Here is a 55,031-nt window from a genome sequence, read left to right on the forward strand (position 1 = left end):
GTACGGCTGACGTGATCTGCGAGACGTATGCGCGACCCCGGTCGCGCGTTCGCGTCGAACGCACGTTCCGAAGCGACGACGACGTTCTCCACGCGGTGACGTACACGAAAATTGTCGGCAAATTATATCCCCTCGTGCTCGAACCTCTCAAACTGTTGTATGGTAGCAATTGACATCGAAACGGAGGACGGTCGGCGCGAGGCGCTCCGTCGGATGCTCACGATACGGGCGTTCGACAGCGCGGCATCCGACCTCTTCGCCGACGGGGAGATACCGGGGTTCGTCCACCTCTACATCGGCGAGGAGGCGGTGGCGACGGGCGCGTGCGCCGCCCTCGAGGAGCAGGACTACATAACCAGCACGCACCGCGGGCACGGTCACTGCATCGCGAAGGGGCTCGACCCGACGTTCATGATGGCCGAGCTGTACGGCAAGCGCGACGGCTACTGTAACGGCAAGGGCGGATCGATGCACATCGCCGACGTGGACGCCGGGATGCTGGGCGCGAACGGCATCGTCGGCGCGGGCCCGCCGCTCGCGACGGGTGCGGCACTCACGGCGCAGCTGAAGGGCGAGGACCGCATCGCGCTCGCGTTCTTCGGCGACGGCGCGGTGGCGCAGGGGCAGGTCCACGAGGCGATCAACCTCGCCGCGACGTGGGACCTCCCGGCCATCTTCCTCGTCGAGAACAACCAGTTCGGCGAGGGGACGCCGGTCGACGAGCAGCACAACGTGCAGGCGCTCTCCGAGACCGCGGAGGCCTACGACATCCCCGGGTTCAGCATCGACGGAATGGACGTCACGGCGGTGTACGAGGCCGTCGGCGAGGCACGAGAGCGCGCCGCGAGCGGGGCTGGACCGACGTTCATCGAAGCCGAGACGTACCGCTTCCGGGGGCACTTCGAGGGCGACCAGCAGCCCTACCGCGAGGAGGAGGACGTGGCCGTCTGGCGCGACCGCGACCCCGTCGAGTCGTTCAAGGCCCGACTCGTCGAGCGCGGCGAGTTGACCGACGAGGAGTTCGAGGCGATGCGCGAGTCGGCCGACGAGGAGATCGAGGAGGCGGTCGAGTACGCGCGAGACGCCGCCGACCCCGCGCCGGAGGAGGCCTACGACGACATGTTCGCGACAGTCGTCCCGGAGATCGAACAGTTCGCGGCCCGAATGCGCGCCGACGGGGGCGCGGAGCGATAGACCATGAGCACCGAGACAGGCACCAGTTACGACGTGGACCAGACCCGCACGATGACCATGCGCGAGGCGATACGCGAGGCGATACGCGAGGAACTCGCCCGCGACGACGACGTCTTCCTCATGGGCGAGGACGTGGGGCGCTTCGGCGGCGTCCTCGAGGTGACCGCGGGCCTCCTGGACGAGTTCGGCGACGATCGCGTCCGCGACACGCCGATCAGCGAGGCGGGCTTCATGGGCGCGGGTATCGGGGCGGCGGCGACGGGAACCCGTCCGGTCGTCGAGATCATGTTCAGCGACTTCCTCGGCGTCTGCTCCGAACAGGTGATGAACCAGATGGCGAAGATGCGCTACATGTTCGGCGGTAAGACGGAGATGCCGATCACCGTCCGCACGACCGAGGGCGGCGGGATGGGGGCCGCGAGCCAGCACTCCGGCACCGTCCACACCTGGTTCGCGCACTTCCCCGGCCTGCTCGCGGTGACGCCGGGCACCCCGGCGGCCGCGAAGGGGCTGCTCAAGAGCGCCATCCGCTCCGACGACCCCGTGTTCTTCTTCGAGAACAAGATGACCTACGAGCAGCAGGGCGAGGTCCCGGTCGACGAGGACTTCACGCTCCCGCTGGGCGAGGCCCGCGTCGAGCGCGAGGGCGACGACGTCACCGTCGTCGCCAGCCAGCGCCTCGTCGGCGAGTCGCTCGACGTGGCCGAGGACCTGGCGGGCGACGTGAGCGTCGAGGTGATCGACGTGCGGTCGCTCTACCCGCTCGACACGGACACGCTCGTCGGGAGCCTGGAGAAGACCGGGCGGATGGTGGTCGCCGACGAGAGTCCGCTCTCCTACGGCGTCCACGCCGAGGTGATGGCGCGGATGATGGAGAACGCGTTCTTCAGCCTCGACGCGCCCATCCAGCGCGTCGGCGTGCCCGACACCCACATCCCGTTCAGCCCCGCGCTTGAGGGGGAGGTCCTGCCGAGCGCCGACGACGTCAGAACGGCCGTCGAGCGCATCGCCTAGCGTGGCGACCGTTGGACTGGTCGTCAACCCGTCGGCGGGCCGCGACATCCGGCGGCTCACCGGCGGAGCCAGCGTCAGCGACCGCTACGCGAAGGTGCAGACCGCCCGATGCGTCCTCGCCGGGCTGACGACGATCGATCCCCCGCCGGACGTGCTCGTGATGCCGGACAAGGCGAACGTCGGCCAGGGACTGGTCGAGGAGGCCGTCGAGGCCGGGGAGATCGACGCCGCGCTCCTCGATCAGTCCGTCACGGGGTCGGGGGAGGACACCCGAAGAGCGGCCGACGCGCTCTGCGAGCGCGCCGACGCGGTGGTCGTCCTCGGCGGCGACGGGACGAACCGCGACGTGGCGACCGGGATCGGCGACGTACCCGTGGCGAGCATCTCGACGGGGACGAACAACGTCGTCCCGACGGCCATCGACGGCACGCCGGCCGGTGCGGCCGCCGCCCTCGTGGCCACGGGACGCGTGCCCGCGGCGGACGTGACGGTGCGCCACGGCACGGTCGTCGCCGCAGTCGACGACAACGGCGGGCACCGCCGGTTCGAGGGGCTCGCCGCGCTGTCGGTGCTCGACCGCCCGTTCGTCGGCACGCGGGCCGTCCTTGACCCGGGGGACTTCCTCGGGGGCGTCGTCTCGCGCGCCTCGCCGGGAGACGTGGGGCTCTCCGGGGTCGCCGGGACGCTCGGCGCGATCGCGCCGGACGACCCCGGTGGTGCGGGACTGCGACTCGGACCGCCGGACGACGCTCCCCGGACCGTCCGGGCGATGACGACGCCGGGCGTGGTCGGGCGCATCGGCGTGCGCGAGCACCGCCGCCTCGACGACGGCGAGGCGATGACCTTCGACGTGCCCGAAGGCGTGCTGAGCGCCGACGGGGAGCGCGAACTGGAGGTGCACGACGCGCACGTGGAGGTCCGCCCGCGCCCCGATGGCCCGCGGTTCGTCGACTTCGACGCCGTCTTCGAGCGCGCCGCGGACGAGGGGCTGTTCGTCGAGTGAGCACCGGGATCGCGCGGAACGTGACGGTTCCCCGGCGCGACCGGTCGCGTTCCGTGAGAAGCAGTGATGTGTGTCACCATTGAACAGTAACCGGTCATGGCGACGGACATACCGCAGCTGGACGTGGAGGTACCCGAGATCAGCCAGGTCGCGTTCGTGGTCGAGGACGTCGAGGACGGGATGGACCGGTTCGGTGCCGTCCTCGGCGTCGGCCCGTGGCAGCTCTACCGGTTCGAGCCGCCGGCGCTCCACGACACGACCTACCGGGGCGAGGAGCGCGACTACTCGATGATCCTCGCGCTCGCGACGGTCGGCGACACGATGATCGAACTCATCGAGCCGCTCACGGGACCGAGCATCTACACCGAGCACCTGGAGGAGCACGGCGAGGGGTTGCACCACGTCGCCTGCTTCGCGTTCGAGGACGCGCCCTCCGTGGTCGAGGAGTTCGAGGAGGCGGGGATGCCCGTCCTTCAGAGCGGCGTCTACGAGGAGACGCCGTACTGGTACTTCGACACCGCCGAGCGGTTGAACGGGGTGATCTTCGAGACGGCGGACAACGTGGACGCGCTGCCCGAGCCGGACGGTACGTACCCCTGAGCCCGCTCACGCCCGTCGCCAGGAGACGCCGAGATCGACGTCGTCGTCCAGGGCGTCGACGACGTAGCAATTGCGTCGGCCGAGGTCGACGACGTGCCGGAGCGTCTCGTCGTCCGCGTCGGCGTCGAGCACCACGGTGACGTCCACCCGTTCGAGCCAGCCGCGCTCGGGCGACCCGCGCGCCCGCACGTCCACGTCGTCGAGCGGGACCTCATCCCGGTCCGCCTGCATCCGCACGGCGAGCGCGACGCAGGCCGCGAGCGAGCCGAGGAACGCGTCGACGGGCGTCGGGGCGGTGCCGCCCCCGCCGAGGTCGGCCGGCACGTCGAAGTCCCACGCGACGGGGCCGACGGAGACCGTCCCCGCCGTCCCGTCGCGCATCCGCGCGGAGACCTCGCGCTCGGGGAGATCGAGCGTCGCGGACCCCTCCGGCCGCTCGACCGCCTCGGGGAGGAGCGGCCACGGGTCCTCCAGGTGGCCGACGAGCGTCTCCAGGAAGCGCGCGGCGTCCGCGCCGTCGACGACGCGGTGGTCGAACGAGAGGTCGAGGGGGAGCACCCGCCGGACCGCGACGCCCCTCTTTCCCTCGGCCATCGGGCGGCGGTCGAGGGCGTTCACGCCGAGGATGGCGACCTGCGGCGGGTTGATCACGGGATCGAACGACTCGACGCCGAGCACGCCGAGGTTCGTGACGGTGAACGTCCCCCCCGTCAGGTCGTCCATCGAGTAGTCGCCGGCGAGCACCCGCTCGGTGAGTTCGCGCCGCCGGTCGGCGAGGTCCGCGAGCGACGCGTTCCCCACGTCGCGCAGCACGGGCGCGATGAGGCCGGCCTCCACGTCCACCGCGAGACAGAGGTTGTGCTCCGCGTAGAGGCGGTGGGTGTCGTCCTCGAAGTGCGCGTTGAACGCGGGGTGCTCGTCGAGCGCCGCCGAGAGCGCGATCAGCAGGATGTCGGTGAGCGAGACGTCGACGCCGAGGGCCTCGGTCGACGCCTCGCGCGCCGCGAGGAGGTCCTCCGCGTCCACGGTCCGGTGCTCGGTGACGTGGACGGCCTCGCGGTAGCTCTCCCCGAGACGTCGGGCGATCGTTCGGCGCATCCCGTCGAACGGTCGCTCCTCGCTGAGCGTGAGGCCCTCGGGACCGGCCGCCGCCGGGGGCGATTCGGCGGCCGACTCGACGTCGTCCTCGGTGATCGACCCCTGCGGCCCCGTCCCCTCGATCGTCGCGAGGTCCACGCCCAGTTCCTCGGCGCGACGCTTCGCACGGGGGGAGGCCCTGACGTCGGCGCTCGCTCCCGCGTCGCCGCCGGCGTTCGACGCGACCGCGGTCTCGACGTCGTCCTCCGTGATCGCTCCCCCTGGACCGGTTCCGTCGATCCCCGATAGTTCCACGTCCAGTTCGTCGGCGCGCTTGCGCGCCCGCGGCGAGGCCCTGACCGACTCGGCGCGAGCGGCGCTCGATCCGTCGGCCGCGCGCTCGGACGCCGACGACGGGCCGGACGCGGCGGCCGCGGCGTCCTCGGCGGTTCCCTCGGAGGCGTCCGCCGCGGCCCCCTCGGCGGGTTTCGGTTCGGACGCCGCGGCCTCACCGTCGGCGTCCGCCTCCGTCCCCGCCCCCGCCTCCGCCTCCAGGTCCGCGATGTCCTCGTCCGATTCCGCGACGATGCCCATCGGCGTGCCGGGCGGCACCTCGTCGCCCGGCGCGAGGAACGTCGTCCGCAGGACGCCCGACTCGCGCGCGTCGACCTCGGCGGTCGTCTTCTCGGACTCGATCTCGGCGATCGCGTCGCCCTCGGTCACCGACGCTCCCTCCTCGACGCGCCACTCGAGGAGCGCGCCGCCCTCCATCTCCAGCCCGAGCTTGGGCATCCTGACGATGTACGCCATGTCGTGACACCTGCTGGCAAGAGGCATAAATCCGGGCGACGATCGGGGGCGTTCCGACCGATCGACCACCGCCGCGTGACGGTCACGATGCCGGAATCGGTCGCAAATCGCCGAATCGGTCGTATCAGCGGGACGAAACCGCGCTCGGATAACGGCAGACATTTTAGCCAGACGCTGGGAGAGGGACGTATGAGCTACGAGAAGGTCGACGTGCCGGAGGAGGGCGAGGCGATCACGGTAGCGGACGCCGAACGCGACGAGCTCAACGTCCCGGAGAACCCGATCATCCCCATCATCTACGGCGACGGGATCGGGCAGGACGTCGGGCCGGCCGCACAGACCGTCCTCGACGCCGCCGCGGAGGCGACGGGTCGCGAGATCAACTGGATGCGCCTGTACGCGGGCGAGTCCGCCCGCGAGAAGTACGACGAGAACCTCCCCAACGACACGATCGAGGCGATCAAGGAGTTCCGCGTGGCGATCAAGGGGCCGCTCACGACCCCCGTCGGCGCTGGCTTCCGCTCGCTGAACGTCGCGCTCCGCAAGAAGCTCGACCTCTACACGAACATGCGCCCGACCTACCACCTCGACGGCGTCCCCTCCCCGGTGAAACACCCGGAGAAGATGGACATGGTCAACTTCCGCGAGAACACGGAGGACGTCTACGCCGGCATCGAGTGGGAGGCCGGCACCGACGAGGTCGAGGAGGTCCGCGCGTTCGTCGAGGAGGAGATGGGCTACGACAGCACCATCCACGACGGGCCGGTCGGCATCGGCATCAAGCCCATCACCGAGTTCGGCACGAAGCGCCTCGTCCGCAAGGCCATCGACTACGCGCTCGCCCACGACCGCGACTCGGTCACCCTCATCCACAAGGGCAACATCATGAAGTTCACCGAGGGTGCCTTCCGCGACTGGGGCTACGAGGTCGCGGAGGAGGAGTACGGCGACGAGGTCATCACCGAGGACACGCTCTGGAACGAGCGCGACGGCGAGCCGCCGGAGGGCGCGGTCGTCGTCAACGACCGCATCGCCGACAACATGCTCCAGCAGCTGCTCACCCGCACGGAGCAGTACGACGTGCTCGCCATGCCGAACCTGAACGGCGACTACCTCTCTGACGCCGCGGGCGCGCAGATCGGCGGCCTCGGCATCGCGCCCGGCGCGAACATCGGCGACGGCCGCCTCCTCGCGGAACCCGTCCACGGCTCCGCGCCGAAGTACGCCGGCCAGGACAAGGTGAACCCCTCCGCGATGATCCTCTCCGGCCGCATCATGCTCGAGTACATGGGCTGGGACGACGCCGCGGACCTCGTGCGCGACGCCCTGGAGGAGACCATCTCCTCGAAGCAGGTCACCTACGACATCGAGCGCCAGATCGAGGGCGGCACGAAGCTCGCGACCAGCGAGTTCGCCGAGAAGGTCGCGGAGAACGTCCGCGAGCGCGCCTGAACCGGCACACTCGAACGGACCTATCACCTCCGGTGAAGCGTTTTGATCCGTGAAGCGACCTAAGTGACTCGTAGATTTTTACCGACACACCGGCCAGTGCGGCCTCTTTCCCTCGACCGGTCATAACGGCGAGGATGTCACAGGCGTCGAATCGTGTGTCTCCGCTTCGAGCGACGGCGTCAATGACCAACGAGTCGCACGGGCGAAGCCGCCTCGACGTTCATGTGCAAGCAGTGTGCATCGTTCGAAATCGTTATCCGTCTATGTGCAGAACTCCCACACGAGATGAGCGCGAGCGACGGTCCCCGGCGAGTCCACTTCCAGTCTCCGGAGTACCTGGTCGATCGACTCGATGCGATCGCCGATCTCTTCGATAAGGATCGGACGGACCTACTCGTGGACGCTATCCGCGAGTATATCGATGACACCACGGACAGTGAGAGGTTCCAGAAACTGGTCGCGACCAAGTACTACGACGACCAACTGGACTTCGAGACCGTCAAACGGTTGGCCGGGGCCGAAACCGCCCAGCGGCTCCGGTTGCTCAAAGCGGATCTGGAGGGCGAACCGTTCGACCTCGCTCCCCCCGACGACGTCGACGTGTACGACGGAGACACGACAACGACGTCCCCCGAGAACGAGTCCGACGGTGCCGACGATCGATGAGCGGTCAGCCCGGACTGCGAACGGTGGTCGCTGATACGAGCGCGCTCGTAAGTCTCGGGGTCCCCCGCGCCGACGATAGATACGACACCGACTCCGCACCGGATCCACTCCAGTATCTGCTCACTTCGTGTACCGTCTCCGTGCCACCGGTGGTCGTTTCGGAACTCCGTGACGTCGCCCAGTACCACGACATCCACGGCGCGGCAGCCAGCAACGTACTCGCCGCGCAGGATCACTACGCTATCGAAGATCCCTACCGGCGGACGGAGTCCCCCGATACGCGGCCGACGTTCGGTCTGGACGACGGCGAAACGGACGGTATCGTCCTGGCGAACGCGCTCGACGTCGACGGTTTTCTCACCGACGAGTTCGGCGGGACGAACTTCGCGCTCGTTCACGCGGGACTCGCCGGGCCGCGAATCGTGCCCACGCCACGGCTCATCTGTGATTACGCCCGTGGCGGCTACATGACCGACGGGGAGGCGCGGGCGCTCATCACCGCGATCAGCCCGCACCGGAGTTGGGGAAACAACCCTTACGTCACCCAGTTGTTGCACCTGTTGGAGTGACGCGCTACTCCGACCAGTCCGCGTCGAGCCGCGGCGGGGAGAAGATATCGACGCCCTCGACCAGCCCGTCGGTGTCGTTTCTGGCCGCGTGGGGTTCGTCGGCAGGGATTGCGTAGGCGTCGTCGACCCCGGCGCGGTGCTCCTCGCCGTCGACGACGAACGTGAGCACGCCGGCGGTGACGTAGCCCGTCTGCTCGTGGGGGTGGCTGTGCTCCGGCACCTCCGCACCCGGCTCGATGCGGAAGTACTGGACGCTCATGTTCTCGCCGACGACGAGCCGCGCGAGGTGGACGCCGTCGACCGCTTCGGTCGTCTGCCGTTCGGTCCGGGGAGCGATCTCCATGCCCTCCGCTCGCACGGAGAGGGCCTAAGCGTTCCCGTCCTCGCCCCCTCTCCTCTTCTCTCGGCCTCTCATCTCTCGTCTCCTCTCCCCTCGTTCCGCCGTCGCCTCGCCCACCCCGTTCACCTCCACCTCGACCCGGTGGTTTTTCCCCGAGAGCGGCGATAGCACGGATATGTACACGGTGGTGGGCTGTCCCGACTGCTCGGCGCTGAAGATCGTCGAGGGGCGACCGGAGACGACGCGGTGTCCGCGCTGTCGTCGGACGAGCACGTTCTCGAAGCTGCGGGCGCTCTACCGGAGCGACGACCTCGACGCCGCCCGCGAGATCCGCGCGCGCCTGCTCGCAGAGCGGAGCGGACACGCCGACTCGTACGCGGCGGTCGGGACGTTCGCGGCCACCGACGCGGACGCGGAGGGGGCCGTCGTCACCGACGAGGAGTACCTCGCGTCGGGTGGCGTCGACCCCGACGCCGCCCGCGAGGCGGGCGAGCGCGCGGCGGGCGGAACGAGTTCGCGGAGTCGGAAGGAGGTCGTCACCGACGCCCTCTCGGAGCTCGACCGACCCACCGAGGCGGAGGTCGTCGAGTACGCCGCCGAGCGCGACGTCCCCGCCGACTACGTCCGGCGGGCGCTCTCGAAGCTCCACCGTCGCGGCGAGGTCAGCGAGACGGGCGGGCGGTACCGCCTCCTCTAGACCCTCGTCCGGGGGCGGGTTAGTTTGATGTAGTGACACGTAGTAGGTCGTCGGATGCGCTCGCAGGTGGGGACGACTGCGGGGGTAGCACAGGCACTGGCCGTCGCGGGCGGGATCGCGACACTGCTCGCCGGATGGGTCGGCGTCCGGACGGTCGCCGGCGTGAGCGCGGCGGTCATCGCGCTGTCGTCGCTCGCGGCGGGCTTCCTCGTCGGGAGCGTCCGGTCGTGGACCGGGGGGCGACGCCGACAGGCGATCGCCGAGGGAGCCGGAGCGCTCGGGTTCGCGCTCGTCCTGCTCGGTGCGATCTCGCACGGCGGGGCGCTGTCGCTCGTCGGCGGGGGACTGGTCGCCGTCGCGGGCGTCGGGTTCTTCGCCGCGGGACGGTCGCGATTTGGCTAGCGGCCCAGCTGTTCGTGCGCGCTGGCGAGGTGGCTGGAGGCGAGCGCGCCGAGCAGCGAGAGTTCGCCGGCGAGCGTCCCGACGGCGATGACCTCGGCGAGGGCGTCGGCGTTCGAGCCAGGGGGGTCGCCGCCGCCGCGGACGCCGAGCACGGAGAGCGCCTCCGACTGGGTGGGGAGCCTCGTCCCGCCGCCGACGGTGCCGACCTCGAGCGACGCGAGCGTGACGCTGGCGTAGAGGTCCCCGTCCCGAACGTCGACGGTGGTGATGGCGTTCGACCCCTCGACGACCTGCGCGGGGTCCTGCCCGAGCGCGAGGAAGGCGGCGGCGACGACGTTCGCGGCGTGGGCGTTGAAGCCGAGCGCGCCCGCCTTCGCGCTGCCGACGAGGTTCTTGCGCGTGTTCGCCTCGGCGATCGCCTCGGGGGTGGTCTTCAGCACGTCGGCGACGAGGGCACGCGACAGGACGACGTCGGCGGCGACGGTGCGCCCGCGCCCCTCGATCGCGTTGATCGCGGCGGGCTTCTTGTCGGCGCAGAGGTTGCCCGAGAGGGCGACGAGGGAGGCGGGCGTCTCGGCCTCGACGGCCTCGCAGGCGGCCTGCGTGGCGATGGTGGCCATGTTCATGCCCATCGCGTCCTTCGTGTCGTAGGCGAACCGCAGGAAGACGCTGTCGCCGACGACGTAGGGCGTCACGTCGCGCAGTTCGCCGTGGCTCGTGGTGGCCTCGGCGGCCTCGCGGAGCGCCCCCTCGTTCGCGCGCACCCAGGAGACGACCTCGCTCGCCTCCCCCACGTCCGCGACGCGGAAGACGGGCGCGCGGGTCATCGCCGACTTGAGGACGCGCGCGGTCGCCCCGCCTCCCTCCCGGACGGCCGCACAGCCGCGGTTCACGCTGGCGAGCAGCGCCCCCTCCGTGGTGGCGAGCGGGAGGTAGTACTCGCCCGACGCCGCCCCGCCCTCGACGCGGACGGGACCGACGACGCCCATCGGCACCTGCGCCGCCCCGATCATGTTCTCGACGTTCGAATCGGCGGCCGCCGCGTCGAAGGCGTACGCGCCGACCGTCGAGAGGTCGGCCCCCGTCTCGGCTTCGAGCAGGACGCGCCGGGCCTCGGCCGCGACGTCGGCGTCGGCGTGCTGTTCGAGTTCGTGCAGTCGCAGGTCGCCCTCGCGCACGCGCTCCGCGAGGTCCTCGGCGGCGGTCATGCGCGAGGCGTGGCGGGCCGCCCGCCTAACGCTTGCTATTGGCCGGAGCCGACGAGGCGTCGGCGCGCCGGGACCGCCGAGATCCGTTCGGTATTCGTGAACGGTGTTCGGATCGTGTCGTCCGTTCGGGAGAGGAGAACGGCTCAGCGGGCGAGGTCGAGCGCCACGGCGTTCGCGCCGCTCAGGACCAGCCCGGCGTAGTCCTCCTCGAGTCGCTTTCCGACCATCCGCTCTGCGGGTCCGGCGACGCTGATCGCGCCGACCGCGCGCCCCGCGTCGTCCGTCACGGGCGCGGCGACGGCGCGCATGCCGCGCGACAGTTCGCCCCGATCGAAGGCGAGCCCCTGGTCCCTGACGGTGCCGAGCTGTCGTCGGAGGGTCGCCTCGTCGGTCACGGTGTCGGGCGTTCGTCGGGGGAGGCCCCGCTCCTCGACGTAGCGCCCCACCGCCTCGTCGGGGCGGAACGCGAGCATCGCCTTGCCGGGCGCGCAGGCGTGCAGCGGCGCGCGGAGGCCGTCACGAACGGGGATCTCGGGGTCGGTCGACCCGACGGCGTAGGCGTACACCGCCCGCCCGTGCTCGGGAACCACGGCGCTCGCCACGACGCCCGTGTCGGCGGCGAGGTCGCGGACCGTCGCGCGGGCGGCGACGACGAGCGGCAGTCGATCCCGGACGCGGACGCCGAGGTCGAGAAATCGCAGGCCCAGCCGGTAGGTTCCATCCTCCTTCACGACGACCTCCAGCCGCTCGAGCGTGACGAGGTGGTTGTGGACCGCGCTCTTCGAGAGGTCGAGGTGACGCGCCAGTTCCGTCACGCCAGCACCGTCGAGGTCGAGGAGGGCGCGGACGACCCGGGCGGACGTCCCGGTCGCGCGAACGGGGTACTCGGTCATGAACACCCACAGGAACGCCGATCACAAAGGCGTTCAGTAAGAGCGAACCGCTCCGGAGAGCGACGACCGACTGGACGATCGTGGGGATCGGTCCGAACGCGCTCCGACGGCGACTGACGGCCGTCTCCCGGCCGTTCGCCGGTACGGGGCGCGAAGGTACGTCCACTATTAGAGAACAGATCGAACATGAACCCCCGTGTTCCGTATTTGAAAACCCCATACGCGAGGGTCTAAGGCCAGATAGCCACGACTATGCAAAAATATTAAATATCTCTGTTTCATGGACGGGAACACCACTCACCATGTGTGCGAACTCGACACGCGGACGGCGGGCGGTCGAACGGCGGTCGATCCTGAAGGGCCTCGGAGGGGCGGGCCTGGCCGCGCTCGCGGGGTGCATCGGCACCGGCGACGCCCCCGGTAGCGGGGACGGCGGCGGCGACGGCGGCGGTGGCGGCAACAGCAGTGCCGGCGGCGAGATGGCGAAGCGGATCGAGGCGTGGGGCTGGGACGTCGCGGCGAAGTCGCTCGGGATCACGGCGTCGGCCTACGAGAAGGAGGCCGACGCCACGGTGGACGTGAAGCAGATCGGCCGCTCCGACATGAAGGACAAGTACAAGTCCCGCCTCCTCTCGGGGTCGGGCGCGCCGGCCGTCGCGATGATGGAGAGCGTCGACGCCGCCGCCTGGGTCGCCACCGGCGGCCTGCGGGACATCGGCGGCTGGATCGAGGAGGCGGGCCTGCGTGACGCCTTCGTCTCCGGGAAGTGGGAACCCCTGACGAAGGAGGGGAAGACGTACGCCCTGCCCTGGGACATCGGCCCGGTCGGGACGTTCTACCGCAACGACGTGCTCGAGCAACACGGCGTCGACGTCTCGAACGTCGAGACGTGGGACCAGTTCATCGAGGAGGGGAAGAAGCTCCCCGACGGCCAGTACATGCTCAACCTCCCGTCGAACGACTACGACGGGCTCTGGCGGATGCAGTACCGCCAGCTCGGCGGTCAGCCGTTCACGGAGGACGGGAAGGTGAACCTCGACAACGAGACGAGCGTCCGGGTGGCGCGCAACCTGAAGCGGATCCACGACTCGGGAATCGCCGACGACAAGGCGTCGTGGTCGAGCGCCTGGTTCTCGGCGTTCAAGTCCGGCTCCATCGCGGCGCTCAACGCCGGCGCGTGGATGGAGGGGACGCTCCGGGCCGAACTCCCCGGCACGTCCGGCAAGTGGCGCGTCATGAAACCGCCCGCCTTCGAGGCGGGCGGCAGCCGCGCGACCAACTGGGGCGGCTCGAACCTCGTCATCGCGGATCAGGTCGAGGAGGCGGCGGCCCGCCGGGGGTGGGACTACATGAAGTTCTCCCTCGGGACGAAGGAGATGCAACTCGCCATGTACGAGGAGTACGGCATCTTCCCGGCGCTGAAGGCGGCCTACGAGGCGGACCAGTTCGACCGGAAGAACGAGTTCTTCGGCGGGCAGCGCTCGGGCCGCCTGTTCGCCGAGATCGCCCGGAAGATCGAGCCGTACCGGTTCACCACCGCGACGCCCGAGGTGACGAAGGCGATCAACGCCCACTTCGGCTCGATGATGGGGGGCACGCTATCGCCCGAGGAGGCGGTGGCGAAGGCCGCGAAACAGGTCGCGGACCGCACCGGACGGGAACTCGCCTGATCCATGGCGAGCGACCCGTCGACGTCGACCGGCCTCCGCGGCGTCGGCTGGCGGGCAGCGGACGCGCTCCGCTACCGCCGGCAGGCGCTCGCGCGGCGACTGCCGTCGTTCCCGGGCGTCCCGTACCTCTTTCTGGCACCCTTCTTCGTCCTGTTCGCCGTCTTCCTCGCGTTCCCCATCGCCTACACCGTCTACCTCTCGTTCTTCGAGTTCCAGGGCGTCGGCGAGGGGGCGCTGCTCTGGATCGACTTCGGCCCCGTCTTCGTCCAGCTCCCGAGGATGGCTGACCTCCGCTTCGTCGGCCTCGCGAACTACGCCCGCCTGCTGGAGGACGCGCAGTTCCACAACGCGCTCTCGAATACGGTGTTCATCCTCGCGGTGCAGGTGCCGCTGATGATCGGCGTCGCCCTCGGGCTCGCACTCGCGCTGAACGCCTCGTTCGTCCGGGCGAAGGGGCTGTTCCGGACGGCCATCGCCCTGCCCGTCTCGGCGAACCTCGTCGCCTACGCGACGGTGTTCCTCCTGCTCCTCCAGGAACACGGGCTGGTCAACTACCTGCTGACGGGCGTCGGGCTCCCGGCGGTCCCGTGGCTCTCCTCGCCGTTCTGGTCGCGGCTCTCGATCGTCGGCGCGGTGACGTGGCGCTGGACGGGCTACAACATGATCATCCTGCTCGCCGGCCTCCAGACGGTCCCCGAGCAGCTCTACGAGGCGGCTGAGATCGACGGCGCGAACCGCTGGGAGAAGTTCCGCTACGTGACGCTCCCCCAGCTTCGCCCGGTGTTGCTGTTCGTCCTCGTCACCTCGACGATCGGGACGTTCCGGCTGTTCTCGGAGCCGCTGATCATCGACGAGGGCGGCGCGCCGACGGAGGCGACCCGCACGGTCGTCGTCTACATCTACCGGATGGCGTTCAAGCAGTTCGAACTCGGGTACGCGAGCGCGATGACCGTCGTGCTCGTCGCGATCGTCAGCGTCCTGTCGATCGTCCAGCTCAAGGCGGGGGGCGAGGACGATGCGTGAGGACGACCGGCGCGAGGGCGTCTGGCGGTTTCTCACGTACACGGTCCTGCTCGCCGCCGTCGTCGTCACGCTCGTCCCCCTCTACTGGATCGTCGTGGCGGCGACGCTCCCCGAGCGGGCGTTTCTCGCCGCCGGGAGCGACCCGCGCCTGCTCCCCGGCGGGCACTTCCTCGAGAACCTGCGGGCGCTCCAGGCGCGGGAGAACGTGGACTTCCTCGGGAGTATCCGAAACAGCGTCTTCGTCGCGGTGACGTACACGCTGCTCTCGCTGGTGCTCTGCTCGATGGGCGGCTTCGCGTTCGCCAAGTACGAGTTCCGGTTCAAGGAGCCGATCTTCTACGCCATCCTCGCGACGCTGATCCTGCCCATCCAGCTGCTCGTGATCCCGCTGTTCCTGCTCGTCTCGCGGATCGGACTGACCAACAGCTTCTGGGCGATCATCCTCCCGTGGGCGGCGAACCCGCTCGGCATCTTCCTCATGCGCCAGAACATGCGGTCGATCCCGGACGCCCTGCTCGAATCTGCGCGAATCGACGGCGCGACCGAGTTCCAGCTGTACTACCGCATCGCGCTGCCGACGATGAAGTCGTCGCTCGCGGCGCTCGCCATCGTCCTCTTTCTGTTCCAGTGGAACCTCTTTCTGTTCCCGCTGGTCATCCTGGACACCGGCAAGTACACCATCCCGGTCGCGATCAACCAGCTGGTCGGGGCACAGCGCGTCTACTACGACCAGATCATGGTCGCCGCCGCGCTCTCGATCGTCCCGATCTTCCTGCTGTTTCTCTTCCTGCAGAAGCAGTTCGTCAGCGGCATCCTCGCTGGCTCGATCAAGGAGTGACCCATGGCACGAATCACAGTCGACACGCTACGGAAGGAGTTCGGCGACGACGGGCGGACCATCGTCGCCGTCGAGGACCTCGATCTGACGGTCGAGGACGGGGAGTTTCTCGTCCTCGTCGGGCCGTCGGGGTGCGGAAAGACCACCACGCTCCGGTGCGTCGCCGGCCTGGAGGACGTCACTGGCGGCGAGATCGCCTTCGACGGCGAGGACGTCACCGACCTCCGGGCGCGCGACCGCGACGTGGCGATGGTGTTCCAGAACTACGCGCTCTACCCCCACATGAACGTCCGGGAGAACATCGGCTTCGGGCTGAAGCTCTCGACGACGCTCTCCACCGCCGAGATCCGCGAGCGCGTCGAGCGGGTCGCCCGCATGCTCTCCATCGAGGACCTCCTCGGGAAGAAGCCGAAGGAACTCTCCGGCGGGCAGCAACAGCGCGTCGCGCTGGGACGCGCGATCATCCGCGAGCCCCAGGTCTTCCTGATGGACGAACCGCTCAGCAACCTCGACGCGAAGCTCCGCGCCGAGATGCGCACCGAACTCCAGGAGCTACAGCACGACCTCGGCGTCACCACCGTCTACGTCACCCACGACCAGACCGAGGCGATGGCGATGGGCGACCGCATCGCCGTGATGAACGGCGGGAGGCTCCAGCAGGTCGGCACCGCGGAGGAGGTCTACCGCTCGCCGGTCAACGAGTTCGTCGCCGACTTCATCGGCTCGCCGAGCATCAACCTGCTCGACGCGGCCGTCGAGGGCGGGACGCTCCGCGGTCCCGGCGACTTCGCGTACGACCTCGACGACCCGACGCCGGTCGAGGGGTACGACCGCGTCCGCGCCGGGATCCGCCCCGAGGACGTGTACCCCGTCGACGTGGGCGGCAACGCCGCCGAGGCGCGCGTCGTCGAGCCGATGGGCAACGAGAACTTCCTGTACATGGAACTCGGCGGCGTGGAGCTGACCGCCCGCGTCCCGAGCGCGTTCCGACCCGAGCCGGGCGAGACGGTCCGGTTCGGCTTCGACGAGGCGGCGCTGTACCTGTTCGACGCCGAGACGGGCGAATCGCTGAAGACCAAGACCGACGAGGGCGGACCGACGACCGACGACTACGTCGTCGAACGCCCCGGAGAGTGAGACACGACATGCGAATCACCGACTACGAACTCTACGCCGTCCCGCCGCGCTGGCTGTTCCTGCGCCTCGAGACGAGCGACGGCCGCGTGGGCTGGGGCGAACCGGTCGTCGAGGGCCGCGCGCGCACCGTCCGCGCCGCCGTCGAAGAACTGATGGACACCTACCTGCTCGGGTCGGACCCCGACCCGATCGAGGACCACTGGCAGACGATGTACCGCGGGGGGTTCTACCGCGGCGGGCCCATCCTCATGAGCGCCATCGCCGGCATCGACCAGGCGCTCTGGGACCTCAAGGGCAAGGCGTTCGACGCGCCGATCTACGAGTTGCTCGGCGGTCGCGCACGCGATCGCGTCCGCGTCTACCAGTGGATCGGCGGTGACCGCCCCGCGGGCGTCGCCCGCGCCGCGAGCGACAAGGTCGAGGAGGGGTTCACCGCGCTGAAGATGAACGCCACCTCCGAACTGCGGCGGGTGGACACGCCGGCGGCCGTCGCCGACGCCGCCGACCGCCTGGGGGCGGTCCGGGAGGCGGTGGGGCCGGCGGTGGACGTGGGAGTGGACTTCCACGGGCGGGTGTCGAAACCGATGGCCAAGCGGCTGGCGAGCGCGCTCGAACCGCACGAACCCTTCTTCATCGAAGAACCCCTCCTTCCGGAGCACACCGACGCGCTCCCCGAGATCGCCGCCCACACCTCGACGCCGATCGCCACCGGCGAACGCCTCTACTCGCGCTGGGACTTCAAGGAGGTCTTCGAACAGGGCGTCGTGGACGTGATCCAACCCGACCTCTCGCATGCTGGGGGGATCACGGAGGTGAAGAAGATCGCGGCGATGGCCGAAGCCTACGACGTGGCGATGGCCCCGCACTGCCCGCTCGGACCGATCGCACTCGCCGCCTGCGTGCAGGTCGACGCGTGTTCGCCGAACGTGCTCATCCAGGAGCAGAGCCTCGACATTCACTACAACGAGGGCGGCGACGTCCTCGACTACCTCGCGGATCCGAACGTCTTCGAGTACGAGGACGGCTACGTCCGCCTGCCCGACGGCCCAGGGCTGGGCATCGAGATCGACGAGGACTACGTGCGCGAGCGGGCGGGGGCGGTCGACTGGCACAATCCCGTCTGGCGACACGACGACGGCAGCGTCGCGGAGTGGTGACCGTGGAGCGATTCGCAGACCGGACGGCGCTCGTCACCGGTTCGACCCGCGGCATCGGCGCGGGCGTGGCGAGGCGGCTGGCGGCCGAGGGCGCGTCGGTGGTCGTCACCGGGCGCACGCGGGAGGCGGGCGAGGCGGTCGCCGGCGAGATCAGCGAGGCGGGCGGCGAGGCGGCGTTCGTTCGCGCGGACATGCGCGAACCGGACGACATCGCGACGCTGGTCGACGCCGCGGTCGAGCGCTTCGGCGGCCTGGACGTGCTCGTAAACAACGCGGGCGTCGAGACGAACACCGCCGCCGACGAGGCGACCGAGGACGACTGGGACTTCGTCGTCGAGACGGACTTCCGGTCCTACTGGCTCTGCGCCAGGCGCGCCGTCCGCCACATGGACGACGGCGCGATCGTCAACGTCTCCTCGAACCACGCGCGCCTCACGATGCCCGAGATGTTCCCCTACAACGCGGTGAAGGCGGGGATCGACGGGATGACCCGGGCGATGGCGCTCGACTTCGGCCCGCGCGTCCGCGTGAACACCGTCAACCCCGGCTGGGTCGCCATCGACCGGACGACCGGCGACATGGACCCCGACTACCGCGAGCATCTGGAGTCGATCCACCCGACCGGGCGGCTGGGCACGCCCGCGGACGTGGCCGGGGCGGTCGCCTTCCTCGCGAGCGACGACGCGGCGTTCGTCACCGGCGCGAGCCTCCTCGTCGACGGCGGGCGGACCGCCGTCATGCAGGACGACGCGCTCCCGGACTACCGGGCGCGCAGGGAGGGCGAGCGGTGACGGACCCCCACCGCGCCGCGGACGATCCGACGACGACCCCGACGGCGACCCCGACGGCGACGACGCCCCGGACGGGCGTCTGCTACTTCCCCGAGCACTGGCCGCGCGAGCGGTGGGCCGAGGACGCGGCGCAGATGGCCGACGCCGGCCTCACCTACGTCCGCATGGCCGAGTTCTCGTGGGCGCGCCTCGAACCCGAACGCGGGGCGTTCGACTTCGGATGGCTGGACGGAGCCATCGACGCGCTCGCGGCCGAGGGGCTGTCGGTCGTGCTCTGCACGCCGACCGCGACGCCGCCGAAGTGGCTCGTCGACGAACGTCCCGAGATCCTGCAGGAGGAGCCGGACGGGACCGTCCGCGGGTTCGGCGGGCGTCGACACTACTGCTTCAACTCGCCGGCCTACCGCGAGGAAACCGAGCGGATCGTGACGCGGCTGGCAGAGCGCTACGCCGACCAGGAGGCGGTTGTCGGCTGGCAGACCGACAACGAGTACGGCTGTCACCGGACGGTGCGCTGTTACTGCGACGACTGCGCCCGCGCATTCCGCGAGTGGCTCCGCGAGCGGTACGGCGACGCTGACGGCCTCAACGAGGCCTGGGGGACGACCTTCTGGAGCCAGCGTCACGCGAGCCTGTCTGAGGTCGATCCGCCGCGCCACGCGCCCGCGGAGCACCACCCCTCGCGCCTGCTCGACTACGCCCGGTTCGCGAGCGACAGCGTGGTCGCGTACGACCGCCTGCAGGCCGACTGCCTGCGGGCCGCGAACCCCGACTGGTTCGTGACGCACAACTTCATGGGCGACTTCCCGACGCTCGACGCCCACGCGGTGAGCGAGGATCTCGACGTCGTCGCGTGGGACTCCTACCCGACGGGGTTCGTCCAGGACCGAAGACCCGGTGAGGCGACCGAGGCCGAACTGCGCGCGGGCGACCCCGACCAGGTGGGGTTGAACCACGACCTCTACCGTGGGGCGAAGCGCGCGCCGTTCTGGGTGATGGAGCAGCAACCCGGCGACGTCAACTGGCCGCCGTACGCCCCCCAGCCGGCCGACGGCGCGGTGCGGCTGTGGACCCACCACGCGGTCGCCCACGGCGCGAGCGTCGTCTCGTACTTCCGATGGCGGCGTTGCCTGGAGGGCCAGGAGCAGTACCACGCCGGCCTGCGGAAGCGCGACGGGAGCCCGGACCGGGCGTACGGCGAGGCCTCGCGGGCGGCCGAGGAACTCTCGGCCCTCGACCTCGCGCCGGTCGACGCGCCGGTCGCGCTCCTGCACGACTACGACGCGCTGTGGGCGCTCGACGCCCAGCCCCACGCCCCGACGTTCGACTACTGGGCCTACCTCAGGTCGTACTACCGCGCGCTCCGCGCCCGCGGCGTGCAGGTCGACGTGATCCACCCCGGGACGTCCCTCGACGGCTACGCCGCCGTCGTCGCGCCCGCGCTCCACCTCGTCGACGGGAGCGACGCCGATCGCCTCGGAACGTACGTCCGAGACGGCGGGCACCTGCTGCTCGGCGCGCGCTCGGGCGTCAAGGACCCCGCGAACAAGCTCCACGCCGCCCCCGCACCGGGGCCGCTCGCCGACCTCGTCGGCGCGACCGTCGAGCGCCACGAGAGCCTCCCGGAGCGCCTCGACACCGTCGTCACCTACCGCGGGGAGCGGTACGACTACCGCACGTGGGCGGAGTGGCTGGAGGCGACCGAGGCGTCGGTGACGGCCGAGCACGCCACCGGCATCGCCGCCGGAAACCCCGCCGCCGTCGAGCGGCGCGCCGGCGACGGGTCGGTCGCCTACTGCGGCGTCTGGCCGGGCGCGGACCTCGCGGACGCGCTGGTCGCCGACCTGCTCGACCGCGCCGGCGTCGACTGCGCGGCCCGCGCCCCGGACGGCGTGCGCCTCGCGGCGCGCGACGGCCACACGTGGGTGACGAACTTCTCCGACCGGCCCGTCCGCGCGACCGCCCCCGACGACGCCGAGTGGGCGATCGGCGGCGAGACGGTCCCGGCGTACGGCGTGAGCGTCGTTCGGACGGCCCCCTCGACCCTGTCGGTGACGCGGGAGTGAGCGCCCGCCGACCCGCCGCCCGCTGGAACGGGACGGGACGGGACGGGACGGGCCTCGGTGCGTGCGCCGGGGCGACCTTGATACGTCGGCCGCGAGTACGACCTCGAACGTCGCGATGAGTCAGACGCAGACCGAGACGACGTCCGCCGACGCGCGCAAGTTCAGAAACGTCCTGCGACAGCAGATAGAGAGCGCCATCAGGGAGATGCGCCGGTCGGCGGGCGCGCTCGCCTTCTCCGGACTCGCAGCCGGGCTCAACGTGAGCTTCGGGGCGCTGTTCATGGCCGTCGCGCTCACCTTCTCACCGGGGTTCGAGTCTGACCTCGTGAAGCAGTTCGTCCTCGCGAACGCCTCCGCCGTCGGCTTCCTGCTCGTGATGCTCGGACAGACGGAGCTGTTCACCGCGCACACGACGATGGCGTGGCTCCCCGTGTTCGGCGGCCACGCCGACCTGCGGGGACTCGGCCGCCTCTGGCTGGTCATCTACGTCGCGAACCTGGTCGGCTGCGCGCTCTTCGCGGGGCTGATCGCGCTGGTGGGGCCGCCGCTGTCGATCGTCGACCCGGCCGCGTTCGGGGCGCTCGCGAACGCTCTCCTGCCCTACTCGGGGCCGACGATCCTGCTGAGCGGCGTCGTCGCCGGCTGGCTCATGGGCCTCGCCACGTGGCTCGCGGCCGCCAGCCGCGACACCGTCGGCGAGATCGTCGCGGTGTGGGTCGTCACCGCGGGCATCGGCTTCGCCCCGTTTCACCACGCCCTCCTCGGGACGACCGAGGTGCTCGGCGCGATGTTCCTCGGCCAGGGCGTCACGCTCGCGGAGTTCGGCCACTTCCTGCTGTGGACGACGATCGGGAACGTCGTCGGCGGGACGGTCTTCGTCGCGCTGCTCAACTACGGGCAGATCGCCTACGGCGACACCCCCGACGAGGTGGACGTGGAGTCGATCGACTGACGCCGACGGCAGTCGGGGGAACGCGGGGATCGTTTGAAGTCAGACGGCGCGGTATCTCGCGCATGGTCGAGATCGAGGACGACGCCGTCGTCCCGTTCGTCGAGGCGCTGGAGGGATCCCGCTGCCCCGAGTGCGGCGCGACCGTCGAGTGGACGGTCAACCTGGACGCCGACGGGACGACGTACCGGGCTCAGCACTGCGGCAACGACTACTACCTGGTCCCCCACCACTACCGCTTCGTGGTGGACGAGGGGGGCGTCTACGAGGAGTGAGCGGACGCGGAATCGTGACAAAGTTTATGACAGTTCGGTCCGGGGGGCTACTCGATGCCCTCCACTCGCCGCGGCTTCCTCGCAGCGTGCGCCGTAACGACGCTCGCGGGCTGTGGCGCGCTCGCTGACGGCGAGCGCGACCCGCCGATCACCTGCGGACCCTCGGAGTACGACTGGCCGACGTTCGGTCACGACCCGTCTCGGACGAGCGCGCTCGGTGGGCGCGACCTCCCGCCGGACGACGCGCCGGTTCGCCGCCTCTCGCACACCGGGACGACACCGGACGGGGGCGGGAGCGTCGACGGCGGTCCGGTCGTCGACGGCGGCGTCGCGTTCGTCGCGGGTGACGTACGCGTCGAGGCGCGGGACGCGGAATCCGGCGACCGCCTCTGGGCGTTCGAGGACGTGGACGACGGCGTCGGGACGAGCCCCGCCCTCGCCTGCGGCGCGCTCTACGTGAGCACGCTGAACCGGACGTTCGCGCTCGACGCCGCCACCGGCGAACGGCTGTGGGGTGGTGCGGACGTCGGCGTCGCCGGCTTCGACGACACCGCGTCGCCGACGGTCCGCGACGGAACCCTGTTCGTCCCGGCCGCCGGCGTCGTCGCCGCGCTCGACGCGGAGACCGGGGAGACGCGCTGGACCGCCCCGGTCGACGGCGGCCTCGCCGGGGTGGCCGTCGGGGACCGGGCGTACGCCGCGGCCCACACGAACGACGGCGGGCACCTCGTCGCGATCACGCCGAGTGGCGAGCGATGGTGGCGAACCGACGACCTCGGGGAGCTGTACACCGCCCCGGCGGTCGCCGGGGGGACCGTCTACGCCACCTCGAAGCGCGGTCGCCTCTCCGCGGTCGCGACGGCCGACGGGAGCGTCCGCTGGACCCAACGCATCGCCGACGGGGTGTACGAACCGCCGGCAGTCGCCGACGGCCGAGCGTTCGTGTCGGCCGGAAACGGCCGGTTCGCGCGCGCACTCGACGCCGAGACGGGCGAGTCCCTCTGGCGGGCGGAGACGGGGCCGAGCGCTTCCACGCCGGTCGTTCTCGGTGACGAGGTTCTCCTCGGGAGCGCGAATCGAGGGGTCTTCCTGCTCGACGCGGCGACCGGCGAGGTCCGTCGGCGGATCGCGGACGAGCGCGTCGGGAGCGTCGGATCCCAGCCCGTCGTCGCCGACGGGCGGCTCTACTACCGCCTGGCGACGAACTCGGACGTGTACGTGATGGGCTAACTGCTGTCCGCCCGTCGCGCCCCCTCAGGACGGCCGGGGGGGGGAGCATTGGAACGCACAGGATGACCGGCAGTAATCCGCCGGGTGAGGTGCTACCACTGACGTTAATTTGTCCACGAAAGAGGATGTCCCCGGGACTCTCGCGCAGAATTGAAAGATAGTGAACATATATGTGGCGAGGGAGCGTATCCCTGGCCGTCCCCGGAAGGGGGCGGATACCCATGGAAGAGATGGAATGTATGGAGTGCAACATGATGATGCGCTCTGACGACATGGACGAGATGCGGGGGATGATGATGATGCACATGATGGACAAACACGGGATGATGATGTCGGAAGACGACATGAGCGGGATGATGCACTGATCGCCGGCCAGAGCATCGACGTCGAACCCGCTGATCGTCCCGGCACCGGCACTCGTTCTATCGTCGTTCGTCGCGCACCTACCGACGGGAGGGGGACGAACCGGGGCCGAACCACGGGCGGAAGATGGGCTAACCTTTTGCGGGCAGCGCGCGCCCTACCGCCATGACAGCGCCAGCGGATCTCGTGCTGACGAACGCGGCGGTCCACACGCTCGCCGAACCCGACGAGGTCCACGAGGCGGTCGCGGTGCGCGACGGTCGCGTCGTCCGCGTGGACTCGGCCTACGAAGTGAGGTTCCTCGAAGGGGCGGACACGAGGGTGATCGACCTCGACGGCGGGGTCGTCCTCCCGGGGTTCGTCGACGCGCACACCCACCTGCCGATGGTCGGACGGTCGCTGGTCCACGCCGACCTCTCCGCCGCCGGCTCCCCGGCAGAGGCGATCTCGCTCCTCCGCGAGTCGGCCGACGACGGGGACGCGGAGGGGCCGATCCTCGGGTACGGCTACGACGAGAGCGCGTGGGAGGAGGCGCGCTACCTCACCCGCGAGGACCTGAACGCGGTGAGCGCCGAGCGCCCGGTCGTCGCCTTCCGCGAGGACATGCACACGGCGAGCCTGAATTCCGTGGCCCTCTCCCGGTTCGTCGGGGAGATGCCCGACGGCGACGTGCGCCGGGAGGGGGGCGAGCCGACCGGCGTCGTCGTCGAGGAGGCGGTGGACGTGCTCTACGCCGCCGTTGAACCCGACGCCGAGGGCATGCGCCGCCTGATCGAGGCGGCGCGCGACCGGGCGCACGAACTGGGCGTCACCGGAATCCACGACATGGTGCGGAAGTCGGCCGCGCCCGCCGTCTACCGCGACCTCGACGCCGAGGGGGCGCTCGACCTCCGGGTGCGGATCAACTACTGGAGCGACCACCTCGACTCGCTGGTCGACCTCGGCGAGCGGACGAACTTCGGGAGCGACCTCGTGCGCACGGGCGCGGTCAAGAGCTTCACCGACGGGAGCTTCGGCGCGCGGACGGCGAAGCTCTCAGAACCGTATCGAGGAACCGAGGAGGACGGCCAGTGGGTCGTCCCGTCCGAGGAACTGGACGAACTCGTCGCGCGCGCTGACGGGGCGGGACTGCAGTTCACGGCCCACGCCATCGGCGACGACGCCATCGAGGCCGTGCTCGACGCCTACGCGGAGAGCGCGGGACGGCGCGGGCGCGCACCTGGAACGGGCACGGGATCGGCGGACGCGCGCCATCGCGTCGAGCACGCCGAACTCCTGCGCGACGACCTGATCGAGCGCCTCGCGGACCTCGGCGTCGTCGCCTCCGTCCAGCCGAACTTCCTCAAGTGGGCGCGCGAGGGGGGCCTCTACGAGGACCGCCTCGGCCGCGAGCGGGCGCGGGAGACGAACCGGTACCGCGACCTGCTCGACGCGGGGGTCCCGCTCGCCTTCGGGAGCGACTGCATGCCGATGGACCCCCTGTTCGGCGTCCAGCAGGCGGTCACCGCGCCCGACGAGCGCCAGCGCCTCACCGTCACCGAGGCGCTGCGGGCGTACACGAGCGGTGCGGCCTACGCGGGCTTCGACGAGCACCGGCTCGGCACGATCGAGGTCGGCAAGCGCGCCGACCTCACCGTGCTGGCGCGGTCGCCGTGGGAAGTCGATCCGTCGGCCATCGCCGACGTCGAGGTGACCCACACCGTCGTCGACGGGCGCGTCGTGTACGAGCGGGAGAACTGACGCCCTCGGGACGGCCTCACTCCACCAGCGACTCGCCCGTCATCGCCTCGGGTCGCTCGATCCCCATCAGCTCGAGGAGCGTGGGGGAGATCGAGGCGAGCCCGGCCCCCTCGCGGATCGCCCGCCCCCCGTCGGTCCCGTCGGGCGCGAGCAGGACGACGGGCACCGGGTTGAGCGTGTGGGCCGTGTGGGGGTCGTCCTCGGTCCCCATGTCGTCGGCGTTGCCGTGATCCGCGGTGACGAGCACGTCCGCCCCGGCGTCGAGGAGGGCGTCGACCAGGCGGCCTAGCTGCTCGTCCACCGCCTCGACGGCCGCCACGGCGGCGTCGAAGTCCCCCGTGTGGCCCACCATGTCCGGGTTGGCGTAGTTGAGGACCAGGAGGTCGGGGTCCTCGGTCCGGACGATCGAGATCGCCGTGTCGGTCAGCTCCTCGGCGCTCATCTCCGGGCGCTCGTCGTAGGTGGGGACGTCGGGGCTCTCGACGATCCGGCGGCTCTCGCCGTCGAACGCCACCTCGCGCCCCCCGTTGATGAAGTAGGTGACGTGGGCGTACTTCTCGGATTCGGCGAGGCGCGCCTGGGTCAGGCCGCGCTCCGCGACGACCTCGCCGAGCGTGTCCTCGGGCTGGCGCGGCGCGAAGGCGACCGGGAGGTCGAACGTCGCGTCGTACTCCGTCATCGTCGTCAGGTGGATCTCGGGAGGGTCGGTCTCGAACGCCCACTCGGGGCGGATGTCGGCGAGCATGCGGACGAGCTGGCGCGCGCGGTCGGCCCGGAAGTTGACGAAGACGACCGAATCGCCGTCGGTCAGGGCGGGCCCGCCCTCGATCAGCGTCGGCTCGACGTACTCGTCGGTCACGCCGCGCTCGTAGGACGCCTCGCACGCCTCGACGGCGCTCGTCGCCTCGAACGGCGCGTCGCGGTTCACGATGGCGTCGTAGGCGCGCCGCGTCCGCTCCCAGTTCCGGTCGCGATCCATCGCGTAGTAGCGCCCGCAGACGGTCGCCACGTCGCCCGTACCGGCGGCCTCGATCCGCGCCTCGAGTTCGCCGAGGAACCCCGCGCCGCTCTTCGGCGGGGTGTCTCGCCCGTCGGTGAAGGCGTGGGTAACGGCGTCGATCCCCCGCTCGGCGGCGAGGTCGACGAGCGCGCGGAGGTGTGCCTGGATCGAGTGGACGCCGCCGTCGCTGACGAGGCCCATGAAGTGGACGCGCCCGCCGCGTTCCCGGGCGTACTCGAACGCCTCGTCGATCGCCGCGTTCTCCGCGAGGTCGCCGCTCTCGATGGCGTCGTTGATGCGCGCCGCGTCCTGCTTCACCACGCGTCCCGCGCCGATGGTGAGGTGGCCGACCTCGCTGTTGCCCATCTGGCCCTCGGGCAGGCCGACCCATCGGCCGTGGGTCTCCAGCGTGGAGAACGCGCCGGCCTCGCGCAGGCGGTCGAAGGTGGGCGTCCCGGCGGCCGAGACCGCGTCCCTGCCGCCCTCTGAGACGAAACCGCTTCCCGCGCCGAGACCCCAGCCGTCGAGGATGACGAGCGCCGCTTTCATCGCCTAGTGGATCGCCATCCGGGCGTAACTAGGCTTCGACTCACACGGGGAGAGAGGTAGGTGTCAGGTTCGACGTTCGGATCGTGGCGGGAGTACTCGAACGCCCTCGACACGCTGCAAACGGTGTCGATAGTGCCTCGAAAGCCCTCAGGCTCGGAGGTAGAGGACAGTACCACCTCGAGAGCCCTCGGGCTTTCGAGGTGTTCTATTTGCAGCTCATTACGTAAGTGAGGGCTTTCGAGGTGGTTCCGACAGCGTCCACAGCACGCCGAGAGCGTTCGACGTGTCAGCTCCTCCCTGCTCGATCTATAGGATCGTTCGATATGCCCCCGACCCTCGCACGTCCAACCAGGATCGTCACCGCGACCGCGATGCCTTTTTCCCACCCCCGCGCGACCACCACGCGCATGACCCTGGACCCGGTGCACTTCGACGGCATCGCGCGGCTCGCCCGGCGCATCCGACAGGACGTCGACACGAGCGACCACCGGGACCTCGCCGAGACGGTCTGGCGCGACTGGCTCGACCCGCTGCGCGAGGGCGGCGACGTCATCGTCGAACCGATCGGCGAGCGGCGACGGCGGATGGTCGACGTGACCGAGGTCGCCCTCCAGGACGACCCGTTCCCGACCCAGCACGGGCTGGATTCGGGGACGATCAACCCGACGACGTTCAAGAACGGGCTCGTGCTCGACGTGGCGCACGCGGCGATGAGCGCCGTCCCCTCGGATCTCGACCTCCACCGGGGGCGGACGGTGGTGATGACCGTCCACTCGAACGACGCGACGACCTCGCTGACCGACGACTGGGAGGTGGACGACGGCGGCTACGTGCGCCAGCGCGTCCTCCACGCGCCCCGAGTGAGCCGGTACGAGGCCGCGGTGGTCCACGAACTGGCGCTCTACCTCGCCGAGAGCGAGCACGCCTGCACCAACGCCGACGTGGTCGACGACCTGCTGCTCATGGACGGCCCGATCTACCCGAAGGGGCTGCTCAACTGGACGAACCGCCAGCCGGAACTCGCCGACCTGCTCGCGGAGGACGAGCGCCCGCGCGACGTCGTGGAGAACTACCTCCGGCTGGTCGAACGGTTCGTCGCGCGCGACGTCCCCCTCGCGGGGTTCGTGAAGACGCCCGTCTCGCGCTCGATCACGCGCACCGTGCGCCGGGGGGCGGGCAACGCGCCGTGGGTGAACGACGCGGCGTTCTTCTCGCAGGTGCTCGAACGACGCGAGGAGGTGGACGGCGAGTGGGAGCGACGGACCGACGCGCTCACGTTCACCAACTGGTTCGTCTCCCGGGGCGGGGCGGACCGGGCGCTCTCGACGCTCGGCGACGCGTTCGGGCTGGAGCGGGAACTCGACCCCGCCGACTACGAGGTGACGTTCTGCGTCGTCTACGATCCCCGCACGGACGTCGTCTACCGGGTCGAGGCCCCGGCGGCGTTCACCCGCGACGAGGACCGCCGCGAGCGGCTGCTGCTGCAGGTGTTGAAGGGCGTGGCCGTCGAGCGCGGCCCGCCGAAGGCCGTCGCGAAGGCGGACAGCCTCGCGCGGATCGGGCGCACGGAGACGACCGCGATCCAGGAGGCGCTCGAACGCGCGTTCGAGACCGAGCGCGACACCGACTACGACGCCGAGCGCTGGGGCGTGAACGCGTTCGGCTACGGCGGCGCGGACTGAGGGTAGAGGAGAACGGAGGCGGCTCGGGCGTCCGAAGTGAGATCACGGGCGGGCGGAGTCGGTCGCGGTCGGCTACGGTCGCTCGTCGGGGTCGACCGTGATGACCTCGATCTCGACGTCGGACTCGGGGACGCCGACGCGCGCGAACTGGGTCCGGAGGTGCTCCTTGGCGGCGGCGACGGCCTGCTCGCGGGTGTCGAACCCGTGGGGGGTCGGTGCCTCGAAGGCGACGCGCACGTCCCGCCCGTCGATGCGCTGTACCTGCCCGCCGCTCTCGACCTGGTAGAACGCGTCGCAGACCCAGACGTAGGGGGCGTCCTCGTCGGGCGCGCCCCGAAAGTTCGGCGCGCGCTCGCCGCGCTCGAACAGGGTTCCGGTGAGCGCGGTGCCGCCGCCGTGACCACGGATGAGGAGCATAACCCCCCCTACATCCGCCCGGCGGAAAAAGCGTGCGTCGTTCGGGCGGGCGTTCGGCCGCGTCGCGGGGGGGTCACCGACCGTCCCCCGCGACCGCGTCCGTCGCGCCCCCGGCGAGCGTGAAGACGGCGTCGCGCTTGACGAGCGCGAACCCGAAGAAGATGATCCCGAAGCCGAGGAGCGTCGTCCCGTCGATCAGGTGCCCGAGGAGCAGCCAGCTCATCACCGCCGCGACGACGGGTTCGAGGTACCCGACGAGGTTGATCTCCGTCGGTCCCATCCGGTCGAGGAGGTCGAAGTAGAGCAGGAACGCGAGGACCCCGGAGACGATCGTGAGGTAGGCGAGCGAGGCGACCGCCGGGGCGGACCAGTCGATCGCGGCCATCGACTCGCCGCGGACGTCGCCCGCCGCGAACAGGAGACCTGCCCCGACGAGCATCCCCCACCCCTCCAGCGAGCGGAGCGGCAACCCCGAGTCGATCGGTCGGGTGAGTACCGATCCGAGCGCGAAGCACGCACCGCCGAGGAAGACGAGCGCGACGCCGAGGAGGGTCGAGCCGACGAGCGCGGCCGGATCGGGCGCGGCGACGACGACCACGCCGAGCAATCCGAAGGCGAGGCCGGCCACCTCGACCGGACCCAACCGCTCGTCCGCGAGGAAGGCGCTCGCGAACACCGCCGTCAGCACCGGCGAGAGGCTCACGATCACCGCCGCGATCGCGCCGGGGACGTGGAGTTCCCCGAGGTAGAGCAGGCCGTGATAGCCCGCGATGACGAACGCGCCGACCACGCCCACCGCGGTCCAGTCGTCGCGCGTGACGGGTCGCCACCGGTCGGTAGTCAGCGTCGCGTACCCGAGGACGATCGCGCCCGCGACCGCGTAGCGGAGCGCCGCGAACAGGAGCGGCGGGAAGTGCTCCAGGCCGACCTCGATGGCGACGAACGACGTCCCCCAGACGGCGGCCAGAATCACGAACAACACCCCATTCAGTGGTAGAAAGCTCCAATTCCGTGTCGAAATCATGTAGTCTTGTACAAGCCTCGACGACGGGGGATGTTAAATGTTTCTACAATCTAACCCCGTTAAGCCGTAGAATTATGTATATTTTAGCTATCTGGTTGAATAAATCGTGGTAGATCCCGCACGAGGCGCGGCGCTCGGAGTGAGGTAGATTCAATCCCTCGCCTTCCGACGTGACGGACATGGACGAGCGCGACATTCGGCTACTCAAGGCCATCGCCGACCTCGGCACCGGGAGTCCCGAGCGGCTCCACGAGGAGACGGGCATCCCGGTCTCGACGATCCACTACCGGTTGAACAACCTGAAGGACGACGGCGTCATCGAGAACGACCTCTACGACGTGAACCTGGAGAAGTTCGGCCTCGGTGTCACCGTCCTGGTGGAGGTGCTCGCCGACTACGCCGGGCCCTACCAGGAGGTAGGCGAGAAGCTGCTCGCGGTGGAGGGCGTCACGCAGGCGCACTTCACGATGGGCGAGACAGACTTCGTCGTCGTCGCGCGACTCACCGGGTCGGAGATGGTCGAGCGGCTCATCAGCGACTTCGAGGCCATCGAGGAGGTCGAACGGACCAACTCGACGTACGTCATCTCGACGCTCCGGGACACGCACAACGCCCTCCAGAGCTACAGCCTGGAGACGCTGATCGATGAGCTGGCGGAGGAGTGACGGCGCGGCGTGCCGTCGCACCGGACGCTCCGCCGTCGCTGACGTTCCGACGGGGAAACGGGTTTTACCGAGCGACCCGACGGCTCCGTCATGAGCGACCTCGAGGACTTCTCCGACTACCAGGCGGACGGCCGGTCCGAAGCGGCGACGAACGAGTCGGACGGCGACGGTACGGCGGAGGCGGAGGGGCGGGGAGAGACAGAGGAGACGGAGGAGACGGAGGAGTTCGAGCGCGTCGAGGTGCCCGACGTCGGTCCCGACCGCGGCATCGGGACGCTCTCGGCGTCGGAGGGGCTCGTCATCAGCGAGGACGAGCGCGACACCCGTCTGCGCGCGTACGTCACCGTGGGGAACCGCCGGGCGGTGCGCATCGGGACGTACCTGCTCGCGCGGTATCCCGATGGGGAGCGCCTGTTCGCGCGCGTGACCGCCCTCGAGTACGCCCAGGAGTTCCGCGCGGACGACGCGACGGAGATCCACGCCCGCCGCGCGATGCGCTCGGGCGGGATCGACGAGCAGGACTACAAGTTCATCGCGACGCTCGAACCCGTCGCCGTCCTCTACCGACAGGACGGGGAACTCAAGCGTCGGATGCCGGATCGGGTGCCGAGGCCGGAGACGGTCGTCCGACCCGCGACCGACGCCGAGGAGATCAAGACGGGACTCAAGATGCCGAGCGAGGGCGTCTTCCTCGGGCACCTCGCGGTCGGCGGCGAGACGGTCAGGACGGCGGCCGAACCGCCGACCATCGACTACCGCCTGAAGGACGACTACGAGGCGGGCGACCCGCTCGTCTTCCGCCACACGCTCGTCGCGGGCGGGACGGGATCGGGGAAGACACACGGGGCGAAGAACGTCCTCCGGCAGTACCTCGCCGGGGAACGCGTCTACCCGATCGAGTCCGGCGGCCGCACGGTCCGACCCGCAGTCGTCCAGTTCGACCCGCAGGACGAGTACGCACAGATGCACGACGACAACGACGACCTCGACGCCGAGACGGCCCGACGCTACGAGCGCGAGGGGATCGCCCACGGCGGTCACGACGACACCGTCGCGTTCGTCCCGACGGTGGGCGACGCCTCCTACTCGGCGAGCCACCACGACGCCGAGCAGGTGGCGTTCACGATCCCCTTCTCGATGGTCCGGGACAACAAGTGGCTGGTCGCCGGCTCCGGCCTCAACGACAACCAGTACGGCGCGCTGTCGTACCTCCTCGATCGCTTCTTCGGGAACTACGGCGACGGCGGAACCTACGACGAGTTCACCTCCTTCCTCGACGACCCCGCGCTCCGCGAGGAACTGCACGAGTCCGGGCGCGTCCACGAGGCGACCTACGACGCCGTCAAGCGCCGCGTCTACGGCTTCGGCGACGTGTTCGACCAGGAGGCCCCGGCCGTCACGGACCTGATCCACCGGTTCGTCCGCCCGGGCGGGCTGACGGTCGTCCCGACGTACCACATCTCCTCCTCGCGGGCGAAGGAGACGATCGTCCTCGCGGTCTCGAGCCTGCTCATCGACCAGAAGCTCTCGAACAGCCCGCGCTACGACCGCATCAAGGAGACGCCGCTCGTGCTGGGGATGGACGAGGCGCACAACTTCCTCACGGACGCGGAGAGCGTCCAGGCTCGGCGCGTCATCGGGAAGTTCACCGAGGCGGCCAAACAGGGGCGCAAGGAACGACTCGGCCTCTTTCTCATCACGCAGGACCCCCAGGACATCGCGGATTCGATCTTCAAGCAGGTGAACACGACGATCGTGCTCAACCTCGGCGACGAGGACGCCATCAAGTCGGTGAACATCCCCTCGACCCTGGAGTCGAAGGTCCCCTACATGGAGAAGGGACAGATGGTCGTCTACTCGCCCGACAACTCCGAACCGGTCGAGATCATCGGCCTCCCACACTGCCTGACGCGACACGGCCGCGACTAGCCGCCCGGGACCGTCGCCCCGAACGCCCGGCCGCCTCACGTCGTGCTACCACGGCGCAAGGGTCATTAGCGTCGGTCGAGAGAGGTCACGTATGCGCCACGTCCTTGTCCCGATCGACGGTTCCGAGCCGTCGGAGCGGGCGCTCGAACACGTCGCGTCGGCGTTCCCCGACGCTCGCCTGACGCTGCTGACGGTCATCGATCCGAGTTCGGGCTTCGCCACCGGCGCGAACGCACCCGGGACGGCCGAGGTCTGGTACGAGACCGTCCGGGAGCGGGCGGAAGAGCAACTCGCGGCGGCCCGGGAGGAGGCCGAATCCCGGGGGATGACCGTCGAGACGATCGTCGAGACGGGGCGACCCGCAGCGACGATCGTCGACTACGCCGAGCGCGAGGCCGTCGACCAGATCGTCATGGGGAGCCACGGACGGCGGGGCGTCTCCCGGCTCCTGCTCGGAAGCGTCGCGGAGTCCGTCATCCGACACTCCTCGATCCCGGTCACGGTCGTCCGCTGATCCCGCCGACCGATCGTCGGAGACCGTCCACCGACCGCCGAGGATCGCCCGCCGATAGCGTTCGCCGTGTCCGAACACGTTCGGGACGTCTGCCTTGCTCCCGCGCCGCCTCCCTCCGGTCATGAGTGCGACGGACCAGCGCGAGCGCGCGGAGGGGCGACGGGAGACGACGGTGAACGTCCGGTGTACCGGACACGTCCGGACCGCCCTCGGGACGCCCCGCTTCGAGTTCACCTTCGAGGGGACGACGCTGCGGGCGTTCCTGACGGCGCTGTTCGACGAGTACGGCGACGACCTGCGCGAACTGCTCATCGCCGAGACGGAGGCGGACTCGACGGCCCGCGGGTGGGCGCGTCCGCCCGCCGAACTCCCCGGCACGTGGCGGAAGAACCCCGAGGGCGAGCAGACCCGGGCGTACGCCCGCATCCTCGTCAACGGTCGGTTCAACGAGCATCTCGGCGGGTTCGACGCGGAACTCGAAGACGGCGACAGGGTCGCGCTCGTCTACCCCTTCATGTTCTGCTGTTAGTCGCCGTCTCCGCCGTCAGGGTGGGTGAGGACGCGAGGGCGACGATACGAGGACGGATACGAGGACGGATACGAGGACGGACACGAATACGAGGACGGACACGAATACGAGGACGGACGCGAGGACGGACGCGAGGACGACGCGAGAGCGGACGCCAGACGACAGGCCTATGCCCCGGACGCGACCGACCACAGGTATGGCTCACGCGCGACTCCGCGTGTCGCTCCCCGAGGGGACGTGGGTACGGGACGTCACGACCGCCCACCCGGAGGCGTACGTCCGCGTGCTCGCCGTCCTCTCGCGGACGACGGGCGGCGTCGGACTCGTCACCGTCGACGCACCCGACCTCCCCGCCTTCCTCGACGCGATGCGCGCCCACGAGGGGGTGACCGCCCTCGACGTCGTCGAGCGCGCCGACGACCGCGCAGTCGTCCGGTTCGAGACGCCCGATCCGCTGCTCGCGTTCGCCAGCGGGATGGCCGGGGTCCCCATCGAACCCCCGGTCGACATCCGCGACGGCGAGGCGACGCTGACCGTGACGCTCCCCCACGAGCGCCTCTCGACGCTCGGAACGTCGCTCGACCGCTTCGGCCTCGACCACACCGTCGAGGCCGTCTACCGCTCGGCCGAGGACGACCGACGGCTCACCGACCAGCAACACCGCCTCGTCGCGCTCGCCGCCGAGCGCGGGTACTACGACACCCCTCGTCGATGCACGCTCACCGACGTCGCCGAGGAGGTCGGGCTCGCGAAGTCGACCGTCAGTGAGGTGCTCCACCGCGCCGAGGGACGACTCGTCGAACACTACCTCGAGGAGGGAGCGGGTGCGGGACGGCCCGCGGGGTAACGCGCGTGGACGCGTCGCGACGCGGCGCGTCGAGGCTCGTTCGACGCGGAACGTCCCCTAATCGTCAGTCCTGGCCCCCGATCCTCGCCGCACCGTCCCGAGTTCCGCGCGGATCGCCTCGCGCTTGATGAGGACGAAGCCGACGACGATGACGAGAAAGCCGAGCGCCGTCCGGAGCGTGATGAGTTCGCCGAGGAAGAGAAAGCCCGAGACGGCGGCGAAGACGGGCGCGACGTAGGAGACCAGGTTGATCTCGATGGGACCCAGCCGGTCGAGGAGGTCGAAGTAGACGAGGAAGCCGAGCGCGCTGGCGACCAGCGAGAGGTAGCCGAGCGCCGCGAGCGCGCCGAGGGCGTCCGGTCCCGAGAGGGCCTCGAGCATCGGCTCGATCCGTTCGCCGCGGGCGGCGCTCAGGGCGTGCATCAGGAGCGCGCCGCCGAGCATCGACCACGCCTCCATCGACTCGATGGGGAGCCCCGAGTCGAGACGACGGCTGACGACGCTCCCGAACGCGAACGACAGCGCCGCGGCGAAGACGAGTGCCTTACCGACGACGCCCGCGGCGAGGAGGTTCGACGGGTCGCGGACCGAGAGGACGGCGACCCCGAGGAGACCGAGCAGGAGGCCCGCGGTCCCGGCGACGCTGAGGCGTTCGCTCGGGAGCGCCGCGCGGGCGACGGCCGTCGTGAGCACGGGCGAGAGGGAGACGATGACCGCGGCGGCGGCGCTCGTCGTGTTCTGCTCGCCGACGAACAGGAAGGCGTGGTAGCCGGCGATGAGGAAGACGGCACCGACGAGCACGTCGGCGACCTGTCGCCGCGTTCGCGGGAGCGGGTCGTCGAGGACGTAGAGGGCGTACGCGAGCATCACCAACCCGGCGACGTCGTAGCGGACGGCGGCGAACAGCACCGGCGGGAACCCGTACAGGTCGAGACCCGCCTTGATGGCCATGAACGCGGACCCCCAGACGGCGGCGAGAAGCAGGAACAGAGAGAGGTTGCGGTAGCGCACACCGACTGTCGGGCGGCGGGGCCGGTGAACGTTTCGACGGAGGCAGGGCACACGTTTATATTCGATCAGTGTCGTACGTTTGATATGGCCGCATACGGACGGCCGACCCTGCGAGACCTGTTCGACGAGTCCCCCACCCCGCACATCGCACACCCCCCGCACACGCACCACCGCGACTATTACCTGGCGTGCGACGGGTCGTTCCGCGAATCGGGCGGCGGACTCGGTGTCGTCATCGAAACGCGCGACGGACAGTGCGTCGCCCGCCGATCGCTGTCCGATCGCGTCCCCGACAACAACGTCGCCGAGTATCGGGCGCTCCACCTCGGACTCGACCTGCTCGCCGCGCGCGCACCGCGGGACGCCCGGGTCGGCGTCCTCATCGACCACGACGACCTCGCCGCGAACGTCAACCGCGCCGCCATCGCGGCGCGCCAGCCGACGCTGGGGCCGCCCCACCCCTACACGGTGCCGTCGGCCACCGGCCACCACTGGCGCGGCATCCGGGCGCGCATCGCGGGCTTCCGGGAGATCCGCGCCGCCCGCATCGACAGCGCCGAGAACCCCGCACACTACCTCGCGAACGCGCCGGGCCAGTACGCCCACGTCAACCGCGAGCCGGCGCGCTGCGTCCTCCCGCCCGAGCGCGCGGAGGAGACGACGCAGATCCCGCCGCCCTCGCGCGCGAACCGCCACGGCCACGGCCACGGCAACGCCAACGCGAGCGACTGAGGGGGTTCCCGACCGGTCTTCGATCCACCACCGGTCCGGCGATGGACGCGCTGAGGTCGGCCCGCTGCCGGCGATGGACGCGTCGCTACGAGACCCCCTCGCGGACCGCTCCGCACACCAGTTAAATCCACGCATCGCCTACCTGTTGTCATGGATGAACGAACGCGCGTGAGCGTCACCGTCGACGTGGCGCTCGACGAGGGGTCGCTGGGGTTCGCCACGACCGCGGTGGAGGAGGCGGTGGCGGACCTCGTCGGGGACGGCGTCGCCGGCGAGGTGCGCGTCGCGGTGGCTCGCGACGGAGCGTCGCCCAGCGCCACGACCGAACCGACGGGCGCGCCCGAGGGAGCGGCGGCGTCGGAATCGACCGACGTGCTCTCGGCCGAGGGGGACGGAACCGAACGAACCCGGCGGATCGAACCCGACGAGCTCTCCCGGGCGTTCGACGCGCTCGCCGAGCGCGAGGCCTTCGAGCTTCCGCTCGCCGACGCGCAGGCGTCGTTCGAGGTGTACAGCGACCGCGCCGGACGCTGGCGCTGGCGGCTCGTCCACGACAACGGCAACATCATCGCGGACTCCGGCGGGAGCTACGCGTCGCGGTACGGCGCGGTGCAGGGGATCAGGAGCGTCAAGCGGAACGTCCCCGGCGCGGCCGTCGAGTCGCGCTGACCGGTCGTCACGTCTGCACGAGGACGACGCCCGCGAGCACGAGCACGCCCCCGACGAGCGTGGCGAGCGTGACCGGTTCGTCGAGCAGGAGCGCCCCCAGCGCCACGGCGACGGCTGGTTCGACGGTGCTGACGATGCCGGTCCTGCTCGGCCCGATCCGGCGCAACCCGAGGAAGAACGTCGAGACGGGGAGCACCGTCGCGAGCACCGCGATACCGAGGACCGCGGCCCACCCCAGTCGAGACTCGGGGAGCGCCAGACGCCCGGTCGCACCGCCGAGCGCGAGAAACGAGAGCGCGGCCGCCGGCATGACGTAGGCGCTCAGCACCACCCCGTCGGTCGCGTCGAGCGCCACTCGACTGACGACGATGTACAGCGAGTAGACGACCGCGCTGCCGAGGACGATCAGCACGCCCGTCGGATCCACGCCGGCGGGATCCGCCCCCGTGACGAGCAGCACGCCGCCCAGCGCGAGGGGAAGCGCGACCAGATCCCGCCGCGTGAGCGACTCGTCGAGCACCGTCGCCGAGAGGAGAAGCACGAACACCGGGTAGGTGTAGAGCACGATGGTCGTCATCCCGGCGGTGAGGTACCGGAGGCCGAGGAAGAACAGCGCGCTCTGTCCGGTGTAGCCGACGAGACCGAGCAGCACCGCTATCGCGAGCGTCCGTCCCCGCAGGCGGAGCGAGGCGAGATCACCCGCACGGGAACGCGCGACGAGCAGGAGCGGCCAGACGAGCGCCGTGGCGATCGAGAAGCGTAGCGCGAGGACGGACGCGACGTTCAGTCCCGCGGCGAAGGCGTACTCGCCGAGGACGGCGAGCGTGCCGAACCCGACGGCCGAGCAGGTCACCAGCGCCGCGCCGACCGTCTCGTCGTCCAGCACTCCGTCGCACGGGGACATCGATAGCGGGTAGCAGTCGCTCCGGCTATATCGCTCCGGCGGTTCGCGGGCGGAGAGGGTGACAGGGGAGGGGGTGACGAGGGGAGAGGTGACGAACGGAGGATGGCGAACAGGCGACGCGCTGGTCGGGGGATCGCCGACGGGTGCGCCGCGCTCCCGCGAGGCCGTCGGCGGCGAGCCTTCAGGTCACGGGGACGCTGGTCCCGTCCTGGTAGATAAAATCGAGGGGCGACGGGGCAGAGCTCACCCGGGGCCGATCACGTACTGCTCGACCTCGTCCCGGGTGGGCATGTCGCCGTGCGCGTCGCGCACGTGCTCCTGCGCGCCCTCGACGACCACCGCCTCCTCGTTGTCCCTGTTCGAGTACTCGCAGTCGTCCACCGGACACTGGAATTCCCAGACCATGCGTCGATCCCGCCTCGGGGTACGATCGTCGGGGCGTTAATCGCTCGGCCGGCGACGGCATGCCCTCGAAGCCAGTCGCGGTGGAACCGCACGAGGGAGCGGGCGAGTCGGCGTCGGTTCCTATGCCAGGAACACGTGTCGCGGTCGATCCGCCAGCACGTCCCGGCCCCACTGCACGGTGTCGCGGAACGCCTCCGAGCGGAAGAACGCCATCGCGTCCTCGCGCCCGCGCCACTGGCTCGCGATGAACATGTCGTTCTCGTCCTCGACGTTCACCATCAGGTCGGTCTCGACGTGGCCCTCCATCCCGTCGAGGAGGTCGCCGACGGCGGCGAACCGCTCGACGAAGTCCTCGCGGTACTCGGGCTTGGTGGTGTAGAACATGCCCATCGTGCCGAACCCGGACTCCTCGCCCGCCCGCGCGACGACCCCGGGGAGGTCTGCGAGGTAGCCGCCCGCGGTGTCCGCGGCGCTCGCCGTCTCCCAGATGCTCACCACGGCGCGACGGTCGCGCCCGCGAGCCTCGTAGACGGACGTGCCGACGTGCGTGTCGTAGCGGTCGAAGCCGTCGCGCAGCGACTCGACCTCGGGGACGAGGTCGTCGCGGTCGGCCTCCGAGTAGAGCACCAGCGCGTGGACGTCCTCGCCGTGGGGCGTACCGGCGTAGACGCCGAGGTCCGCGAGTTCGTCGCGGATGTCGTCCGCGTCCGCCGCCCCGTCGGTCCCGGACGCCCCGGCCCCGGACGTCTCGGCCCCGGTCGCGCCGGCCGCGTCACCGCCGGCCGCGTCACCGCCGGAGCCGCCCCCGACCGCGCCTGTCGTCCGCTCGACGACCCCGGGGAGGTCCGCGAGGAAGCCGGCGGCGGTGTCGGCGGCGCGCTCGGTCTCCCACGCGCTCACGACCGCAGCGCCCTCGTCGGTCCCGTGGACGGTCGTGCCGCGGTGGCTGTCGTAGTGGTCGAAGTTCCCCCGGAGGCCGGAGACCGCCTCCTCGACCTCGTCCGCGTCGGCCTCGGAGCGGACGAGCACGACGTGCGAACCCGCCTCGACCTCCGCGCCGATGGCGTCGAGTTCCGCGCGGAGGGCGTCGTCCGTCGCCCCGTCCTCGCTCGCGCCCTCGCCGGTCGGGATCGGCTCGCCCGCGAGGAGCGCCCCGAGGTCGGCGGGCGGGAAGCGCCGCCCGAAGTAGAACGGGCCGAACTCGGCGTAGCGCGAGGAGGAGGGGTCGAATCGCATCTCGTAGAGCAGGTGCTTGATCTCCGTCGGGTCGTCGGCGAAGAGGGTGACGCCCCACTCGTAGTCGTCGAGGCCGACGCTCCCGGTGATGATCTGCGTGACCTTCCCGGCGTACCCCCGGCCGATGTCGCCGTGGGCGGACATCAGCTCGGCGCGCTCGTCGAACGGGAGGTCGTACCAGTTGTGGGGCTCCTCGCGGCGCTTGTCCATCGGGTAGAAACAGACGTGCTCGGCGTCGGGGATGGACGGCTCGATGCGCGACCGGATGTAGCGCCGGAGGCCGGGATCGACCGCCTCCGGGCCCTCCTCGAAGTAGGCGCGCGCGGACTCCGAGTAGCCCGAGGCCTCCGTGACCGAGACGTACGAGGAGGTCTGCTCGGTGAAGCGGGCGAGGGCGGTCCGCTCGAAGCGCCGCTCCGCGGTGTCGAGGTGGGCCGTCGTGGGCCGGAGGTGGACGATCAGCAGATCGGCCTTGTGCCCGAGGATCGAGAAGACGGCCGAGCCGCCCTCGTCGGCGTCGGCCAGGTCCTCGTGCGCGCGGAGGTACTCGACGCCCTCCTCGACGGCGCGCTCGCGCGCTTCGTCGCTCGCCGCCTCCCACGCGTCCCAGTCGACGGTTCGGAAGTCGTGGAGGGCGTACCAGCCCTCGTCCGTCCGCGGTGGTTTCGGCATACCGGGGGTTGGAACGGCCCCGATAAGGACGTTTGGAGTTTCGGTCGCCGGCGGCGCGTCCGGAGGCGGGAACGCGATCCGTCGCCCCGACGACACGCTCGTCGGCGCTTGACAATTCTTAAGCGGCCCACCCGGTTACGCCACGGCAATGAGAGCAGTCGTCTCTATCGGGGGGAGCGTCCTCGTGCCGGAACTCGACGGCGAACGGGTCGCGGCCTACGCGGACGTCGTCCGGTCGCTCCTGGGAGCGGGCCACGAACTCGGGCTCGTCGTCGGCGGGGGGCGCGTCGCGCGCGACTACATCCGAGCGGGGCGCGTCCTCGACGCCAACGAGATGGCGCTCGACCAGCTCGGGATCGGCGTCACGCGCCTGAACGCCCGCCTGCTCATCGCCGCACTCCACGGACGGGCCGCGCCCACGCCGCCGGAGACGTACGAGAAGGCGGCCGAGGCGATCTCCCGGGGCGACGTCCCGGTGATGGGCGGGATGGTCCCCGGCCAGACGACCGACGCCGTGGCCGCCGCGCTCGCCGAGACGGTCGGCGCGGACCTGCTCGTCTACGCCACGAGCGTCCCCGGCGTCTACAGCGACGACCCGGACGAGCACCCCGACGCGATCCACTACGACGAGGTGTCGACCGACGACCTCGTGGACATCATCGCGGAGATCGACATGAGCGCGGGGAGCAACGCGCCGGTCGACCTGCTGGCCGCGAAGATCATCCAGCGCTCGGGCACGCGGACGCTCGTCCTCGACGGCACGAACCCCGAGGCGGTCCGCTGGGCCATCGCCGACGGCGAACACGAGGGGACGGAGGTCGTCCCGTGAGGGGTGCCGATCGACTCGACGCGAGGTGGCGACCGTGAGCGTCGACGACGACGCGCTCGCGGCCGACGACGCCGAGCGCGGGGAACCCGGCGCGGCCCACCGCGCGTTCTGGGCGGACGCCGTCGCCGACGAGATCGAGGCGCGCGACCCCGAGGAGCCGATCGTGATAAAGGGCGGCGTCTCCCCCTCGGGCGTCCCCCACATCGGCCACCTGAACGAGGTCATGCGCGGCTACTTCGTCGCGGAGGCGCTCCGCGACCGGGGCCGCGAGGTCAGACAGGTGTTCACGAGCGACGACCGCGACCCCCTCCGGGGAGTGCCCCGCACCCTCGCGACCCTCGACTGGGAGGTCGTCTCGCTCGGCGAGACGGAGAACCCGGGGGCGCTCGGGCGCAACCTCGGCAAGCCGCTGACGAACGTCCCCGACCCCTTCGGCTGCTGTGACTCCTTCGGCGACCACCAGACGCGGCTGCTCGGGAAGATGGCGGAGGCGATGGACGTGCCCATCGAAGTCGTCTCGAACACCGACCTCTACGAGCGCGGCGAGTTCGAGGGAGTCACCCGCGAACTGCTCGAGAAGCGCGACCTCGCGCGCGAGGTGCTCTCTACGTACCAGGAGAAGGTCGACGAGGAGTACGTCCCGTTCAACCCGATCTGCGCCGACTGCGGGAAGATCACCGAGGCCGTGACGGGGGTCGACCTCGACGCGGGCACGGTGGACTACGTCTGCGCGGACATCGAGGCGGGCAACCGGACGATCGAGGGGTGCGGCCACGAGGGGACCGCCACGCTGCGGGAGGGAAAGCTCCCGTGGCGCTTCGAGTGGCCCGCCCAGTGGAAGGTCCTCGGCGTCGACTTCGAGCCGTTCGGGAAGGACCACGCCGAGGGGTCCTGGCCCAGCGGTGAGCACGTCGCCCGGACGGTTCTCGACTTCGAGCCGCCGGTCCCGATGGTCTACGAGTGGTTCACCTACAACGGGGACGCGCTCTCCTCCTCGAAGGGGACCGTCATCACCGTCGACGAGGTGCTCTCGATGCTCGAGGTCGAGGTGTTCCGCTACTTCTTCACGAAGCCGCCGAAGCGCGCCCGCGACTTCGACGTGCGCACGCTCGATCAGCTGGTCGACGAGTTCGACCGCTTCGAGGCGATCTACTTCGACGAGGTCGGGGGGACGGACCAGGAGCGCGCGATCGCCGAGCGCGCCTACCCCATGACCGTGGACGCGGTCCGCCCGGAGCGCGTGCGCCTGCCCTACACCTTCGCCGCCGTGCTCGGGATGACCGACGACGAGGACCTGCGCGAGGCGATGGCCCGCCGCGCCGGGCACGTCCCCGACGACGCGCCCGACCGGGCGGTCGAGGACGCGCTCGCCAGGGTCGAGAAGGCGCGGACGTGGGCCGAGCGAACCGACAACGAGTACAACTACCGCCTCGCGGAGGACCTCCCCCCGGTCGAGGTGGACGAGGCGACTGCCGCGGCGCTCGACGCGCTCGCCGCTGAGATCGAGGGGGGCCTGGACGACGGCGAGGACGTCCAGTCGGCCATCTACGAGACGGCCCGCGCCGAGGGCGTCGAGGTCGGCGACCTCTTCGCGACCGGCTACCGGCTGTTCCTCGACGAGGAGCAGGGACCGCGGCTGGGACCGTTCCTCGCGTCGCTCGAACGCGAGTTCGTCGTGGGGCGACTGCGCCGCGAGTCCTGAAGTGGGCCGTAGCGGTGCGGTCCCCGGAACCAAACCCTCTTAGGGTGAACGACCCTCTCTGACACCAATGGTCAGTACGCTGGTACTGGTGGCCACCGGGGTCGTCCTCTACATGCTGGTCGCGATGGCCCTCCGGGCGCGGGGGCTGTTGCCCGACTCCGTCCGCATCTCCGGTCCCATCACGACGATCCACACGCAGCGGGGGAAGGTGTTGCTCGACCGCCTCGCCCGCCCGAAGCGCCTCTGGCGGGCGTGGGGGAACTTCGGGATCGGCATCGCGCTGGTCGTGATGTTCGGATCCTTCTTCGCCGTCCTCTTCGCGGGCATCACCGCGCTCACGAACCCGCAGCCGAGCCCCGTCACCGAGCCGCAGAACGTCCTCGTCATCCCCGGGGTCAACGAGTTCCTCCCGCTGTCGGTCGCCCCGGAGATCGTCCTCGGGTTGCTCGTCGGCCTCGTGGTCCACGAGGGGGGCCACGGCCTGTTCTGCCGCGTCGGCGACATCCGCATCGAGTCGATGGGCCTCGCCCTGCTGACGATCGTCCCGGTCGGCGCGTTCGTCGAACCGGACGAGGAGTCGCGGAACCGCGCGGACCGCGGGGCGCAGACGCGCATGTTCGCCGCGGGCGTGACGAACAACTTCGCCGTCGCCGTCCTCGCGTTCGCGCTCCTGTTCGGGCCCGTCGTCGGCTCGATCGCCGTCGCGCCGGGGGCGGCCGTCGGCGACGTCGTCCCGGACTCCCCGGCGGCGGCCGCGGGCATCGAGCGCGGCGACCGCATCACCGCGGTGAACGGTCAGCGTGTGGACGGCGCGGCCGAACTCGACGCCGCGATGCTCGACGCCGGGCGGGCCGTGCAGGTCACGGTGGACGGGGAGCGGCAGGTGACGCTGGAGCGAGACCTCCTGCTCACGCGCACCACGCCGAGCGTCGTCGGCGACCTCGACGCGAGCGGGGGACCGCCGCGGATCGAAGCGGTGAACGGCCGGTCCGTGAACACAGAGGGCGAGTTCTACGACGCGCTCGCCGAGAGCGCCGTCTCGACGGTCCGAACCACCGGCGGCACGTTCGAGATGGTCGGGGGCGCGTACGTCGAGTCGGTGACCCCCGACGGCGCGCTCGCCGAGCACGTCCCGACCGGCGGCGAGCACACGATCATCATCACCCGATTCGCGGGCGAGCGGGTCGTCACCTACGAGCAGTTGAACGAGGTCCGCCAGCGGACGAGCCCGGGCGACACCGTCTCCGTGCAGGTCTACGTCGACGGCGAGCCGCGGACCGTGGAGGTGACCCTCGGCCGGACGGAGGGCGTCGAGGGCGGCACGCTCGGGATCGCGCTTCGCCAGGGCACGGGCGGCATCGGCGTCGACGACACGGGGATCCAGCCCTACCCGGCCGCCCGGTACCTCGCCGTGCTCTCGCAGGACGGCTGGAGCGTCGGCTCCTTCTTCCAGCGCGTCGCGTTCGCGCTGTTCCTCCCGTTCGTCGGGGCGGTCGGCGCGCAGGGGCTCACGTACAACTTCGCCGGGTTCGTCGCGCCGATCACCGACTTCTACGTCGTGCAGGGACCGCTGGCGTTCCTCGGCGGCGGCGTGTTCCTGCTGGCGAACGTCCTCTTCTGGGTGGCGTGGATCAACCTCAACCTCGGGTTCTTCAACTGCATCCCGACGTTCCCGCTCGACGGCGGCCACATCCTCCGGACGAGCACCGAGTCGGTCGTCTCGCGGCTCCCGCTGCCGAACGGCGGGCGGCGGCGGCTCACGACCGCCATCACGACCGTCATCAGCATGACGATGCTCGCCGGGGTCTTCCTGATGGTGTTCGGCCCGCAGCTGCTCACCTGAGGCGGCGGAGGGGAACCGTAAAGCCCCCGCGGGAGCGTTGGTTCACGTATGTACACAGTCGCCGTCGTCGGCGAGGAGTCGACGGCGCTCACCGACCGGCTCGCCTCCCGGCTCTCGCGTTCGGGGACCGTCGCCGTCGTCTCCGCGCTCCCCGAGGACCCCGCCCCGGGGTTCGAGGGCGTCGCCGCGTTCCGCGAGGCGGGCGCGGCCGCGGTCGTCGGACTCGGCCCCGGCGGATCGACGATCCACGGTCCGCCGCGCAACCTCGAGGAGGCGATCGACGGGCTGGCTCCGGAGCACGAGTACTGCCTGCTCGACGGCGTCGCGGACGCCCGCCTCCCGACGATCGTCGCGGGAGAGGCGGACGAGAGCGCAACGGACGACGGTGGAGTGGACGAACCGCTCGCGACCGTTTCGCGCGCGGACCGCGCGGACCTCGACGAACTCGCGGCCGTCATCGAGGGGACGGAGCCGCGGGAGACGCTCGAATCGCTCGTCGCCGAGGCGAAGCGGTCGCCGAGGGCGGAGCGATCGGGGGCCGTCGCGACGTTCACCGGTCGGGTGCGCGCGAAGGACAGCGAGGACGACGCCCGGACGGAACTACTGGAGTTCGAGAAGTACGAGGGCGTCGCCGAGGCGCGAATGGACGAGATCTGCGGGGAGCTAGCGGAGCGCGAGGGCGTCTTCGAGGTGCTGATGCACCACCGGACCGGCGTCGTCCGCGACGGCGAGGACATCGTCTTCGTCGTCGTGCTCGCGGGCCACCGCGAGGAGGCGTTTCGCACCGTCGAGGACGGCATCAACCGCCTGAAGGACGAGGTCCCGATCTTCAAACGGGAGGTCACGGTCGACGAGGAGTTCTGGGTCCACGATCGGGAGTGAGGCGCGCGCCGACGCGCCCCGGTGCGTCGCCGCCAACGAGAGCGACGGGTAACCGGCAATATCTACCTTATAATTCCTGCACGTAATATTATATATATATATTCTTTCATTAGGTATTCTAAATAAAACGTTAGATAGGCTCGTAAAACGTCTACTCCGAATTCGAGAGTTCGTTAAGGCCGAGCTTTACGCGATTTCACGGCGAATAATCGCGAACCGAGGCTAAGATTCCTCCCGGTATATCACCCCCTGAACGAAAGCGACTGACGAGGTTCAGCACATGAGCGCAACTGCACCCGCCGAGCACGCGACCACCGAGAGCAAAGAGGACCGCCTCCGCACGTACCTCCACCGTCGAGCGGCCGACGGCGAGATCTACTTCAAGGGCAAGTTCATCTCCGACGACGTCGGCCTCACGCCGAAGGAGATCGGTGCCCTGATGGTCAAACTCCGCGACACCCCCAACGACCTGACCATCGAGAAGTGGTCCTACACGAGCGCCACCACGTGGCGCGTCAGCCTCGCGTAGGCGTCGCACGCCGGCTCGGTCAGGGAACCGCAAGCGCAACGCACGAGAACGGCACACACCGACGCCCCGCGCCCGCGACGCCGGACAGGGGCTTTATACCCACGGCACCCCTCGTTTCACCTCGATGGACGACGTCGACGAACCAGTAGGCGGTCCGCCCGTCGAACGGTTCCGGTCGGTGTTTCGCGTCGTCGAGGTGCGACGCGACGACGACGACACGCTGTTCTACTTCGGCGAACCGACCGTCGCCCCGGACGTGCTCGAACGACACGTCTGGCCGCTGTTCCGCGACCGCGGCTACGAGGTCCGCCTCACCACCGTCACCGACAGCGAGACCGACCCGATAACCGGGGTCGAGGTGAAGGACCGTCGGACGGCCCTCGTCGCCACGCCGCACTCCTCGGGGATCGACGGCGTCCCGTGGCTCAACATCGCCTTCGCGCTACTGACCGTCGTGACCACGCTCTTCGCGGGCCTCGAGTGGTACGGCTACGACGTGAGCCTGGGCGATCCGCGAACGCTGCTGCGGGCGTGGCCGTTCGCCATCGCCGTTCTCGGCGTCCTCGGCGTCCACGAACTCGGTCACTACGTGATGAGCCGCTACTACCGCGTGAACGCGAGCCTCCCCTACTTCATCCCCATCCCGACCATCTTCGGGACGATGGGCGCGGTCATCAAGATGGACGGCCGCATCCCCGATCGGAAGGCGCTGTTCGACATCGGCGTCGCCGGCCCGCTCGCCGGGCTGGCGGCTGCCGTCGTCGTCACCGCCGTCGGGCTCCACCTCGATCCGGTCCCGGCGGGCCCCATCTTCCAGATCGACTCGCTGAACTACCCGCCGCTCATCCGGTTCATCGCGGCGCTGACGGGGCGACCGTTGAGCTACGCCGGGGAGCTGCGCGTCAACCCGGTCGTCGTCGGCGGGTGGGTCGGCATGTTCGTCACCTTCCTCAACCTCCTGCCCGTCGGCCAGCTCGATGGCGGGCACCTCGTGCGCGCGATGCTCGGCGAGCGCCAGGAGACCGTCGCGGCGCTCGTCCCCGCCGGGCTGTTCGGGCTCGGCGCGTACCTGCTCCTCGTCCGGCACGAGGCGCTACAGGCCATCTCGCTGTGGTTTCTCTGGGGGGTCATCGCCATGGGCCTCGCGTACGCCGGCCCGGCCCACCCCGTCCACGACGACGGACTCGACCGCAAGCGCATGGTCGTCGGCGTCGTCACGTTCGTCCTCGGCCTGCTCTGTTTCACGCCGGTCCCGTTCCGGTTCGTGTAGACTAGTTGTGCGTGAACCCCCGGTCCGGGAGCACCTCGCCGTCGAGGACCACCCCCTCGCTCGCGTCCGTGACGGTCCCGATCGCGGAGACCGGCGTCGGCGACGCCTCGCGGGCCGCGCCGGGGTCGTCCGTGGTGAACACGAGTTCGAAGTCCTCCCCGAAGTAGATCGCGAGGTCGCGCTCGTCGTCCGGGCCGTCAGCGACGTCGCGGACGCTCCCGTCGACGGGGAGGGCGTCGTACCCGACCTCGAACCCGCAGTCGCTCGCCGCGGAGAGCTGGTGGAGCGACCGGGCGAGACCGTCGCTCGAGTCCATCATCGCGCCCGCGTGGGGCGCGATCGCCCGTCCGGCGGCGACCCGCGGCGAGAACCGGAAGAGGTCGTTCGCGCGCTCGGGGTCGTCGGGGAAGAGGCGGACCGCCGCCCCGCTGCGCCCGAGCGTGCCCGTCACGCAGACCGTCTCGCCGGGCGTCGCCCCGGAGCGGCGGACGGGGGTCGCCGTCTCGCCGAGCGCGGTGGTGGCGACGGTGAACTCCTCGTGACCGTCGAGGTCGCCGCCGACGTACTCCGCGCCGGCGTCGTCGCAGACGTCGCGCGCGCCCCGGAGGAACGCGGAGAGTGCCTCGGGGTCGAACTCGGGAGCGCCGTAGACGGCGACGGCCGCGGTCGCCCGGGCACCCATCGCCGCCACGTCGGAGAGCGACGCGCCGACGGCGCGCCAGCCGGCGGTGTAGCGGGTCGTCCCGTCGGGGAAGTCGGTCGTCTCGTGGAGCATGTCGGTCGTGATCACGAGCGAGTCGACGACCGCGGCGTCGTCGCCTGCGGCGGGGAGCGTCTCGTCGATGAGCGCGAGCGCGGCGCGTTCGTCCATGTCACCGGTACTCGTCGGGGGGCGAAAACGCGTTCCGGTTCGGTGGCTTGAATAAGCGTTCCCCCGCGATGGAGGTATGAACGTCAACCTGCGGGCGACGGTCCTCGGGTTCCTCGCCGCGTTGGCGGTCCTCCTCCTCACGTTCGGCTTCGTCGGCCTCGGACCGATCGTGAACGCCGTGTCCATGGCCGATCCCCGCGTCGTCGCGCTCCTCCCGCTCGTCGCCGCCGCGTGGCTGCTGGCGTGGGGGCTATCGCTCCGGGTAGTCCTGGCCGTCATCGGGACGCCGGTCCGGGCGACGACCGCGGTGCTGGTCTACCTCGCGGCGACGTTCGCCAACAACGTCACGCCGTTCGGACAGGCCGGCGGCGAACCCATCACCGCCTACCTCATCGCGGACGTCACCGAGAACGAGTACGAGACGGGGCTGGCGGCCATCGCGAGCGTCGACGCCCTCAACTTCGTCCCGTCGCTCTCGTTCGCGGCCATCGGCATCGCCTACTTCGCGGCGACGGCGGCGCTCGGCCGCCACCTGCGGGCCGCCGCCGTCTCGCTCGCGCTCATCGCGACGGCCCTCGCGGCCGGACTCGTCCTCGGCTGGCGGTACCGGAACGAGGTGAGAGACGGCCTGACCGACGTTCTCACCCCCGTCTCGAGGGCGTTCGCCCGGCTGATCCCGGGGCGGACCGCGCCGAGTCGATACACCGTCTACGCCCGCGTCGACGGGTTCTTCGTCGCCGTCGAACGCGTCGCCGGTGACCGCGAGAACCTGCTGCTCGCGCTCGGGTTCGCCACCCTCGGGTGGCTCGCCCTCTCGACGTCCCTGTGGCTCTCGATCTACGCCCTCTCGTCCGCCGAGCCGGTGGCGTTCGCGGCGACGCTGCTCGTCATTCCTATCGGGAGCATCGCCAGCATCACCCCCCTGCCGGGCGGGCTCGGCGGCATCGAGACGGTGCTCATCACCCTGCTGGTCGCCCTCGGCGTCGATCCCGTCACCGCGGGCGCGGCGGTGCTCGTCCACCGCACCGCGACCTACTGGCTTCCCACCCTCATCGGCGGCCTCGTCACCGTGACCTGGGGCGCGGACGCGCTGTAGCGCCGGGCGCACGTGAACGTACACAAGAACTTTACCGATCGGTGTGTTAGCACGGTTCGTGACGTCGCACCGCCCCGGACTGGCGATCGACGGTCGTTCCCTGCTCGGTCGCGACCGAACGCGCTCCCGGTGGGGGATCGTCGTGGCGGTCGCGCTGTTCGTTCTCTCGTACGTCCTCTGGCGTTTCCCGCGCCTCTCCGAGGCCGCGTACGACCTCGGCGTCGACGTCATCGTCGGCGGGTTCGTCCTCGCGTTCGCGAGCGCCGCGCTCTACGCGTACGCGAACGAGGGAATCGTCGGGTGCTGGCTCCTCGTCTCCCTCCCGGTCCTCGGTGCGACGCTGAATCGCGTCGGGGTCGGCCTCACCTCCGCGACCCCCCTCGAATTGTACGGCCTCGCGGTCGCGATCGCGGTCCTCGCGGGAGTCGCCCTCGGAACCGCCGGGTTCCTCTTCGGGACCGGGCTTCGGCGGCTGGTCGCCGGACGGTAGCGGCGTCGAACGGAGCGGAGGCTATCGCGATCGGGGAACGAAGCGCGTCGGCGGGCCGCGGAGCGTCGTCCGGAGCGCGTAAGTACGATCGACCGTCGATACCAGGACGACATGCCCGGTACCGCGCTCGACGCGCTCGCCCTCTTTCTCCCCGCGGCGGTCGCGCTGATCCTCACGCCGGGGCCGGACACGATGTTCGTCCTCTCGCAGGGGATCGATCGCGGGCGGGCGGCGGGCGTGCGCTCCGCGGCCGGCGTGAGCACCGGCGTGCTGGTCCACGCGACGCTCGCGGCGGTCGGCCTGTCGGTGCTCGTCAGGGAGTCGCCGCTCGCGTACGCGCTCGTGAAGCTCGCCGGGGCCGCGTACCTCGTGTTCCTGGGGATCCGGACGCTCCGAACGCGCGAACGGGTCGAGACCGACGCCGAGACCGGCCGCCCGTACGCCCGGGGCGTGCTGGTGAACGTCCTCAACCCGAAGGTGGCGCTGTTCTTCCTCGCGTTCCTCCCGCAGTTCGCCGTCCCCGCGCTCGGGACGCGAACCTCGCTGTTCGCGCTCGGCGCGACCTACGCCCTCCTCACGCTGTGCTACCTGAGCGCGGTCGCGCTCCTCTCGGGTCGCGCGGGGGAGGTCCTCGACGCGAACGCGGCGCGCCTGCGGGCGGCGAGCGGCGTCGCCCTGCTCGCGCTGGGGGGATGGCTCGCCGTCGAGGGGTGGTCCGCGTGGCTCGTGTGAGCGCCGAGCACGCCGTTCGCGACGAGCCATCGACGTCTTTAAACGGCGCGCGGCGGACGTAGGGGTAATGACGACGTTCTACGACGTCCCGGCCGACGACCTCATCGAGGCCGTCGCCGAGGAACTCGACCTGGACGAACCGGAGTGGGCGACGTTCACGAAGACCGGCGTCTCCCGCGAACTGCCGCCCGAGCAGGAGGACTTCTGGAACGTGCGCGCGGCGAGCCTCCTGCGCCGCGTCGCCATCGACGGCCCCGTCGGGATCGACCGCCTGCGGTCGTTCTACGGCGACGCGAAACAGGGGTCGACGCGATACCGCGTCCGCCCCGACCGCAAGGCGAAGGCCAGCGGGAAGATCATCCGCACCATCCTCCAGCAGCTCGAGGAGGCGGGGTACATCGAGACCGCCGAGGGCGAGGGCCGCCGCGTGACCGGCGAGGGTCGCGCGCTGCTCGACGCCACCGCGAGCGACGTGCTCGAGGAACTCGACCGACCCGAACTGGAACGGTACGCGTAGATCCACGGCGTCACGGTTTTGTGGGATACTCTCCAAGGACCAGCTATGCCCGACGAGGACGAACTAGAGGAACTCCGACGGAAGAAGATGGAACAGCTCCGCGATCAGCAGGGCCAGGGTCAGGGCCAGGAGATGGACGAGGAGGCCATGCGGGCCCAGCAGGAGCAGGCAGAGGCTCAGAAGAAGGCCCTCCTGCGGCAGTACCTCACCGACGGCGCGCGAAAGCGCCTCAACACGGTGAAGATGTCGAAGCCCGAGCGCGGCGAGCAGATCGAACAGCAACTCGTCGCGCTCGCCCAGAGCGGCCGCGTGCAGGGCCAGATCGACGAGGAACAGATGAAGGAACTCCTCCAGGAGCTGACCCCGGACTCGAAGAGCTTCAACATCCGGCGGCGGTAGGCGACCGTCGCTCACCGCTACTCTCACCGCCGCTGGTCGGGCAACCCGCGGCGGGCATCCCTCGACCAGCGCCGGCCAGCGCGACGACACCGCACCGCGCCGCCCCTCCTGCGCTTACCGACCGCTCTCCGCGAACGCCTCGACGATCGCGTCACAGAAGGCGGGCAGGTCGTCGGGGCCCCGACTGGTCACGAGTCCACGGTCGGTGACGACCTCCTCGTCCACCCACTCGCCGCCCGCGTTGCGGACGTCGGTCCGGAGGCTCGGGTAGGAGGTCAGCGTCCGGCCGTCGACCACGCCCGCCTCGACCAGCGTCCAGGGGCCGTGACAGATCACGCCCATCGGCGTCCCCGCGTCGGCGAACCCGCGGACCAGGTCCACCGCATCGTCGTTCGCCCGGAGCTGATCCGCCCCGACCGCGCCTCCGGGGACGATCAGCCCGTCGTAGTCCTCCGGAGAGACCGCAGAGAAGGTCGACTCGACCTCGTACGTCCCGCCCGGCTCGAGGTCGTCGTTGACCGTCTGCACCTCGCCGGTCTCGGCACCGACGACGTCGACGGTCGCGCCGGCGTCCTCGACGACCTGCCTCGGTTCGGTGAACTCGACCTCCTCGGTGCCTCGCGGCGCGAGGAAGACGGCGACCTTCGCCTCGGAGAGCGGTCGGTCAGTCATGGCTCGATTCGAGCTACGCGCGCCCGACGCATCAAGTCGGAGCCTGCGCCTGCACGCCGTCGGCTGCGGGTGGTGTACGTCCGTCGTCCGCGCCGTCGTGCCGCGGCGTGGCGGACGACCGCGTCGTTGAAGTGTCCGCTTTGCGATTTCAGCGTATGTACGAGCGCATCAAGGGGTTCCGCGACTTCTACCCCGGCGCGATGGCCGCCCACCGGGAGGTCGTCGACACGGTCGAGTCGGCCGTCGCCGGCTACGGCTTCCGCGAGATCGCCACGCCCGCCCTCGAACGCACGCAGCTGTACGTCGACAAGAGCGGCGAGGAGATCGTCGAGGAACTGTACTCCTTCACCGACCACGGCGGCCGCGAGGTGTCGCTGACGCCCGAGCTGACGCCGACGGTGGCGCGGATGGTCGTCGAGCGCCAGCAGGAGCTGTCGAAGCCCATCAAGTGGTACTCGACGCGCCCGTTCTGGCGCTACGAGGAGCCCCAGCAGGGCCGGTTCCGCGAGTTCTACCAGACGAACGTCGACATCTTCGGCTCCGACGCGCCCGAGTCCGACGCGGAGATCCTCGCGGCCGCCGCGGACGCGCTCACCGCCTGCGGCCTCGACGACGACGACTTCGAATTCCGCGTCTCTCACCGCGACATCCTCGGGGGCGTCCTCCGGTCGATGGACGCCGACGTGGACGTGCCGGCGGCCATCCGCGCCGTCGACAAGAGCGAGAAGCTAGAGCGCGCGGCGTACCACGACCTGCTCGTGGACGCGGGGCTCGACCTCGCCCAGGCGGAGTCGTTCGCGGACCTGCTGGACGCGGGCGACCTCGACGCGGTGGTCGAGTTCGCGGGGACCGACGATGTGGCGGCGGCCGTCGAGAACCTGCGCGAAGTGCTCGCGGCCGCCGAGGACTTCGGCGCGCGGCGGTACTGCACGCTCTCGCTCGATACGGCCCGCGGGCTTGACTACTACACGGGCGTCGTCTTCGAGTGCTTCGACTCCACCGGCGAGGTCGGGCGGGCGGTCTTCGGCGGCGGGCGCTACGACGACCTCATCGAGAGCTTCGGCGGCCAGCCCACGCCCGCGGTCGGCTTCGCCGTCGGCGTGATGAACTCGACGCTCCCCCTCCTGCTCCAGCGCGCGGGCGTCTGGCCCGAGGAGGCCGTCTCGACGGACTACTACGTGCTCTCGGTGGGCGACACCCGACCCGTCGCCGCCGAGATCGCCCGCGACCTGCGCGCGCGCGGCAACGTCGTCGAGGCGGACGTCGCGGGGCGAAGCTTCGGCGCGCAGATGGGCTACGCCGACTCGATCAACGCGGAGACGGTCGTCATCGTCGGCGAGCGCGACCTGGAGAACGACGAGGTGACGGTGAAGGACATGGAGAGCGGCGACCAGACGGCGGTCCCCGTGGACGAATTCCCCGGCGAGCGCGACCGTCCGACCTACGACGACTACGTGTGAACCGCTCGGGTCGGCGCACCCGTCAGACCTACCTCCGTCCCGGGGCTATTCTCGGGCGATGCCCGACCGGAGGCCCAACGTCCTGTTTCTGCTGACCGACCAGGAGCGCGCCGACCTGGTCTCGCCCGACGGCCTGCCCGTCGAGACGCCGGCCGTCGACCGCCTGCGCCGGGAGGGGACGTGGTTCGACCGGGCGTACACCCCGATCAGCATCTGCACGAGCGCGCGGGCCTCGCTGCTGACGGGGCTGTACCCCCACGCCCACGGCATGCTGAACAACAGCCACGAGGCCGACGCGATCCGGCGGGACCTCCCGACCGACCTCCCCACGTTCGGCGAACTGCTCGCCGACGCGGGCTACGAGAACAGCTACGTCGGGAAGTGGCACGTCGGCCAGGACCGGGGACCGGAGTCGTTCGGCTTCGACTACTTCGGCGGCAGCGACAGGCACCACGACGACCTCGACGACCTGTTCGACCGGTACCGCGAGTCGCTCGGCGTCGAGGTCGGGGCGTCCGACCTGGAGGATCCGATCTACACGGCGGGCGAGGACCCGACGCTCGTCGCCGCGACGACCCCCGCGCCCCCCGAGGCGACGCGGGCGTACTTCCTCGCCGAGCGGACCATCGACGCCCTGGAGCGGTGGGCGGCGGCCGACGGCGACGGGCCGTTCTTCCACCGGACGGACTTCCTCGGGCCGCACCACCCTTACGTCGTCCCCGAACCGTACGCGTCGATGTACGATCCCGACGAGATCGAGTCGTGGGCGACGTACGCGGAGACGTTCGACGGCAAGCCCCGGGCGCACGCGAACTACGCCGACTACCGCGGCGTCGCGGGCTTCGACTGGGACACCTGGGCGGAAGCCGCGGCGAAGTACTTCGGCTTCATGACGTTCATCGACGAGCAGATGGGCCGCGTGCTCGACGCGCTCGACGAGTTCGGCCTCGCGGAGGGGACGGCGGTCGTCCACGCCTCCGACCACGGCGACTTCACGGGGAGCCACCGGCAGTTCAACAAGGGGCCGCTGATGTACGAGGAGACCTATCGGATCCCGCTCGTCGTCCGGCAGCCGGGCGTCGTCGAGCCGGGGACGCGGTCGGACGCGTTCGTCCGCCTCCATGACCTGATGCCGACGTTCCTCGACTGGGCCGGCGTCCCGGTTCCGGAGGGCCTCCACGCGCGGAGTCTCACGCCGCTGCTCGACGGCGCGGTGCCGGACGACTGGCCCGATTCGACGTACGCGCAGTACCACGGCGACGAGTTCGGCCTCTACTCCCAGCGGATGGTCCGGACGGAGCGCTACAAGTTCGTCTACAACGCACCGGACCGGAACGAGCTGTACGACCTCCGCGCGGACCCGGGCGAGTTGCGGAACCTGACCGACCATCCCCACTACGACGAGGTCGAAGACGAGATGAGCGCGCTGCTGGTCGAGTGGATGGAAGCGGTGGACGACCCCCTCCGCCGCTGGGTGCCGAAGACGCTGCGGTGACCGGCGGCGACGGCGTCGTCGCCGAGGGTCGGACGCCGGGGGTCGAACGCCGAGGTCTGACGCCGAAGTCGGACGCCGAGGTCTGACGCCGGCGGTCGGTTCTTTCGCACGATGCGACGGACGGCCTGGGACGTTACAGGTACCCGAGGTCGGTGAGGCGAGCGCGGGTCCCGGCGGACATCGACACGTCGCCGGTCTCGGCGTCGGCGTGCTCGAACGACCCCACCCAGTCGTCCAGTCGGGCGGCGAGCGCCCGCGTGCGCTCCGGTTCGTCGTCCGCGAGGTTCGTCCGCTC

At 70.5% G+C, this 55,031-nt stretch carries 56 protein-coding genes (1 of these 56 cut by a window edge); 42 read left to right on the forward strand and 14 right to left on the reverse strand.

The window, feature by feature from the left end; translation table 11 throughout:
* Positions 1-159: 159 nt before the first annotated feature.
* The 4 genes from NKI68_RS07000 (at position 160) to NKI68_RS07015 (ending at position 3,811) form a co-directional block, all read left to right on the forward strand.
* The gene (locus NKI68_RS07000) at positions 160-1,194 is read left to right on the forward strand and encodes a thiamine pyrophosphate-dependent dehydrogenase E1 component subunit alpha (RefSeq protein ID WP_254545992.1); all 1,035 of its coding nucleotides are present in this window, start codon (positions 160-162) and stop codon (positions 1,192-1,194) included.
* 3 nt (positions 1,195-1,197) lie between these two features.
* Complete coding sequence (locus NKI68_RS07005) at positions 1,198-2,208, forward strand: alpha-ketoacid dehydrogenase subunit beta (RefSeq protein WP_254545993.1); 1,011 nt, start codon at positions 1,198-1,200, stop codon at positions 2,206-2,208.
* A gap of 1 nt (position 2,209) precedes the next feature.
* Positions 2,210-3,211: an NAD(+)/NADH kinase gene (locus tag NKI68_RS07010; RefSeq protein WP_254545994.1), complete on the forward strand. Its 1,002-nt coding sequence runs from the start codon at positions 2,210-2,212 to the stop codon at positions 3,209-3,211.
* A gap of 96 nt (positions 3,212-3,307) precedes the next feature.
* Positions 3,308-3,811: a VOC family protein gene (locus NKI68_RS07015; RefSeq protein WP_254545995.1), complete on the forward strand. Its 504-nt coding sequence runs from the start codon at positions 3,308-3,310 to the stop codon at positions 3,809-3,811.
* A gap of 6 nt (positions 3,812-3,817) precedes the next feature.
* On the opposite strand, the gene NKI68_RS07020 is transcribed toward NKI68_RS07015, so the two are convergent.
* Positions 3,818-5,698 (reverse strand): 2-oxo acid dehydrogenase subunit E2, encoded by a 1,881-nt coding sequence (locus tag NKI68_RS07020; protein ID WP_254545996.1) that lies wholly within the window; start codon positions 5,696-5,698, stop codon positions 3,818-3,820.
* Positions 5,699-5,887: 189 nt separating this feature from the next.
* Between NKI68_RS07020 and icd the strand changes: the two genes are divergently transcribed.
* The 3 genes from icd to NKI68_RS07035 all read left to right on the forward strand — a co-directional run bounded on the left by icd (position 5,888) and on the right by NKI68_RS07035 (position 8,385).
* Positions 5,888-7,150 (forward strand): isocitrate dehydrogenase (NADP(+)), encoded by a 1,263-nt coding sequence (icd, locus tag NKI68_RS07025; protein ID WP_254545997.1) that lies wholly within the window; start codon positions 5,888-5,890, stop codon positions 7,148-7,150.
* Between the two features lie 285 nt (positions 7,151-7,435).
* A complete protein-coding gene (locus NKI68_RS07030) occupies positions 7,436-7,816 on the forward strand; it encodes a hypothetical protein (protein WP_368410936.1) in 381 nt (126 codons plus the stop codon).
* Positions 7,813-8,385, forward strand: a complete 573-nt coding sequence (locus NKI68_RS07035) for a hypothetical protein (RefSeq protein WP_254545999.1) — start codon at positions 7,813-7,815, stop codon at positions 8,383-8,385. The genes NKI68_RS07030 and NKI68_RS07035 overlap by 4 nt, the downstream gene beginning before the upstream one ends.
* A gap of 4 nt (positions 8,386-8,389) precedes the next feature.
* Here the strand turns inward: NKI68_RS07035 and NKI68_RS07040 are convergent, their stop codons facing one another.
* Positions 8,390-8,728, reverse strand: coding sequence for a cupin domain-containing protein (locus tag NKI68_RS07040; protein ID WP_254546000.1), 339 nt, complete (start codon positions 8,726-8,728; stop codon positions 8,390-8,392).
* Between the two features lie 172 nt (positions 8,729-8,900).
* Between NKI68_RS07040 and NKI68_RS07045 the strand changes: the two genes are divergently transcribed.
* Positions 8,901-9,422, forward strand: a complete 522-nt coding sequence (locus NKI68_RS07045; RefSeq protein ID WP_254546001.1) for a DUF5817 family protein — start codon at positions 8,901-8,903, stop codon at positions 9,420-9,422.
* A 54-nt stretch (positions 9,423-9,476) separates the two neighbouring features.
* On the forward strand, positions 9,477-9,824 hold the full coding sequence (locus NKI68_RS07050; RefSeq protein WP_254546002.1) for a hypothetical protein: 348 nt from the start codon (positions 9,477-9,479) through the stop codon (positions 9,822-9,824).
* Here the strand turns inward: NKI68_RS07050 and hmgA are convergent.
* Positions 9,821-11,032 carry a hydroxymethylglutaryl-CoA reductase (NADPH) gene (gene hmgA, locus NKI68_RS07055; RefSeq protein WP_254546003.1) on the reverse strand — a complete coding sequence of 404 codons (1,212 nt, stop codon included), beginning with the start codon at positions 11,030-11,032 and terminating at the stop codon, positions 9,821-9,823. The two genes, NKI68_RS07050 and hmgA, sit on opposite strands and share 4 nt — an antisense overlap.
* Before the next feature lie 143 nt (positions 11,033-11,175).
* A complete protein-coding gene (locus tag NKI68_RS07060; protein ID WP_254546004.1) occupies positions 11,176-11,925 on the reverse strand; it encodes an IclR family transcriptional regulator in 750 nt (249 codons plus the stop codon).
* A gap of 302 nt (positions 11,926-12,227) precedes the next feature.
* Here NKI68_RS07060 and NKI68_RS07065 point away from each other — a divergent pair, with 302 nt between their 5' ends.
* The 12 genes from NKI68_RS07065 to NKI68_RS07120 all read left to right on the forward strand — a co-directional run bounded on the left by NKI68_RS07065 (position 12,228) and on the right by NKI68_RS07120 (position 25,164).
* Complete coding sequence (locus tag NKI68_RS07065; protein WP_254546005.1) at positions 12,228-13,595, forward strand: ABC transporter substrate-binding protein; 1,368 nt, start codon at positions 12,228-12,230, stop codon at positions 13,593-13,595.
* 3 nt (positions 13,596-13,598) lie between these two features.
* The gene (locus NKI68_RS07070; protein WP_254546006.1) at positions 13,599-14,618 is read left to right on the forward strand and encodes a carbohydrate ABC transporter permease; all 1,020 of its coding nucleotides are present in this window, start codon (positions 13,599-13,601) and stop codon (positions 14,616-14,618) included.
* On the forward strand, positions 14,611-15,456 hold the full coding sequence (locus tag NKI68_RS07075; protein WP_254546007.1) for a carbohydrate ABC transporter permease: 846 nt from the start codon (positions 14,611-14,613) through the stop codon (positions 15,454-15,456). The genes NKI68_RS07070 and NKI68_RS07075 overlap by 8 nt, the downstream gene beginning before the upstream one ends.
* Before the next feature lie 3 nt (positions 15,457-15,459).
* Positions 15,460-16,593: an ABC transporter ATP-binding protein gene (locus tag NKI68_RS07080; protein WP_254546008.1), complete on the forward strand. Its 1,134-nt coding sequence runs from the start codon at positions 15,460-15,462 to the stop codon at positions 16,591-16,593.
* An 8-nt stretch (positions 16,594-16,601) separates the two neighbouring features.
* Entirely contained in the window at positions 16,602-17,750 is a 1,149-nt protein-coding gene (gene dgoD, locus NKI68_RS07085) for a galactonate dehydratase (protein ID WP_254546009.1), read from the forward strand.
* Between the two features lie 2 nt (positions 17,751-17,752).
* Complete coding sequence (locus NKI68_RS07090; RefSeq protein ID WP_254546010.1) at positions 17,753-18,541, forward strand: SDR family NAD(P)-dependent oxidoreductase; 789 nt, start codon at positions 17,753-17,755, stop codon at positions 18,539-18,541.
* Complete coding sequence (locus NKI68_RS07095) at positions 18,538-20,607, forward strand: beta-galactosidase (protein ID WP_303657485.1); 2,070 nt, start codon at positions 18,538-18,540, stop codon at positions 20,605-20,607. The genes NKI68_RS07090 and NKI68_RS07095 overlap by 4 nt, the downstream gene beginning before the upstream one ends.
* Before the next feature lie 115 nt (positions 20,608-20,722).
* A complete protein-coding gene (locus tag NKI68_RS07100; protein WP_254546011.1) occupies positions 20,723-21,559 on the forward strand; it encodes a formate/nitrite transporter family protein in 837 nt (278 codons plus the stop codon).
* 62 nt (positions 21,560-21,621) lie between these two features.
* Positions 21,622-21,831 carry a hypothetical protein gene (locus tag NKI68_RS07105; protein WP_254546012.1) on the forward strand — a complete coding sequence of 70 codons (210 nt, stop codon included), beginning with the start codon at positions 21,622-21,624 and terminating at the stop codon, positions 21,829-21,831.
* Positions 21,832-21,885: 54 nt separating this feature from the next.
* Positions 21,886-23,061, forward strand: coding sequence for an outer membrane protein assembly factor BamB family protein (locus tag NKI68_RS07110; protein ID WP_254546013.1), 1,176 nt, complete (start codon positions 21,886-21,888; stop codon positions 23,059-23,061).
* A gap of 221 nt (positions 23,062-23,282) precedes the next feature.
* A complete protein-coding gene (locus tag NKI68_RS07115; protein ID WP_254546014.1) occupies positions 23,283-23,426 on the forward strand; it encodes a hypothetical protein in 144 nt (47 codons plus the stop codon).
* 163 nt (positions 23,427-23,589) lie between these two features.
* The gene (locus tag NKI68_RS07120) at positions 23,590-25,164 is read left to right on the forward strand and encodes an amidohydrolase (RefSeq protein WP_254546015.1); all 1,575 of its coding nucleotides are present in this window, start codon (positions 23,590-23,592) and stop codon (positions 25,162-25,164) included.
* A 16-nt stretch (positions 25,165-25,180) separates the two neighbouring features.
* On the opposite strand, the gene gpmI is transcribed toward NKI68_RS07120, so the two are convergent.
* Positions 25,181-26,713 (reverse strand): 2,3-bisphosphoglycerate-independent phosphoglycerate mutase, encoded by a 1,533-nt coding sequence (gpmI, locus tag NKI68_RS07125; protein WP_254546016.1) that lies wholly within the window; start codon positions 26,711-26,713, stop codon positions 25,181-25,183.
* A gap of 407 nt (positions 26,714-27,120) precedes the next feature.
* Here gpmI and NKI68_RS07130 point away from each other — a divergent pair, with 407 nt between their 5' ends.
* Complete coding sequence (locus tag NKI68_RS07130) at positions 27,121-28,395, forward strand: DNA double-strand break repair nuclease NurA (RefSeq protein WP_254546017.1); 1,275 nt, start codon at positions 27,121-27,123, stop codon at positions 28,393-28,395.
* 72 nt (positions 28,396-28,467) lie between these two features.
* Here the strand turns inward: NKI68_RS07130 and NKI68_RS07135 are convergent, their stop codons facing one another.
* Positions 28,468-28,812, reverse strand: coding sequence for a DUF7113 family protein (locus NKI68_RS07135; protein WP_254546018.1), 345 nt, complete (start codon positions 28,810-28,812; stop codon positions 28,468-28,470).
* A gap of 73 nt (positions 28,813-28,885) precedes the next feature.
* Positions 28,886-29,836 carry a DMT family transporter gene (locus tag NKI68_RS07140; RefSeq protein WP_254546019.1) on the reverse strand — a complete coding sequence of 317 codons (951 nt, stop codon included), beginning with the start codon at positions 29,834-29,836 and terminating at the stop codon, positions 28,886-28,888.
* A 179-nt stretch (positions 29,837-30,015) separates the two neighbouring features.
* Here NKI68_RS07140 and NKI68_RS07145 point away from each other — a divergent pair, with 179 nt between their 5' ends.
* The 5 genes from NKI68_RS07145 (at position 30,016) to NKI68_RS07165 (ending at position 34,320) form a co-directional block, all read left to right on the forward strand.
* A complete protein-coding gene (locus tag NKI68_RS07145; RefSeq protein ID WP_254546020.1) occupies positions 30,016-30,501 on the forward strand; it encodes an Lrp/AsnC family transcriptional regulator in 486 nt (161 codons plus the stop codon).
* 90 nt (positions 30,502-30,591) lie between these two features.
* Positions 30,592-32,430 carry an ATP-binding protein gene (locus NKI68_RS07150; protein ID WP_254546021.1) on the forward strand — a complete coding sequence of 613 codons (1,839 nt, stop codon included), beginning with the start codon at positions 30,592-30,594 and terminating at the stop codon, positions 32,428-32,430.
* A 91-nt stretch (positions 32,431-32,521) separates the two neighbouring features.
* A complete protein-coding gene (locus NKI68_RS07155; protein WP_254546022.1) occupies positions 32,522-32,944 on the forward strand; it encodes a universal stress protein in 423 nt (140 codons plus the stop codon).
* 121 nt (positions 32,945-33,065) lie between these two features.
* Positions 33,066-33,473, forward strand: coding sequence for a MoaD/ThiS family protein (locus NKI68_RS07160; protein WP_254546023.1), 408 nt, complete (start codon positions 33,066-33,068; stop codon positions 33,471-33,473).
* A 196-nt stretch (positions 33,474-33,669) separates the two neighbouring features.
* Positions 33,670-34,320 carry a helix-turn-helix domain-containing protein gene (locus NKI68_RS07165; protein WP_254546024.1) on the forward strand — a complete coding sequence of 217 codons (651 nt, stop codon included), beginning with the start codon at positions 33,670-33,672 and terminating at the stop codon, positions 34,318-34,320.
* Between the two features lie 57 nt (positions 34,321-34,377).
* Here the strand turns inward: NKI68_RS07165 and NKI68_RS07170 are convergent, their stop codons facing one another.
* Positions 34,378-35,271 carry a DMT family transporter gene (locus tag NKI68_RS07170; RefSeq protein ID WP_438267811.1) on the reverse strand — a complete coding sequence of 298 codons (894 nt, stop codon included), beginning with the start codon at positions 35,269-35,271 and terminating at the stop codon, positions 34,378-34,380.
* A gap of 144 nt (positions 35,272-35,415) precedes the next feature.
* Here NKI68_RS07170 and NKI68_RS07175 point away from each other — a divergent pair, with 144 nt between their 5' ends.
* Together NKI68_RS07175 and NKI68_RS07180 are read left to right on the forward strand one after the other, a co-directional pair.
* Positions 35,416-36,063 (forward strand): ribonuclease H family protein, encoded by a 648-nt coding sequence (locus NKI68_RS07175; protein ID WP_254546027.1) that lies wholly within the window; start codon positions 35,416-35,418, stop codon positions 36,061-36,063.
* Positions 36,064-36,213: 150 nt separating this feature from the next.
* Positions 36,214-36,732: an HVO_2922 family protein gene (locus NKI68_RS07180; RefSeq protein WP_254546028.1), complete on the forward strand. Its 519-nt coding sequence runs from the start codon at positions 36,214-36,216 to the stop codon at positions 36,730-36,732.
* Between the two features lie 7 nt (positions 36,733-36,739).
* Here NKI68_RS07180 and NKI68_RS07185 read toward each other — a convergent pair whose 3' ends face one another.
* The 3 genes from NKI68_RS07185 to NKI68_RS07195 form a co-directional block, all read right to left on the reverse strand.
* Positions 36,740-37,636, reverse strand: a complete 897-nt coding sequence (locus NKI68_RS07185; protein ID WP_254546029.1) for an EamA family transporter — start codon at positions 37,634-37,636, stop codon at positions 36,740-36,742.
* A gap of 243 nt (positions 37,637-37,879) precedes the next feature.
* Positions 37,880-38,041 (reverse strand): hypothetical protein, encoded by a 162-nt coding sequence (locus NKI68_RS07190; RefSeq protein ID WP_254546030.1) that lies wholly within the window; start codon positions 38,039-38,041, stop codon positions 37,880-37,882.
* Positions 38,042-38,161: 120 nt separating this feature from the next.
* Positions 38,162-39,949: a heme-binding protein gene (locus NKI68_RS07195; protein WP_254546031.1), complete on the reverse strand. Its 1,788-nt coding sequence runs from the start codon at positions 39,947-39,949 to the stop codon at positions 38,162-38,164.
* A 148-nt stretch (positions 39,950-40,097) separates the two neighbouring features.
* Here NKI68_RS07195 and pyrH point away from each other — a divergent pair, with 148 nt between their 5' ends.
* The 6 genes from pyrH to NKI68_RS07225 all read left to right on the forward strand — a co-directional run bounded on the left by pyrH (position 40,098) and on the right by NKI68_RS07225 (position 47,004).
* Positions 40,098-40,778, forward strand: coding sequence for a UMP kinase (pyrH, locus tag NKI68_RS07200; protein WP_254546032.1), 681 nt, complete (start codon positions 40,098-40,100; stop codon positions 40,776-40,778).
* 34 nt (positions 40,779-40,812) lie between these two features.
* Positions 40,813-42,480 (forward strand): lysine--tRNA ligase, encoded by a 1,668-nt coding sequence (gene lysS, locus NKI68_RS07205; RefSeq protein ID WP_254546033.1) that lies wholly within the window; start codon positions 40,813-40,815, stop codon positions 42,478-42,480.
* A gap of 67 nt (positions 42,481-42,547) precedes the next feature.
* Complete coding sequence (locus tag NKI68_RS07210) at positions 42,548-44,323, forward strand: site-2 protease family protein (RefSeq protein WP_254546034.1); 1,776 nt, start codon at positions 42,548-42,550, stop codon at positions 44,321-44,323.
* A gap of 48 nt (positions 44,324-44,371) precedes the next feature.
* On the forward strand, positions 44,372-45,205 hold the full coding sequence (locus NKI68_RS07215) for a molybdopterin synthase (RefSeq protein WP_254546035.1): 834 nt from the start codon (positions 44,372-44,374) through the stop codon (positions 45,203-45,205).
* A gap of 280 nt (positions 45,206-45,485) precedes the next feature.
* A complete protein-coding gene (locus NKI68_RS07220; protein ID WP_254546036.1) occupies positions 45,486-45,734 on the forward strand; it encodes a DUF7123 family protein in 249 nt (82 codons plus the stop codon).
* A 124-nt stretch (positions 45,735-45,858) separates the two neighbouring features.
* Positions 45,859-47,004: a site-2 protease family protein gene (locus tag NKI68_RS07225; RefSeq protein ID WP_254546037.1), complete on the forward strand. Its 1,146-nt coding sequence runs from the start codon at positions 45,859-45,861 to the stop codon at positions 47,002-47,004.
* A 1-nt stretch (position 47,005) separates the two neighbouring features.
* On the opposite strand, the gene thiL is transcribed toward NKI68_RS07225, so the two are convergent.
* Positions 47,006-47,875 carry a thiamine-phosphate kinase gene (gene thiL / locus NKI68_RS07230; RefSeq protein ID WP_254546038.1) on the reverse strand — a complete coding sequence of 290 codons (870 nt, stop codon included), beginning with the start codon at positions 47,873-47,875 and terminating at the stop codon, positions 47,006-47,008.
* 76 nt (positions 47,876-47,951) lie between these two features.
* On the opposite strand from thiL, the gene NKI68_RS07235 reads away from it, so the two are divergent.
* The 5 genes from NKI68_RS07235 to NKI68_RS07255 all read left to right on the forward strand — a co-directional run bounded on the left by NKI68_RS07235 (position 47,952) and on the right by NKI68_RS07255 (position 51,109).
* A complete protein-coding gene (locus NKI68_RS07235) occupies positions 47,952-48,971 on the forward strand; it encodes a lysylphosphatidylglycerol synthase transmembrane domain-containing protein (RefSeq protein ID WP_254546039.1) in 1,020 nt (339 codons plus the stop codon).
* A 58-nt stretch (positions 48,972-49,029) separates the two neighbouring features.
* Positions 49,030-49,461 (forward strand): DUF8071 domain-containing protein, encoded by a 432-nt coding sequence (locus NKI68_RS07240; protein ID WP_254546041.1) that lies wholly within the window; start codon positions 49,030-49,032, stop codon positions 49,459-49,461.
* A gap of 111 nt (positions 49,462-49,572) precedes the next feature.
* On the forward strand, positions 49,573-50,193 hold the full coding sequence (locus NKI68_RS07245; RefSeq protein ID WP_254546042.1) for a LysE family translocator: 621 nt from the start codon (positions 49,573-49,575) through the stop codon (positions 50,191-50,193).
* Positions 50,194-50,260: 67 nt separating this feature from the next.
* Positions 50,261-50,710 (forward strand): 30S ribosomal protein S19e, encoded by a 450-nt coding sequence (locus NKI68_RS07250; RefSeq protein WP_254546043.1) that lies wholly within the window; start codon positions 50,261-50,263, stop codon positions 50,708-50,710.
* Positions 50,711-50,755: 45 nt separating this feature from the next.
* Entirely contained in the window at positions 50,756-51,109 is a 354-nt protein-coding gene (locus NKI68_RS07255) for a DNA-binding protein (RefSeq protein ID WP_254546044.1), read from the forward strand.
* A 114-nt stretch (positions 51,110-51,223) separates the two neighbouring features.
* Here NKI68_RS07255 and NKI68_RS07260 read toward each other — a convergent pair whose 3' ends face one another.
* The gene (locus tag NKI68_RS07260) at positions 51,224-51,781 is read right to left on the reverse strand and encodes a type 1 glutamine amidotransferase domain-containing protein (protein WP_254546045.1); all 558 of its coding nucleotides are present in this window, start codon (positions 51,779-51,781) and stop codon (positions 51,224-51,226) included.
* Positions 51,782-51,936: 155 nt separating this feature from the next.
* On the opposite strand from NKI68_RS07260, the gene hisS reads away from it, so the two are divergent.
* Both hisS and NKI68_RS07270 read left to right on the forward strand, forming a co-directional pair.
* Entirely contained in the window at positions 51,937-53,241 is a 1,305-nt protein-coding gene (hisS, locus tag NKI68_RS07265) for a histidine--tRNA ligase (RefSeq protein WP_254546046.1), read from the forward strand.
* Positions 53,242-53,299: 58 nt separating this feature from the next.
* Positions 53,300-54,736, forward strand: a complete 1,437-nt coding sequence (locus NKI68_RS07270; RefSeq protein ID WP_254546047.1) for a sulfatase family protein — start codon at positions 53,300-53,302, stop codon at positions 54,734-54,736.
* Positions 54,737-54,869: 133 nt separating this feature from the next.
* Here NKI68_RS07270 and NKI68_RS07275 read toward each other — a convergent pair whose 3' ends face one another.
* On the reverse strand, positions 54,870-55,031 hold the 3' end of the coding sequence (locus NKI68_RS07275) for a sulfatase family protein (protein WP_254546048.1). It continues 1,293 nt past the right edge of the window; 162 of the gene's 1,455 nt are visible here — the last part of the coding sequence; its start codon lies beyond the right edge, outside the window — the gene reads right to left on this strand; the stop codon is at positions 54,870-54,872.

It is taken from the genome of Halomarina pelagica, assembly GCF_024228315.1.
Classification (GTDB): Archaea; Halobacteriota; Halobacteria; order Halobacteriales; family Haloarculaceae; genus Halomarina; species Halomarina pelagica.

Excerpts from the sequence above, each read along its gene's own strand:
- NKI68_RS07120 (WP_254546015.1), top strand. The coding sequence starts at position 23,590 with ATGACAGCGCCAGCGGATCTCGTGCTGACGAACGCGGCGGTCCACACG.
- NKI68_RS07005 (WP_254545993.1), top strand. The coding sequence starts at position 1,198 with ATGAGCACCGAGACAGGCACCAGTTACGACGTGGACCAGACCCGCACG.
- icd (WP_254545997.1), top strand. The coding sequence starts at position 5,888 with ATGAGCTACGAGAAGGTCGACGTGCCGGAGGAGGGCGAGGCGATCACG.
- NKI68_RS07175 (WP_254546027.1), top strand. The coding sequence starts at position 35,416 with ATGGCCGCATACGGACGGCCGACCCTGCGAGACCTGTTCGACGAGTCC.
- NKI68_RS07185 (WP_254546029.1), bottom strand. The coding sequence starts at position 37,636 with ATGTCCCCGTGCGACGGAGTGCTGGACGACGAGACGGTCGGCGCGGCG.
- NKI68_RS07100 (WP_254546011.1), top strand. The coding sequence starts at position 20,723 with ATGAGTCAGACGCAGACCGAGACGACGTCCGCCGACGCGCGCAAGTTC.
- NKI68_RS07030 (WP_368410936.1), top strand. The coding sequence starts at position 7,436 with ATGAGCGCGAGCGACGGTCCCCGGCGAGTCCACTTCCAGTCTCCGGAG.
- gpmI (WP_254546016.1), bottom strand. The coding sequence starts at position 26,713 with ATGAAAGCGGCGCTCGTCATCCTCGACGGCTGGGGTCTCGGCGCGGGA.
- NKI68_RS07110 (WP_254546013.1), top strand. The coding sequence starts at position 21,886 with ATGCCCTCCACTCGCCGCGGCTTCCTCGCAGCGTGCGCCGTAACGACG.
- pyrH (WP_254546032.1), top strand. The coding sequence starts at position 40,098 with ATGAGAGCAGTCGTCTCTATCGGGGGGAGCGTCCTCGTGCCGGAACTC.
- NKI68_RS07080 (WP_254546008.1), top strand. The coding sequence starts at position 15,460 with ATGGCACGAATCACAGTCGACACGCTACGGAAGGAGTTCGGCGACGAC.
- thiL (WP_254546038.1), bottom strand. The coding sequence starts at position 47,875 with ATGGACGAACGCGCCGCGCTCGCGCTCATCGACGAGACGCTCCCCGCC.
- NKI68_RS07210 (WP_254546034.1), top strand. The coding sequence starts at position 42,548 with ATGGTCAGTACGCTGGTACTGGTGGCCACCGGGGTCGTCCTCTACATG.
- NKI68_RS07260 (WP_254546045.1), bottom strand. The coding sequence starts at position 51,781 with ATGACTGACCGACCGCTCTCCGAGGCGAAGGTCGCCGTCTTCCTCGCG.
- NKI68_RS07215 (WP_254546035.1), top strand. The coding sequence starts at position 44,372 with ATGTACACAGTCGCCGTCGTCGGCGAGGAGTCGACGGCGCTCACCGAC.
- NKI68_RS07255 (WP_254546044.1), top strand. The coding sequence starts at position 50,756 with ATGCCCGACGAGGACGAACTAGAGGAACTCCGACGGAAGAAGATGGAA.
- NKI68_RS07035 (WP_254545999.1), top strand. The coding sequence starts at position 7,813 with ATGAGCGGTCAGCCCGGACTGCGAACGGTGGTCGCTGATACGAGCGCG.
- NKI68_RS07150 (WP_254546021.1), top strand. The coding sequence starts at position 30,592 with ATGAGCGACCTCGAGGACTTCTCCGACTACCAGGCGGACGGCCGGTCC.
- NKI68_RS07045 (WP_254546001.1), top strand. The coding sequence starts at position 8,901 with ATGTACACGGTGGTGGGCTGTCCCGACTGCTCGGCGCTGAAGATCGTC.
- NKI68_RS07170 (WP_438267811.1), bottom strand. The coding sequence starts at position 35,271 with ATGGCCATCAAGGCGGGTCTCGACCTGTACGGGTTCCCGCCGGTGCTG.
- NKI68_RS07015 (WP_254545995.1), top strand. The coding sequence starts at position 3,308 with ATGGCGACGGACATACCGCAGCTGGACGTGGAGGTACCCGAGATCAGC.
- NKI68_RS07155 (WP_254546022.1), top strand. The coding sequence starts at position 32,522 with ATGCGCCACGTCCTTGTCCCGATCGACGGTTCCGAGCCGTCGGAGCGG.
- NKI68_RS07235 (WP_254546039.1), top strand. The coding sequence starts at position 47,952 with ATGAACGTCAACCTGCGGGCGACGGTCCTCGGGTTCCTCGCCGCGTTG.
- NKI68_RS07070 (WP_254546006.1), top strand. The coding sequence starts at position 13,599 with ATGGCGAGCGACCCGTCGACGTCGACCGGCCTCCGCGGCGTCGGCTGG.
- NKI68_RS07145 (WP_254546020.1), top strand. The coding sequence starts at position 30,016 with ATGGACGAGCGCGACATTCGGCTACTCAAGGCCATCGCCGACCTCGGC.
- NKI68_RS07040 (WP_254546000.1), bottom strand. The coding sequence starts at position 8,728 with ATGGAGATCGCTCCCCGGACCGAACGGCAGACGACCGAAGCGGTCGAC.
- NKI68_RS07225 (WP_254546037.1), top strand. The coding sequence starts at position 45,859 with ATGGACGACGTCGACGAACCAGTAGGCGGTCCGCCCGTCGAACGGTTC.
- NKI68_RS07190 (WP_254546030.1), bottom strand. The coding sequence starts at position 38,041 with ATGGTCTGGGAATTCCAGTGTCCGGTGGACGACTGCGAGTACTCGAAC.
- NKI68_RS07000 (WP_254545992.1), top strand. The coding sequence starts at position 160 with ATGGTAGCAATTGACATCGAAACGGAGGACGGTCGGCGCGAGGCGCTC.
- NKI68_RS07220 (WP_254546036.1), top strand. The coding sequence starts at position 45,486 with ATGAGCGCAACTGCACCCGCCGAGCACGCGACCACCGAGAGCAAAGAG.
- NKI68_RS07060 (WP_254546004.1), bottom strand. The coding sequence starts at position 11,925 with ATGACCGAGTACCCCGTTCGCGCGACCGGGACGTCCGCCCGGGTCGTC.
- NKI68_RS07065 (WP_254546005.1), top strand. The coding sequence starts at position 12,228 with ATGTGTGCGAACTCGACACGCGGACGGCGGGCGGTCGAACGGCGGTCG.
- NKI68_RS07115 (WP_254546014.1), top strand. The coding sequence starts at position 23,283 with ATGGAAGAGATGGAATGTATGGAGTGCAACATGATGATGCGCTCTGAC.
- NKI68_RS07160 (WP_254546023.1), top strand. The coding sequence starts at position 33,066 with ATGAGTGCGACGGACCAGCGCGAGCGCGCGGAGGGGCGACGGGAGACG.
- hisS (WP_254546046.1), top strand. The coding sequence starts at position 51,937 with ATGTACGAGCGCATCAAGGGGTTCCGCGACTTCTACCCCGGCGCGATG.
- NKI68_RS07140 (WP_254546019.1), bottom strand. The coding sequence starts at position 29,836 with ATGATTTCGACACGGAATTGGAGCTTTCTACCACTGAATGGGGTGTTG.
- dgoD (WP_254546009.1), top strand. The coding sequence starts at position 16,602 with ATGCGAATCACCGACTACGAACTCTACGCCGTCCCGCCGCGCTGGCTG.
- NKI68_RS07165 (WP_254546024.1), top strand. The coding sequence starts at position 33,670 with ATGGCTCACGCGCGACTCCGCGTGTCGCTCCCCGAGGGGACGTGGGTA.
- NKI68_RS07180 (WP_254546028.1), top strand. The coding sequence starts at position 36,214 with ATGGATGAACGAACGCGCGTGAGCGTCACCGTCGACGTGGCGCTCGAC.
- NKI68_RS07050 (WP_254546002.1), top strand. The coding sequence starts at position 9,477 with ATGCGCTCGCAGGTGGGGACGACTGCGGGGGTAGCACAGGCACTGGCC.
- NKI68_RS07020 (WP_254545996.1), bottom strand. The coding sequence starts at position 5,698 with ATGGCGTACATCGTCAGGATGCCCAAGCTCGGGCTGGAGATGGAGGGC.
- NKI68_RS07245 (WP_254546042.1), top strand. The coding sequence starts at position 49,573 with ATGCCCGGTACCGCGCTCGACGCGCTCGCCCTCTTTCTCCCCGCGGCG.
- NKI68_RS07105 (WP_254546012.1), top strand. The coding sequence starts at position 21,622 with ATGGTCGAGATCGAGGACGACGCCGTCGTCCCGTTCGTCGAGGCGCTG.
- NKI68_RS07270 (WP_254546047.1), top strand. The coding sequence starts at position 53,300 with ATGCCCGACCGGAGGCCCAACGTCCTGTTTCTGCTGACCGACCAGGAG.
- NKI68_RS07130 (WP_254546017.1), top strand. The coding sequence starts at position 27,121 with ATGACCCTGGACCCGGTGCACTTCGACGGCATCGCGCGGCTCGCCCGG.
- hmgA (WP_254546003.1), bottom strand. The coding sequence starts at position 11,032 with ATGACCGCCGCCGAGGACCTCGCGGAGCGCGTGCGCGAGGGCGACCTG.
- NKI68_RS07250 (WP_254546043.1), top strand. The coding sequence starts at position 50,261 with ATGACGACGTTCTACGACGTCCCGGCCGACGACCTCATCGAGGCCGTC.
- NKI68_RS07075 (WP_254546007.1), top strand. The coding sequence starts at position 14,611 with ATGCGTGAGGACGACCGGCGCGAGGGCGTCTGGCGGTTTCTCACGTAC.
- NKI68_RS07195 (WP_254546031.1), bottom strand. The coding sequence starts at position 39,949 with ATGCCGAAACCACCGCGGACGGACGAGGGCTGGTACGCCCTCCACGAC.
- NKI68_RS07135 (WP_254546018.1), bottom strand. The coding sequence starts at position 28,812 with ATGCTCCTCATCCGTGGTCACGGCGGCGGCACCGCGCTCACCGGAACC.